The organism is Paenibacillus sp. ACRSA, assembly GCF_022346845.1.
Taxonomy (GTDB): Bacteria; Bacillota; Bacilli; order Paenibacillales; family Paenibacillaceae; genus Paenibacillus.
The window spans coordinates 57,672-115,342 of the sequence record NZ_JAKRNP010000001.1 but is presented as its reverse complement, the minus strand read 5'-3'; the positions used below and the strand labels follow the sequence as shown (position 1 = coordinate 115,342).

At 44.2% G+C, this 57,671-nt stretch carries 55 protein-coding genes and 1 pseudogene (2 of these 56 cut by a window edge); 44 read left to right on the top strand and 12 right to left on the bottom strand.

From position 1 onward, the window contains the following. The 3 genes in view from MH215_RS00535 to MH215_RS00525 are tightly spaced (at most 17 nt apart) and all read right to left on the bottom strand, a layout consistent with a single transcriptional unit that may run on beyond the window. Positions 1–420, bottom strand: partial view of a DUF2249 domain-containing protein gene (locus tag MH215_RS00535; RefSeq protein WP_239287049.1) — the 5' portion only. It extends 186 nt beyond the left edge of the window; only the first 420 of its 606 coding nucleotides appear in the window; its start codon is at positions 418–420; its stop codon lies off the left edge, out of view. Continuing rightward, positions 407–781, bottom strand: a complete 375-nt coding sequence (locus MH215_RS00530) for a hypothetical protein (RefSeq protein ID WP_239287048.1) — start codon at positions 779–781, stop codon at positions 407–409. The genes MH215_RS00535 and MH215_RS00530 overlap by 14 nt, the downstream gene beginning before the upstream one ends. A gap of 17 nt (positions 782–798) precedes the next feature. After that, positions 799–1,032: a DUF2249 domain-containing protein gene (locus tag MH215_RS00525; protein WP_056689699.1), complete on the bottom strand. Its 234-nt coding sequence runs from the start codon at positions 1,030–1,032 to the stop codon at positions 799–801. A 316-nt stretch (positions 1,033–1,348) separates the two neighbouring features. Between MH215_RS00525 and moaA the strand changes: the two genes are divergently transcribed. The 6 genes from moaA to MH215_RS00495 all read left to right on the top strand — a co-directional run bounded on the left by moaA (position 1,349) and on the right by MH215_RS00495 (position 10,525). Beyond that, positions 1,349–2,350: a GTP 3',8-cyclase MoaA gene (gene moaA, locus MH215_RS00520; RefSeq protein WP_239287047.1), complete on the top strand. Its 1,002-nt coding sequence runs from the start codon at positions 1,349–1,351 to the stop codon at positions 2,348–2,350. An 88-nt stretch (positions 2,351–2,438) separates the two neighbouring features. Beyond that, positions 2,439–6,155 carry a nitrate reductase subunit alpha gene (locus MH215_RS00515; protein ID WP_275445935.1) on the top strand — a complete coding sequence of 1,239 codons (3,717 nt, stop codon included), beginning with the start codon at positions 2,439–2,441 and terminating at the stop codon, positions 6,153–6,155. Next, positions 6,145–7,617, top strand: coding sequence for a nitrate reductase subunit beta (gene narH / locus MH215_RS00510; RefSeq protein WP_056689708.1), 1,473 nt, complete (start codon positions 6,145–6,147; stop codon positions 7,615–7,617). Before MH215_RS00515 ends, narH begins: the two co-directional genes overlap by 11 nt. Before the next feature lie 17 nt (positions 7,618–7,634). Beyond that, positions 7,635–8,291 (top strand): nitrate reductase molybdenum cofactor assembly chaperone, encoded by a 657-nt coding sequence (gene narJ, locus MH215_RS00505; RefSeq protein WP_239287046.1) that lies wholly within the window; start codon positions 7,635–7,637, stop codon positions 8,289–8,291. A gap of 14 nt (positions 8,292–8,305) precedes the next feature. Beyond that, positions 8,306–9,013, top strand: coding sequence for a respiratory nitrate reductase subunit gamma (narI, locus tag MH215_RS00500; protein WP_056692405.1), 708 nt, complete (start codon positions 8,306–8,308; stop codon positions 9,011–9,013). Next, entirely contained in the window at positions 9,014–10,525 is a 1,512-nt protein-coding gene (locus MH215_RS00495) for a nitrate/nitrite transporter (RefSeq protein WP_239287045.1), read from the top strand. A gap of 224 nt (positions 10,526–10,749) precedes the next feature. On the opposite strand, the gene MH215_RS00490 is transcribed toward MH215_RS00495, so the two are convergent. Next, the gene (locus MH215_RS00490) at positions 10,750–11,451 is read right to left on the bottom strand and encodes a Crp/Fnr family transcriptional regulator (RefSeq protein ID WP_239287044.1); all 702 of its coding nucleotides are present in this window, start codon (positions 11,449–11,451) and stop codon (positions 10,750–10,752) included. 54 nt (positions 11,452–11,505) lie between these two features. On the opposite strand from MH215_RS00490, the gene MH215_RS00485 reads away from it, so the two are divergent. Both MH215_RS00485 and MH215_RS00480 read left to right on the top strand, forming a co-directional pair. Beyond that, the gene (locus tag MH215_RS00485) at positions 11,506–12,255 is read left to right on the top strand and encodes a YwiC-like family protein (RefSeq protein ID WP_343224496.1); all 750 of its coding nucleotides are present in this window, start codon (positions 11,506–11,508) and stop codon (positions 12,253–12,255) included. A 173-nt stretch (positions 12,256–12,428) separates the two neighbouring features. Then, the gene (locus MH215_RS00480; RefSeq protein ID WP_239287043.1) at positions 12,429–13,154 is read left to right on the top strand and encodes a ZIP family metal transporter; all 726 of its coding nucleotides are present in this window, start codon (positions 12,429–12,431) and stop codon (positions 13,152–13,154) included. A gap of 131 nt (positions 13,155–13,285) precedes the next feature. On the opposite strand, the gene MH215_RS00475 is transcribed toward MH215_RS00480, so the two are convergent. From MH215_RS00475 to MH215_RS00465, 3 genes are all read right to left on the bottom strand, one after another. Beyond that, on the bottom strand, positions 13,286–13,714 hold the full coding sequence (locus MH215_RS00475; RefSeq protein ID WP_239287042.1) for a YlbF/YmcA family competence regulator: 429 nt from the start codon (positions 13,712–13,714) through the stop codon (positions 13,286–13,288). A 116-nt stretch (positions 13,715–13,830) separates the two neighbouring features. Beyond that, positions 13,831–14,517 (bottom strand): Crp/Fnr family transcriptional regulator, encoded by a 687-nt coding sequence (locus tag MH215_RS00470; RefSeq protein ID WP_239287041.1) that lies wholly within the window; start codon positions 14,515–14,517, stop codon positions 13,831–13,833. Between the two features lie 48 nt (positions 14,518–14,565). After that, positions 14,566–15,552 carry a multicopper oxidase domain-containing protein gene (locus MH215_RS00465; protein ID WP_239287040.1) on the bottom strand — a complete coding sequence of 329 codons (987 nt, stop codon included), beginning with the start codon at positions 15,550–15,552 and terminating at the stop codon, positions 14,566–14,568. A 379-nt stretch (positions 15,553–15,931) separates the two neighbouring features. On the opposite strand from MH215_RS00465, the gene MH215_RS00460 reads away from it, so the two are divergent. The 6 genes from MH215_RS00460 to MH215_RS00435 are packed head-to-tail and all read left to right on the top strand — an operon-like array spanning position 15,932 to position 20,525. Then, positions 15,932–16,540, top strand: a complete 609-nt coding sequence (locus MH215_RS00460; RefSeq protein WP_239287039.1) for a hypothetical protein — start codon at positions 15,932–15,934, stop codon at positions 16,538–16,540. A 32-nt stretch (positions 16,541–16,572) separates the two neighbouring features. Continuing rightward, positions 16,573–17,229: a hypothetical protein gene (locus MH215_RS00455; RefSeq protein WP_239287038.1), complete on the top strand. Its 657-nt coding sequence runs from the start codon at positions 16,573–16,575 to the stop codon at positions 17,227–17,229. Then, positions 17,226–17,783, top strand: coding sequence for a hypothetical protein (locus MH215_RS00450; protein WP_239287037.1), 558 nt, complete (start codon positions 17,226–17,228; stop codon positions 17,781–17,783). Before MH215_RS00455 ends, MH215_RS00450 begins: the two co-directional genes overlap by 4 nt. 50 nt (positions 17,784–17,833) lie before the next feature. Then, complete coding sequence (locus MH215_RS00445) at positions 17,834–18,586, top strand: SMI1/KNR4 family protein (protein ID WP_239287036.1); 753 nt, start codon at positions 17,834–17,836, stop codon at positions 18,584–18,586. A 4-nt stretch (positions 18,587–18,590) separates the two neighbouring features. Then, positions 18,591–19,892 (top strand): hypothetical protein, encoded by a 1,302-nt coding sequence (locus tag MH215_RS00440; RefSeq protein WP_239287035.1) that lies wholly within the window; start codon positions 18,591–18,593, stop codon positions 19,890–19,892. A gap of 21 nt (positions 19,893–19,913) precedes the next feature. Next, positions 19,914–20,525, top strand: coding sequence for an SMI1/KNR4 family protein (locus MH215_RS00435; protein WP_239287034.1), 612 nt, complete (start codon positions 19,914–19,916; stop codon positions 20,523–20,525). A 57-nt stretch (positions 20,526–20,582) separates the two neighbouring features. On the opposite strand, the gene MH215_RS00430 is transcribed toward MH215_RS00435, so the two are convergent. After that, the gene (locus MH215_RS00430) at positions 20,583–20,912 is read right to left on the bottom strand and encodes a hypothetical protein (RefSeq protein WP_239287033.1); all 330 of its coding nucleotides are present in this window, start codon (positions 20,910–20,912) and stop codon (positions 20,583–20,585) included. Positions 20,913–21,020: 108 nt separating this feature from the next. Between MH215_RS00430 and MH215_RS00425 the strand changes: the two genes are divergently transcribed. From MH215_RS00425 to MH215_RS00395, 7 genes are all read left to right on the top strand, one after another. Next, positions 21,021–22,103 (top strand): leucine-rich repeat domain-containing protein, encoded by a 1,083-nt coding sequence (locus tag MH215_RS00425; protein ID WP_239287032.1) that lies wholly within the window; start codon positions 21,021–21,023, stop codon positions 22,101–22,103. Between the two features lie 149 nt (positions 22,104–22,252). After that, entirely contained in the window at positions 22,253–23,029 is a 777-nt protein-coding gene (locus tag MH215_RS00420; protein ID WP_239288638.1) for a cupin domain-containing protein, read from the top strand. Between the two features lie 135 nt (positions 23,030–23,164). Continuing rightward, positions 23,165–23,728 (top strand): RNA polymerase sigma factor, encoded by a 564-nt coding sequence (locus tag MH215_RS00415; RefSeq protein ID WP_239287031.1) that lies wholly within the window; start codon positions 23,165–23,167, stop codon positions 23,726–23,728. Then, positions 23,709–24,581 carry a DUF4179 domain-containing protein gene (locus MH215_RS00410; protein WP_239287030.1) on the top strand — a complete coding sequence of 291 codons (873 nt, stop codon included), beginning with the start codon at positions 23,709–23,711 and terminating at the stop codon, positions 24,579–24,581. The genes MH215_RS00415 and MH215_RS00410 overlap by 20 nt, the downstream gene beginning before the upstream one ends. Before the next feature lie 48 nt (positions 24,582–24,629). Further along, positions 24,630–24,908: a DUF5643 domain-containing protein gene (locus MH215_RS00405; RefSeq protein WP_239287029.1), complete on the top strand. Its 279-nt coding sequence runs from the start codon at positions 24,630–24,632 to the stop codon at positions 24,906–24,908. A gap of 84 nt (positions 24,909–24,992) precedes the next feature. Continuing rightward, complete coding sequence (locus MH215_RS00400) at positions 24,993–25,439, top strand: carboxymuconolactone decarboxylase family protein (RefSeq protein WP_239287028.1); 447 nt, start codon at positions 24,993–24,995, stop codon at positions 25,437–25,439. Positions 25,440–25,487: 48 nt separating this feature from the next. Then, positions 25,488–26,423, top strand: a complete 936-nt coding sequence (locus MH215_RS00395; RefSeq protein WP_239287027.1) for a sigma-70 family RNA polymerase sigma factor — start codon at positions 25,488–25,490, stop codon at positions 26,421–26,423. A gap of 110 nt (positions 26,424–26,533) precedes the next feature. Here MH215_RS00395 and MH215_RS00390 read toward each other — a convergent pair whose 3' ends face one another. Continuing rightward, a complete protein-coding gene (locus MH215_RS00390; RefSeq protein WP_239287026.1) occupies positions 26,534–27,496 on the bottom strand; it encodes a hypothetical protein in 963 nt (320 codons plus the stop codon). 270 nt (positions 27,497–27,766) lie between these two features. Then, the gene (locus MH215_RS00385) at positions 27,767–28,408 is read right to left on the bottom strand and encodes a spore coat protein (protein WP_239287025.1); all 642 of its coding nucleotides are present in this window, start codon (positions 28,406–28,408) and stop codon (positions 27,767–27,769) included. A 138-nt stretch (positions 28,409–28,546) separates the two neighbouring features. Here MH215_RS00385 and MH215_RS00380 point away from each other — a divergent pair, with 138 nt between their 5' ends. Genes MH215_RS00380 through MH215_RS00370 form a run of 3 tightly spaced genes read left to right on the top strand, consistent with a single transcriptional unit; the run spans position 28,547 to position 30,308 of the window. Then, positions 28,547–28,813: a hypothetical protein gene (locus tag MH215_RS00380; protein ID WP_239287024.1), complete on the top strand. Its 267-nt coding sequence runs from the start codon at positions 28,547–28,549 to the stop codon at positions 28,811–28,813. Continuing rightward, positions 28,777–29,232 (top strand): DUF1361 domain-containing protein, encoded by a 456-nt coding sequence (locus tag MH215_RS00375; protein WP_239287023.1) that lies wholly within the window; start codon positions 28,777–28,779, stop codon positions 29,230–29,232. The genes MH215_RS00380 and MH215_RS00375 overlap by 37 nt, the downstream gene beginning before the upstream one ends. Before the next feature lie 50 nt (positions 29,233–29,282). Continuing rightward, a complete protein-coding gene (locus MH215_RS00370; protein WP_239287022.1) occupies positions 29,283–30,308 on the top strand; it encodes a serine hydrolase domain-containing protein in 1,026 nt (341 codons plus the stop codon). A 144-nt stretch (positions 30,309–30,452) separates the two neighbouring features. Here MH215_RS00370 and MH215_RS00365 read toward each other — a convergent pair whose 3' ends face one another. After that, entirely contained in the window at positions 30,453–31,472 is a 1,020-nt protein-coding gene (locus MH215_RS00365; RefSeq protein WP_239287021.1) for a serine hydrolase domain-containing protein, read from the bottom strand. Between the two features lie 342 nt (positions 31,473–31,814). Between MH215_RS00365 and MH215_RS00360 the strand changes: the two genes are divergently transcribed. The 10 genes from MH215_RS00360 to MH215_RS00315 all read left to right on the top strand — a co-directional run bounded on the left by MH215_RS00360 (position 31,815) and on the right by MH215_RS00315 (position 44,517). Continuing rightward, entirely contained in the window at positions 31,815–34,151 is a 2,337-nt protein-coding gene (locus MH215_RS00360; RefSeq protein WP_239287020.1) for an ABC transporter permease, read from the top strand. Between the two features lie 11 nt (positions 34,152–34,162). Further along, entirely contained in the window at positions 34,163–34,927 is a 765-nt protein-coding gene (locus tag MH215_RS00355; protein WP_239287019.1) for an ABC transporter ATP-binding protein, read from the top strand. 62 nt (positions 34,928–34,989) lie between these two features. Beyond that, the gene (locus tag MH215_RS00350) at positions 34,990–35,628 is read left to right on the top strand and encodes a TetR/AcrR family transcriptional regulator (protein WP_239287018.1); all 639 of its coding nucleotides are present in this window, start codon (positions 34,990–34,992) and stop codon (positions 35,626–35,628) included. A 15-nt stretch (positions 35,629–35,643) separates the two neighbouring features. Continuing rightward, positions 35,644–36,969, top strand: a complete 1,326-nt coding sequence (locus MH215_RS00345; RefSeq protein WP_239287017.1) for an MFS transporter — start codon at positions 35,644–35,646, stop codon at positions 36,967–36,969. Between the two features lie 145 nt (positions 36,970–37,114). Continuing rightward, complete coding sequence (locus MH215_RS00340; RefSeq protein ID WP_239287016.1) at positions 37,115–38,188, top strand: ankyrin repeat domain-containing protein; 1,074 nt, start codon at positions 37,115–37,117, stop codon at positions 38,186–38,188. A gap of 205 nt (positions 38,189–38,393) precedes the next feature. After that, positions 38,394–38,987: a cupin domain-containing protein gene (locus MH215_RS00335; RefSeq protein WP_239287015.1), complete on the top strand. Its 594-nt coding sequence runs from the start codon at positions 38,394–38,396 to the stop codon at positions 38,985–38,987. Positions 38,988–39,210: 223 nt separating this feature from the next. After that, positions 39,211–39,909 carry a hypothetical protein gene (locus MH215_RS00330; RefSeq protein WP_239287014.1) on the top strand — a complete coding sequence of 233 codons (699 nt, stop codon included), beginning with the start codon at positions 39,211–39,213 and terminating at the stop codon, positions 39,907–39,909. A gap of 547 nt (positions 39,910–40,456) precedes the next feature. Next, positions 40,457–42,046, top strand: coding sequence for a methyl-accepting chemotaxis protein (locus MH215_RS00325; RefSeq protein WP_239287013.1), 1,590 nt, complete (start codon positions 40,457–40,459; stop codon positions 42,044–42,046). A 23-nt stretch (positions 42,047–42,069) separates the two neighbouring features. Further along, the gene (locus MH215_RS00320) at positions 42,070–42,498 is read left to right on the top strand and encodes a chemotaxis protein CheW (RefSeq protein ID WP_239287012.1); all 429 of its coding nucleotides are present in this window, start codon (positions 42,070–42,072) and stop codon (positions 42,496–42,498) included. Positions 42,499–42,513: 15 nt separating this feature from the next. Further along, positions 42,514–44,517: a chemotaxis protein CheA gene (locus tag MH215_RS00315; protein ID WP_239287011.1), complete on the top strand. Its 2,004-nt coding sequence runs from the start codon at positions 42,514–42,516 to the stop codon at positions 44,515–44,517. A 131-nt stretch (positions 44,518–44,648) separates the two neighbouring features. Here the strand turns inward: MH215_RS00315 and MH215_RS00310 are convergent, their stop codons facing one another. Continuing rightward, positions 44,649–45,533, bottom strand: coding sequence for a LysR family transcriptional regulator (locus MH215_RS00310; protein ID WP_239287010.1), 885 nt, complete (start codon positions 45,531–45,533; stop codon positions 44,649–44,651). 111 nt (positions 45,534–45,644) lie between these two features. On the opposite strand from MH215_RS00310, the gene zwf reads away from it, so the two are divergent. From zwf to MH215_RS00260, 10 genes and pseudogenes are all read left to right on the top strand, one after another. Beyond that, positions 45,645–47,168 (top strand): glucose-6-phosphate dehydrogenase, encoded by a 1,524-nt coding sequence (gene zwf, locus MH215_RS00305; protein WP_239287009.1) that lies wholly within the window; start codon positions 45,645–45,647, stop codon positions 47,166–47,168. Positions 47,169–47,267: 99 nt separating this feature from the next. Beyond that, positions 47,268–47,933, top strand: coding sequence for a fructose-6-phosphate aldolase (gene fsa / locus MH215_RS00300; protein WP_239287008.1), 666 nt, complete (start codon positions 47,268–47,270; stop codon positions 47,931–47,933). 53 nt (positions 47,934–47,986) lie between these two features. After that, positions 47,987–49,405 carry an NADP-dependent phosphogluconate dehydrogenase gene (gene gndA / locus MH215_RS00295; protein ID WP_239287007.1) on the top strand — a complete coding sequence of 473 codons (1,419 nt, stop codon included), beginning with the start codon at positions 47,987–47,989 and terminating at the stop codon, positions 49,403–49,405. Between the two features lie 96 nt (positions 49,406–49,501). Continuing rightward, positions 49,502–49,630: pseudogene (locus tag MH215_RS00290) on the top strand (IS1595 family transposase); the annotation flags it as partial. A 181-nt stretch (positions 49,631–49,811) separates the two neighbouring features. Then, entirely contained in the window at positions 49,812–50,726 is a 915-nt protein-coding gene (locus MH215_RS00285; protein ID WP_239288637.1) for a phosphotransferase, read from the top strand. A 418-nt stretch (positions 50,727–51,144) separates the two neighbouring features. Beyond that, positions 51,145–52,248, top strand: a complete 1,104-nt coding sequence (locus tag MH215_RS00280) for a metallophosphoesterase (RefSeq protein WP_239287006.1) — start codon at positions 51,145–51,147, stop codon at positions 52,246–52,248. Positions 52,249–52,616: 368 nt separating this feature from the next. Continuing rightward, on the top strand, positions 52,617–53,459 hold the full coding sequence (gene licT / locus MH215_RS00275; protein ID WP_056689816.1) for a BglG family transcription antiterminator LicT: 843 nt from the start codon (positions 52,617–52,619) through the stop codon (positions 53,457–53,459). Positions 53,460–53,607: 148 nt separating this feature from the next. Further along, the gene (locus MH215_RS00270; protein WP_239287005.1) at positions 53,608–55,524 is read left to right on the top strand and encodes a beta-glucoside-specific PTS transporter subunit IIABC; all 1,917 of its coding nucleotides are present in this window, start codon (positions 53,608–53,610) and stop codon (positions 55,522–55,524) included. 20 nt (positions 55,525–55,544) lie between these two features. Further along, the gene (gene ascB / locus MH215_RS00265; RefSeq protein WP_239287004.1) at positions 55,545–57,008 is read left to right on the top strand and encodes a 6-phospho-beta-glucosidase; all 1,464 of its coding nucleotides are present in this window, start codon (positions 55,545–55,547) and stop codon (positions 57,006–57,008) included. Positions 57,009–57,132: 124 nt separating this feature from the next. Beyond that, positions 57,133–57,671 carry the 5' portion of a 5' nucleotidase, NT5C type gene (locus MH215_RS00260; RefSeq protein WP_239287003.1) on the top strand. The gene runs 28 nt beyond the window's last position, so 539 of the gene's 567 nt are visible here — the first part of the coding sequence; it begins with the start codon at positions 57,133–57,135; its stop codon lies off the right edge, out of view.

Genomic DNA, 57,671 nt, shown 5'->3' with positions numbered 1-57,671 from the left:
TAATCCGCGATTATCAAGCATTATGGTTGCAGCCTTTGGCTGTTCGTCACCTTCCAATGCAACGGCAACTGCTTCAGGTCGTCCTTGACATGCTTCTTCATCTGATGCTGGCGACACATCAAGAGTAGTCTCATCATGCTCAAGCTGCTGCGCAGATAATGCTTTTGCGCCCTTTTTGTTTTTCTTGTGAACGAAAGTAGTGACCCAGTGATCCGAGCCCTTTCGTTCAGAGGAGTTGGAGTATCCTTTCAATTTGAGAATGCCAAGTAGCGGCGTTGGCTTAAATGGAGCATGAAGTACAAACACATCCTCAGGTTGAAGGCCTTTTACCGTATCCATAATGAGTTGGAAGGGCTCCAGCTTTTTACTTAAATGAGGCCGGACATCCAATTCAACAATATTGACATCAGTTGGAGACATGTGCGTTCACATCCGATCCCGTACCAGCTAGATTGGCCTGTTCGAGCAAATGTTGTGATGACTCATAGAGAGCAGCCATTCCGCCGTACAGCGCATAAAAGAATGACTCCGGCGCATCCAGAGAGAAGGACAGATATGCCTTAGGATCCATACCTAACAATCGCTCAAAAAGCCTTGCACTATCATAAGCGTAAAAACAAAAGTGTGTATATTCAAAGACTGGCATTTTTTCATAAATCGTAATGATCTCTTGTGCATATTCCGCTTGATTCTGTTGCGCCATCTGAATCATGGTCGTCGCATCTTCCAGCCGAAGCGTGATGCGAAGTGTAGTGTCATTTATGATATCAACTTGCGGCATGGCTGCTCATCTCCAATCTATCGTTTGCTAATCTTGACCTGGAACGTGGTAGGTCCTTGTTCAATGTACTCCCAATCAAAGCCTTCAGGGTGTGTAGATTGGAACTGGAAGCGCAAAGGTTTCGGATCGTGATCGTTAATGAGTAGCATCGCCTCTTCCGGTTGCAATTGATCGAAAGTTTCGAAAATGATTTTATGTTTCAGATGAGGTGGGTACTCAGTAGCATTAATAGTAGCTGCATATGTGTTCATGGTTCATTCCTCCAAGTGGGTTAGTGTGGTGCTGCAATTTGATTATAGAAAATGAAAAGAAGGGGCTGTGTGAGCAGGCTCACATTTCCTATTGTCATAATCTTGCCTTATTTAAAAGAGAATCCTGTTTGGAAAGGGGTTGCGGCGATTTTATAAATGTGCAGGTGTGCGTTATGTTTCACTTCTTGTGATATTTTGCACAGTTAGGCGAGCGAGACATCCTTATATTTAGCACCAAGATGACAATTGATGAGAGGAAGCAAGTTCCCTCCTTCAGCTTAATAAAGACAGCACCCTAGAGAAGGGAGGTACGTGTATGGAATCAAAATTAATGGATCCGTTTGGCAGAGTTCATGACTACTTGCGGATTTCGGTTACAGATCGTTGTAATCTGCGCTGTGTGTATTGCATGCCAGAAGAAGGGATGCAGTTTGAACCGACGGAACGAATCCTGTCTTATGAAGAAATCACGTCGATCGTCAAGGCGCTTGCTCCACTGGGTATTCGGAAATTGCGTTTGACTGGGGGAGAACCTCTGGTTCGTAAGGGGCTGGATCAACTTATTGCGATGTTATCCGCTATTCCAGGGATTGAAGATATCGCATTGACAACCAATGGCATCTATCTGGCAGCTTATGCAGATCGACTCAAGTCAGCGGGATTAACTCGGGTCAACATTAGCTTGGATTCGCTCAAGCCGGAGCGATTCGCGCGTATTACACGAGGCGGCAAGGTAGATCGTGTGCTGGAAGGTATCAAAGCCAGCCAAAAGGCTGGCTTTCAGCCGATCAAGCTAAATGTTGTACTGATGAAAGGTGTAAATGACGATGAGGTTGAGGACTTTCTGCGCATGACACTGGAGGCTCCGATTGATATTCGATTTATTGAGTACATGCCCATCGGTGATAGTGGGAGTAGCTGGAAGTCAAGTTATATGCCGCTTGAACATGTGCTGAAGACTTGTGGAGACAAGTGGAACTACGAAAGCTGTGGTGATGTGTACGGCAATGGTCCGGCAGATAGTTACCGAATCGCTGGAGCAGCTGGAACGTTTGGTCTGATTCATCCGGTCAGCAGTCATTTCTGTGGAAGCTGCAACAGGCTCAGGTTAACAGCCGACGGCAACATTAAACCGTGTCTGTACTGGTCGGATGAGTACAATGTTCGCCCGCTCGTTGGCGACGACAAGGCGGTACAGGATCTGTTTTACAAGGCGCTCGGCTCTAAACCTGAAACTCATGACATGGTAAAAGCCTTAAAAGGGCAGCAGATTGACGGAACACCTACGCTGCGGCATATGTCGCAGATCGGAGGATAGCAAGAGAAGCTTCGAATTCAGTTTAGGTTACGGACTCAATTTCAGGTGCGAAATCGCATCAACAGGTCACATTTGTGGGAGGACAACAATGAGCAGCAAAAGCATGCCCTGGATGGGCAAACTGAAGTATTTTGCCAAACGTGAAAAAAACGCGGAAGGCTGGAGTGAGATGTCCCCGGTAAACCGGGACTGGGAAGACGTGTATCGTCGACGCTGGCAGCATGATAAAGTGGTGCGTTCCACACACGGCGTTAACTGCACGGGTTCATGTAGTTGGCAGATTTATGTGAAAGACGGCATTGTGACATGGGAAACGCAGGCGACAGATTATCCATCTACCGGGCCGGATATGCCTGATTTTGAACCGCGTGGATGTCCGCGTGGAGCAAGCTTCTCATGGTATCTATACAGCCCATTACGGGTGAAGCACCCTTACGTGCGTGGTGCGCTTCTGGAAATGTGGCGTGAGGCGCTGAAAACTCATGGTGATCCCATACAGGCGTGGTCAAGTATTTCGAATGATCCAGTCAAAGTGAAAAGATACAAGTCGGTACGCGGTAAAGGCGGACTGGTTCGTGCTTCATGGGGCGAAGTGACACAAATTATTGCTGCTTCCGTGATTCATACGATCAAAGATTACGGCCCTGACCGTATCATTGGTTTCTCGCCAATTCCAGCGATGTCCATGGTCAGTTATGCTGCCGGATCACGTTTCTTATCTTTGGTAGGTTCACCATTGCTTAGTTTCTATGACTGGTACGCGGATCTGCCGCCGGCATCCCCGCAAATCTGGGGAGATCAGACGGACGTGCCGGAGAGCAGTGATTGGTATAACTCTGGATACATTTTAGTTTGGGGTTCTAACCTGCCAATGACACGTACACCGGATGCTCACTTCCTCGCAGAAGCACGTTATAAGGGAACAAAAGTAGTATCCATCAGTCCGGATTATGCGGAATATGTGAAGTTTGCAGATACATGGATGTCCGTGAAACAAGGAACAGATGGCGCTCTTGCAATGGCTATGGGGCACATCATTCTGAAAGAATTTTATCTGGATCATCCTACAGATTACTTCATGTCCTATGCGAAGCAATATACGGACTTCCCGAATTTGTTGATTGTCGAAGAGAAGGATGGCGTAAACATTGCAGGCCGATTCTTGCTTGGTGAAGACCTGGGCATCCAAGGCAACAATATGGCATGGAAAACCCTTGTATACGATGAAAACTCCGGCACTTATGCTATTCCAAAAGGGAGTATGGGCTTCCGTTGGGGTGAAGAAGGTACGTGGAATCTCAAAATGGAACAGGTGGATACCGGCGAGCCGATCGATCCAAGACTATCCATGCTCGGAGTGCATCATGATCTCGTAACCGTGCATCTGCCTTACTTCGATGATGAAGGAAGTCATGTAATGGAGCGTCAAATCCCAGTGCGCCGCATCTGGGTTGAAGATCGTTGGATTACCGTTACGTCGGTATACGATCTCGTGCTGGCGAAGTATGGTGTTGATCGTGAAATGACACGTTCAGCAGACTCTACTGAAATCGTAACAGGAGTCGTTCTGGAAGCTGAAGAGGACAAACCATTTACACCAGCTTGGCAAGAGAAAATTACCCGAGTTGACCGGGATACCGTCGTTCAAATCGCACGTGAGTTTGCACAAAATGCAGTTGATACGCAAGGCCGCTCCATGATTATTATGGGTGCCGGGATCAACCATTGGTACAACTCCGATGTCATCTATCGTGCCATTATCAACCTGCTTCTGATGACAGGCTGTCAGGGGGTTAACGGGGGTGGCTGGGCTCACTATGTAGGTCAAGAGAAGCTGCGTCCTGCGGAAGGCTGGCAGACGATTGCCTTTGCTCGTGACTGGGCTGGACCTGCACGTCTGCAGAACGGAACATCGTTCTTCTACTTTGCAACAGATCAATGGAGATACGAGGAAACTCAAGTCGGAGAGCTAACCTCTGCACTTGAAGGTGATCCGCGATTCCAGCACGTTGCCGACTATAATGTCATGGCTGCACGCATGGGCTGGCTTCCATCTTATCCACAATTTAACCGTAACTCGATTGATTTGCATCAGGATGCACTAGATGCTGGGGCAACAACGAAGGAAGAGATCGGCGCATATGTGGCAACGGAATTACAAAATAAAAATCTTAAATTCTCGATTGAGCAGCCGGATGATCCAGCGAACTTCCCACGTGTGCTGTTTGTCTGGAGAGCAAACCTGATCTCAAGCTCAGGCAAAGGACATGAGTACTTCCTCAAGCATTTGCTTGGTGCAACAAACGGATTGCTTAATGATGATGATCATGGACTTCGTCCAGAGCATGTGGAGTGGGTAGATGAGGCTCCTGAAGGCAAGCTTGATCTTATGGTCAATATGGATTTCCGCATGGCAGGTACAGCAATGTATTCAGATATCGTACTGCCAGCAGCAACATGGTATGAAAAAAGCGATTTGAGCAGTACGGATATGCACCCGTTTGTGCATCCGTTCAACCCGGCGGTAGCTACGCAGTGGGAATCCCGCTCTGACTGGGATACGTTCAAGGAGATTGCACGTGTGTTCTCCGAAATGGCAGAACAGCAGTTCGATGGTCCGCAGAAGGAGATTCTGGCTACACCACTACTGCATGATTCACCGGATGAGCTGGCTCAGCCGTATGGTGAGATTAAAGACTGGAGCGCAGGTGAATGTGAAGCCATTCCAGGTAAAACGATGCCGCACATTCAGGTGGTTGAACGTGACTATGCTGCGGTCTATAACAAAATGATCAGTCTCGGGCCTAATGTGAAGGATAAACCGATTGGTACGAAAGGGATCTCATGGTCTGCGAGTGAAGAGTACGAGAAACTCAAAGGTATCCTGGGTGTCAACCGTAAAGATGGTGTTGGACAAGGATGTCCAGATATTAGCTCAGATCGAAATGTTGCGGAGGCGATCCTGACATTGTCCACAACCACGAACGGTAAAATGGCTGTGCGAGCGTGGGAATCACTGGAGAAAAAAACCGCGTTGCATCTAAAAGATCTGGCTGAAGAACGATCTGAGGAATGCTTTACCTTTGACGAGATTACTTCCAAACCGAAAACGGTCATTACCTCGCCTGCATTCAGCGGATCGGAAAAAGGCGGACGCCGGTATTCACCGTTCACGACCAACGTAGAACGATTGATTCCATGGCGTACATTAACGGGCAGACAGCAGTTCTACATCGACCATGCGATGCTGCGCGAGTTCGGTGAAACACTGGCTACCTTCAAACCCGTGCTGAAACATACACCGTTCCATCCAAACAGTAAGCGTCCGATTGAGGGCGGCAAGGAAATCGTGCTGAACTACATGACTCCGCATAACAAGTGGTCCATCCACAGTATGTACTATGATGCACAGCCGATGTTGACCTTGTTCCGAGGTGGCCCAACGATCTGGATGAACCATGAGGATGCTGAGGAAGCGGGTCTAGTGGATAACGACTGGATCGAATGTTTCAACCGTAACGGGGTCGTTGTGGCAAGAGCAGTAGTTACACATCGTATTCCTCGCGGAGTAGCCTTTATGTATCACGCCCAGGATCGCCACATTAACGTTCCGGGGACGAAAATTTCACAGACACGCGGCGGTACACATAACAGTCCGACTCGTATTCACGTGAAGCCAACACATATGATCGGTGGATATGCTCAGTTAAGTTATGGCTTCAACTATTATGGCCCGACAGGCAACCAGCGTGACCTGAATGTCATCATTAGAAAACTGCAGGAGGTGGATTGGCTTGAAGATTAAAGCACAAGTCAGTATGGTCATGAATCTGGACAAATGTATCGGCTGCCATACATGTAGCGTAACATGCAAAAACACCTGGACGAATCGTCCAGGTGCAGAGTACATGTATTTTAACAATGTCGAAACAAAACCAGGTGTCGGTTATCCAAAACAATGGGAGGATCAGGAGCGTTACCGCGGCGGCTGGGAGATGAAAAATGGCAAGCTGGAACTGAAATCTGGTACACGTGCAAGACGTTTGCTTAACATTTTTCATAACCCGGATCAGCCAACGATTGACGACTACTATGAGCCTTGGACCTATGATTACGAAAAATTGACCAATAGTCCGGAGAAGAAACACCAACCCGTTGCAAGACCAAAATCCCAAATTACCGGAGAGTATATGAATCTCGAATGGGGTCCGAACTGGGAAGATGATCTCGCCGGTGCCCATATAACAGGGATGGAAGACCCGAACATGAAGGGTGTCGAGGAATCTATCAAAATGGATTTTGAACAGGTATTTATGATGTACCTGCCGCGGATCTGTGAACACTGTCTGAACCCGTCCTGTGTCTCTTCCTGTCCATCAGGAGCCATGTACAAACGGGAGGAGGACGGCATTGTGCTTGTAGACCAGAATGCTTGCCGAGCATGGAGATTCTGTGTGTCGAGCTGCCCGTACAAAAAAGTATATTTCAACTGGCAGACGAACAAAGCTGAGAAATGTACACTGTGCTTCCCACGTATTGAAGCGGGTCTACCAACGATCTGCTCTGAAACTTGCGTTGGACGTATCCGTTATATCGGCCTGATGCTCTATGATGCAGACCGTATTGAAGCAGCGGCTTCAGTAGAGAATGAAAAGGATCTGTATGAATCACAAATGGATGTTTTCCTAGATCCGAATGATCCTGAAGTTATTCGTGAAGCACGTGCAGCAGGCATACCGGAGGACTGGATTATTGCAGCGCAGCAGTCTCCAATCTATAAAATGGTTATTGACTGGAAAATCGCACTTCCACTTCACCCTGAATACCGCACGATGCCGATGGTATGGTACATTCCGCCGCTGAGTCCGATCACTAACCGGGTAGAAGGCCAAGGAAGTTCGCTTGATGCTAATGATATCTTCCCAGCTATTGATAACATGCGTATTCCAGTTGAATACTTGGCGAACCTGCTTACTGCTGGAGATACAGGACGTATTCGTGAAGTACTACGCAAAATGGCTGTGATGCGGATTCACATGCGTAACCAGCAAACTGGTAAAGCGAGTGAGTCCGAATTGCTGGATCTGGTTGGCATGAGTGCGCAGGAAGTTGAAGATATGTATCGTTTACTGGCTATTGCGAAATACGATGACCGCTTTGTGATTCCACCAGCTCACCGTGAGGAAGTGGCAGATCTATTCAGTGAACAAGGAAGCTGTGGCCTTGACTTTGCAGGCGGCCCAGGTTCTTGCGGCGTATTCTCATAGGAGAGGAGACAACAACGATGACAAGTGATACAAATACAGAAACTATCGTGAAACAGGTTTATGAACCGGAAATGAGAAGAATGGTCTGTAAACTGATCTCCTATCTGCTGCAATACCCTGATACCGAGTGGAGAGAGGGACTACCTGGGGTGCAAGAAGCCGTTCTTTCGATCTCTGAGGAAGAAGTGAAGCGGATCGTGTTAACCTTCACGAGAGATGCACAGGCTGTAGATGCCATTGGGTGGCAGGATTCTTATGTACGTGCGTTTGATTTTGATAAAAAATCAAATCTTTATCTCACCTATGCTTTGCACGGTGATGAGCGAGATCGCGGACCGGCACTTATTGATTTGAAGCGTAGATATGAAGCGGCTGGTTTCTATATGGAAGCCAGCGAGCTGCCGGATTATTTACCAATGGTGCTTGAATTCATTGCCGAGGCTCCGGAGAAAGATGCAATCGGAGTTCTGGATACCTGCCATAAAGCGCTGGTCACGATGACCGAAAGTATCGCAGGACAAAACAGTCCATACGGACCGCTCCTTACGCTCATGTTACAGGTGATGCCCGAGCCGTCTGTTTCGGACGTACCTGAACCAAGCAAAGAAGAACAGAAACAACCGCTGGGCGGTCTGAACGAGATCGTTGAGCTGATGAGGAGGGGCAATCGGTGAGTACACTGGAATTAATGTTATGGGGTGCTCTCCCGTACATGGTCATTGTGTTTTGTATCACGGCGACCATCTGGAGATATGTAACCAATCCATTTAGCTGGACATCCAAATCTAGTGAAATGCTGGAGAAACGTATGCTACGATGGGGAAGTTTACTCTTTCACATCGGCATTTTCGCCGTCATCTGTGGACATATTGCGGGACTGCTTGTACCGATTGAATTTTATCATTGGATCGGTTTAAGTGACGAAGCGTACCATATGGGCGCTGTGTTCGGCGGATTACCGGCTGGTATTATCGCATTTACCGGATTGGTTATTCTGCTGGTACGCCGGTACACAGCTCGCAGAGTACGGGCAACAAGCAGCGTCGGGGATTGGGTGGCACTGGCTATGTTAATCATTGTCATTGTAACCGGCATTCTGGCAACATCGGCTAATGCGGTTAATCATAGTGGATTTGATTATCGTACAACTATTAATCCATGGATTCGTGGTCTGCTCGTATTCCAGCCTGATCCGACTCTGATGCAGACGGTGCCAATGAACTTTAAGGTTCATATCTTGCTCACATTTGTACTGTACAGTGTATTTCCATTCACACGTCTGGTGCACATGCTGAGCATGCCACTCGGATATCTGAGACGTAGCTATGTGCTGTATCGCAGAAGAGACGGAGCCGTGTATCCGAATCAGGAACAACAAAAGGAAAGGGCGATGTAAATGCAGCAAAAAGGAAAAATCCAACTGCCCTTGCAAACGACAAGTCTTGTTCTTGGCTTTATGGTATGGGTAATCTTGTCATCCCTCATGCCGTTTATCAAAGAGGATATCGCGCTTACTTCTTCCCAGCTTGCTTGGGCGACAGCTATTCCTGTCTTGATCGGATCGATTGCTCGTATTCCAATTGGTTATTGGACGAACCGGTACGGGGCACGTAACATTTTCATGATCAGCTTTGTGTTATTACTTGCTCCGGTATGGTGGGTCAGTCGTGCAACATCATTCAGTGATCTGGTTATTGGTGGCTTCTTCCTCGGGATTGGTGGAGCCGTGTTCTCTGTCGGAGTAACCTCGCTACCAAAGTATTATCCGAAAGAACGTCATGGTTTTGTTAACGGGATCTATGGAATTGGTAACCTCGGAACGGCGTTGTCTGCATTCGGGGCACCGTTAATCGCAGATCGTGTGGGATGGTCTACGACGGTATTGCTATACAGTATTTTGCTACTCGGGATGGCGGCACTGAATTTTGTTCTTGGGGACAAAAAGGAAACACGTGTTAATGTTCCCCTGATGCAGCAGTTAAAGGCGGTATCGCGAAACAATAAACTGTGGCTGCTATGTTTGTTCTATTTTCTAACGTTTGGTTCATTTGTTGCATTTACAGTATATCTGCCTAACTTCCTCGTTACCAACTTCCAGATGGATAAGGTTGATGCGGGACTTCGCACAGCTGGGTTCATCTTGGTGGCAACGATTATGCGTCCGGTTGGCGGATGGCTAGGTGACAAGTTTAACCCATTCAAAATATTGATGTTTGTTTTCGGCGGATTGACCGTTGCCGCGATTGTATTATCGTTCGCGCCATCCTTCTATATCTATACGGTTGGCTGTCTAACTGTCGCGCTCTGCGCGGGAACAGGTAACGGTACAATTTTCAAATTAGTGCCGATGTATTTCGTCAAACAAGCAGGTATCGCTAACGGGATGATCTCAGCAATGGGTGGTTTGGGCGGCTTCTTCCCTCCATTGATGCTGACGTTGCTGTACAGTATGACGGGTCATTACGCAATTGGATTTATGGCGCTGTCCCAGATTGCACTGGTAAGTCTCGTGCTGGTTATCTGGATGTTCTATCAAGAGAAGCTCCAACTGTCTGCTAGCATTTTGGAGAATACCATTGAAGCGATTCTGGTGACGGATACGAACAGTGTTATTCGTTCTGTGAACCCAGCCTTTACGGCGGTTACAGGCTACACGGCTGAAGAAGCAGTAGGACAGAAGCCAAGCATGCTGAAGTCTGGCAAGCAGGATAAGAAGTTTTATGACCAGTTATGGCAGGAACTTCGTGAAAAAGGATACTGGCAGGGCGAGATCTGGAATCGCAAGAAAAATGGTGAGCTTTATCAGGAATGGCTTAGTATTACAGCAATCCGTAATGAAGCAGGGGAAGTCAAATATTACGCGGGTATGTTCAGTGATATGAGTAAACCTGATCTAACGATTGCCTAAGCAATTCATGGTTAAGAGACAGAGTTATTGAAAAAAGTGATCCAACATACAGCAAGAGACCTTAACTTGATTTACAGTAGTTAAGGTCTCTTTTTGCACAAGCGACAGTTTCAATACACAGAGGAACCGATTATCTTCCCTGATGAATTTGGCTTAACGCTGAGCTGTGATTGTGCATAACAGCAAGAAGAAGCAAGATGCAGAGAGCCATCTTGCCGTTATGCTCAAGCGTCTCGCTGTTCTTTTAAAGCTTGCAGGTTGTGAATGATGATGCGGCTACGATCAACCTCAAGTAACTCATCTTTTGCGAGCTGGTTCAGCAGTCGATTGGCTGTCTCCCTTGTCGTTCCGATCGAATTAGCAAACTCCTGGTGTGTCATGGGCAGATTGATGACGATCTTATCCGCTTGCTGCTGACCATGCTGCTCCGCAAGCATGAGAAGAAAGGAGAGCACACGATTACGCACATCCTGACCGGAAAGCACTTGTAATTTATCTTGTAATTCGCGTATTTTATCGCCGAGTACACGCATGATTTTGATGGCAATTGCAGGTGTGCTTAGCATGAGCCGTTCAAAGTGTCTGACGGGTATCGCCAGCAGGCTTGACGGTGTGATCGCAACAGCGGTAGCGGGATAGGGATGCGCGTTGAAAAATCCGGTATGAGGAAACATATCCCCTGTTTTTAGAAAGGATACGATCTGTTCATGTCCGTTCTCATCCGTTTTGTAAGCTTTGACAATACCGGTACGAATGAAGAACACGGCTTCTTTTTCACTGCCTTCACTAAAGATCACTGTCTTTTTGTTGATGCTTCGGGATATAGCAATTTCTTCAACCTGTTTTAACTCTTCGGGGCTCAGATCCTGAAAAATAGGGAATTGCTGCAGAAATTCTGCTGCGTTCTCTTTATTTACCCTGGTCATACAAGTTCATCCTCTCTGTGAAGCTTTTTGTATTGATAAACCTGATAGGAGGTCGTGATTGAATTGAAAAGCAATGGAAGTACAAACGCTAAACCAATCGTAATTCCCCATGAACATGGTGGGTGGGCGATGGTCAGCGTACCTTTTCTCGTTGGTGTGGCAGCAAGCAGCCCCCAGTGGCTTCATCTGCCGCTGTTCTTTGCCTGGCTTGGCTTGTATCTGACCGCTTATCCTTTGCTGCAATCGCTCAAAAGAAACGCGAATCGGCAGCTCTTATATAAATGGGCAGCCATATACGGCACAATAGCCTTAGTCTGTCTCATTCCGGCCGTCATTGGTCAATCATCGCTGTTATGGTTTGGCCCCATGTTGGTGGGACTGCTCTTGGTTAACATCTGGCATGTGAGACATAAGGCCGAAAGGTCATTGACCAATGATCTATGTGCAATGCTGGTCTTCTCTCTGGGCGGAGCGGCAGCTTATCTGATTGGCAGCGGTGAATGGGACTACGGCATGGCCATCGTTGTGTTGTTTTCCTTTTTACATTTTACAGGAAGTACGTTCTTTGTGAAATCCGTCTTTCGGGAACGCAGCAATCCGCGCTGGATCAGGTTGTCACGTCTTGTCCATGTTGTACTGCTGTTCATTCCGGCTGCAGTTGGGTATCCATGGATGGGGCTGGCCTATGTCTATTCCGCTGTGCGAGCATTTCGATATGCAGGTAAAACCATGCGTCCCATGAAGGTGGGGATCATCGAAATTATTGGAGCGGTACAGTTCCTGCTCTGGTTCATCCTGCTGTGAATCACATCATTTTATCATAACGTGATTTAAGTGCACATCAGGTGATATAGGTCACACCGTCATTGGATTGTTATTTAAAAATGAAGTCCACACGTTCCGTAGTTTGTTTTTGATCTGGCAGCAAGGGTTAATGGGAGATAAAACAATCTGGAACAAGAGAGGGGCGAGCCCGGATGTGGACTGCATTGATGTGGGGCGGCATCTCCGCCTCAGCGGTTGTGATCGGTGCACTTGCAGCATTATTTATGAAGATTCCGAAAAGGGTCATCGGCTGGATTATGGCCTTTGGGACGGGCACGCTGATTGGTGCTGCTACGTTTGAGCTTCTTGGAGACGCATTAAACGATGGAGGTATACTGCCAACGGCTATCGGTTTTACCACAGGAGCCTTGGTATATACCCTGTTTGATGTGCTTATCTCGGCCAAGGGTGGGTCAGATCGTAAACGTTCCAGCAAGAAAGATTCAAGTCAGCAAAGCGGACTGGGGATTTTTGCCGGTACGGTGATGGATGCGATTCCCGAATCGATCATGCTGGGTGCCAGTTTGCTGGCAGGTAATGGTGTCAGTGTGGTGCTGGTGGTATCTATTTTTGTCAGCAATATTCCTGAAGGATTATCCAGTACGGCGGGGCTGAAGAACAGCAAGTATAGCAAAGGCAAAATTCTATTGATGTGGCTCGGTGTACTGCTAATCTCTGCACTTGCCGCTTTGGGCGGGTATCTGTTTATGGAACAGCTTCCGAAGGAGATGGGGGCAGCAATCGGTGCTTTTGCTGGAGGAGGTATTATAGCCATGCTCTGCTCAACGATGATGCCTGAGGCTTTTGAAGAAGGAGGCCCTATTGTAGGGTTGATCGCATCGATGGGATTGCTTGTGTCCTTGTTGTTGGGTATATAACTCTGTAAATGCTCAGTTTCCGTCAAACTCTAATACGTTAAATCAACTAAAAAAAAGAGTATCCTCTCAGAATCATTCTGAGTTTTGGATACTCTTTTTGCAGGTTAATTCAGATCGAAGCTAACGGGAAATTAGTGACCAGAGCAGCTTCCGCCGCAGCCACAAGCTTCTTTGCCGAGTTCTTTCGATTCAGGCAAGCGGTTCAATTCAACAGACTTTGTAAAATAGTTGCTGATCTGCTGATGCAATTGACTGAATTCACGTTGTGCATAGATAAATCGACGAATGAGAGGGTTATCGTACAGCGCACGCTCTTCCTCTTCATACACCTTAATCTCGGAATCCAACAATTCGATATTTTGCCGTTCTTTTTCTTCCAATGCTTGATGTTTCTCCATAAAACGTTCATATTGGGTTGTCGCTTGTTCATCCGCGGCAAACTCATCAATCATGTCACGCATTTCTTTGTAGCCCTCGTCCTGCAGTAGAAGTGAGCATAGCTCTTGCATTTTGTGCATAATAAGCTGTTTATCTAATTTTACAACAGTATTTATACTCATGTGGTCAACCTCCTGATCTTTTCTTAACTGTATAATGGAATGTAACAGCATACTGTGACGTTACTCACATTCCATGTGAAATAGATTACTTGTTTGAATCGCAAATCTTCTATTATTCAGTGTAGTAACTTCTCCTTGAGCTGTTCTAATTGAAGGATGAGAATGCAGTTTCCTGTAACCTGCAAGAGCCCTTGTGTCTGCATAACGGTAAGCTTACGACTAAGCGTCTCGGGAGTAATCCCGAGCAGCAGAGCCATATCTTTTTTGAAGACAGGCAAACGAATCTCATGCTGTGCATGATTCCGACTATGAAAATACAACAGCAGCTTGGCGATCTTCTGTTCAGTTGTCAGCGCGCTAAGAGAAATGTTCCATTCATCTGTATCACGCAGCAGCTCAGAGACAGCAAGTAGAAAATGATAAGCAAGCTTTGGATCATGTTCGAGCAATTGATCAAAGTCATGTTTGTTCATCGAGCAGATGGAAGAGGGCTCTAGAACCTCCGCATTTGCAGGATGTGGTTTCTGGTGAAGCAGGGCATCTTGTCCGAAGAAATCTCCGGGGAAAAGGAAACGAACAATATGCTCTTTGCCATTCTCCGTGTATTTAGATAGTTTCACACACCCCTGATGAACCACATATAGCGTATCTGAACGCTCACCTTCCTGGACGATATAATCCCCTTTGTTATATTGCCGAGAGTGAAGTAGAGAAAGCAGCAATTCGGAATCCGCCGGGTCAAGATGTTGGAACAGGGATACTTTGGAGAAACAGGCATCCTGATCTTCGTGTGCACATATCATTTTGTGAAACACCTCGATTGGTTTAGAATGGGTTCGAAATGTCTTGCTTCAATGTGTCATCGCTGGTCCACCATGGTCTGTACCGTCCTTCGTCACACGGAGAACCCCAGATGCCCCTTTGGCAACATGGTTGAATTGGTGCGTTACAATAGGATAATCGCCTTCTTCGGTTACCGTAAATTCGACGACAGCACCTCCGCTGGCGGGTAGCATAACGGTCTGTATGCCGTATTGAATATTGCGTGGATTGCCGTCTGTGTAGACACGATCCATAATGGTACCGACAATATGGAAGGATGAGACTTCGTTTGGCCCAACATTACTTACATAGATTCGAACTGTATCACCAACTTGGGCTAGTAAAGGCTGTTCTTTTAGCCCATAGTCATTGCCATTAAATACAACATAATTAGGTTCTGCATTCATAAAAGCATCATAGTCGTGTTCTTTGTACCACTCGCTCTGAACCAAGGTATATTCCCGATCTACCAGATGATCAGAAGGATATCCCGCCTTCGGTTCAACAATAATCATGCCATACATGCCGTTCGCAATATGAGCGAGAACGGGTTGCGTTCCGCAGTGATACATGAATACACCAGGGGAGGATGTAGGATATGTGAATGTTCCTGCCTCACCGGGCATTACATCAATAAATTTGCTGCTCGGTGCAGCATGCACAGCATGAAAATCCATGGAATGAGGCATGCTGGCATCTTTATTTTTCAAAGTGAAAATTAGTGTATCTCCTTCAGTTACTCGTAGGACTGGGCCAGGTACGGTTCCGTTGAATGTCCAAGCATTGTACATAACGCCTTTGGAAATTTCGATATCGGTGACTTGAGCAGTCATCTCAATGTATACGTTCGTCCCTTCGCGTCTAATTATTGGATCGACAGGTTCTTGACTGATTCGAGTTGTCGTTTCTACAGTGTGATGATCAGGCTTGACGGAGTCTGAACTACAGTGGGCGAGAGTAGCTGTGAAAATGACAAATACCAACGACAATTTCATTACATGGAGTATAGAGAACATGGGAACACGACCTTATCTTAGGATGTGTCTCAAAACGCTCTGAAGTGCATCTTTCACCACCTTTTCGCCCCGTGCCGCGTCAGTTCTCCTTGACGTGCCTCGGCACGCCTGCAGAAACCTTCCTTGCTTGGAACAAAAATCCGGCGAAATCTGCGTCCTTCGGAGTTCTCAGACGCATTCTAGTGATTTAATTCACAAAATTTGAAGTATTATCTTTCTTTTATATATAGATTACATAAATGCAATCAGGACGGGTGTGATACGAAACACACTTGAGTCATAGAAAGAGAAAAAGTTGAAATAGAAGAGGGCGTTTCTTGTACTACGTAGCTGAGTTACATATAATTTAGAATGAGAATTGGTGAAAGGTGGAAGTGAAATGAAACGTTTCGAAGATGAAGGTGCATATAAGTACAATTTTTATTATCTACTTCATCGGGGGAAGCAGATCGACGTTAAATGTAAGGAATGTGGTGGGCATGCGGTTATTTCTAAGTCAGATGATCGGTTGGTGTGGGCGTGTTCCAATTGTTATGCTCAAGGTGCGGAAGAACCAAACTATCGTTATGATGCCAAGGGAAGTTGTGTCTTATGTGAACGATGGTTCAATGTGCAAGTCACGGATGAGAAAAGAACACCTCATCAATCAGCGCATGTGGAATGCCCACATTGTGGTAAAGTCAATCAAGCTCTGTTGTATCGTCGAGAGACACATCGAGGGTATTATCCAGAAATTCGGGAAGGGCGAGAATCGATCTTTGGTATGGAGCTGTACTTTCTCGATCAGGTAAGAGGCAAGCACGTCTGGGCAGTCAATCGCGAGCATTTGAATTATCTCATTGCTTATGTCTCTGCAGATTTGCGAGTGAAACCTGCCAATTCGCCTATGAAAACGGCCTCGCATGCGATCCCTGCTTATATGAAAAATGCTAAGAATCGAGAGCAGGTTGTTCGAACACTAACGAAGCTGCAGTATAAAACAGGATAACTTGCAAGAGATATTGTGGTGGAGGTTTACTAATGAAAAAAAGAGTATCACTGTCTATTTTTGTTTTTATTTTTGCTATGTTATGTATTCCAGCATTTTTTATCATGCAAAGTTATGGTGTTTTTCAGAAAGAGAAAGTGCTGTCAGATTATGCCTTAGCTATTGAAGTGAACGGCAAATCTTATGCAACTTGGCCACTAATTAATGGTTATGCTGCGATGGACAAAGCTGAGGAGAACCGTCAATTTTACTATCGTATTGATGCAAGTGGTCTTCAAAATTTGTTTCAATTAGCCTACCAAGAATATGAGATTGAGCCGAATGATACAAACCCTTATTTGGCGGGACAAATAAACTATTCATCTGACGCAATGAATTATGTCAATGAAGAGCAGCAATATCTCAATGCCAATGACTTCATACCTATAGTGAAGGTGTTCAATCACGATGGTCAACTGATCTATACATATGAAAAAACAGGCAAAGGCGATGGCAAACTGGTTCAGTCCATTATTCATCAAGGCATGACCCGATCGAACGGCAATGGAAGCAGTAAGGCAGCCCGTGACCCGTATCTTAATATAACGGCGTTGTTCCGGGATCAACTTCATATTGATGTTCAATTAACAGTGGATGAGGAACGTAAGATTGTTTCCATTCGTATGCATAAACCGGAGGCGAGATCATGAATGAATTAGGAGTACAACAAGGGCCAGCCTATCTCGAGGGGTTGGTACTGACTTTGAAGAAGGAACAAGCTCATGAAGTTGAGTGGAATGGAAAAGTCCAAACGCCAGATGGTCATGACAAGTTTCATATTTTTTATTATGGTGACTTGATCGATGATGATCTGATAAGTTGGCATGATTCGACACCATTACTTGTATATGCAGAGCATACTGTAACTGGAGAACGTTATCTGTTATTTGATGCTGCCAAACATGGATATGATGCCATGCTATGTGAGACGTATGCTGAGGATAAACTTATAAATAGGCCTTTGCGTCCTTATCTGGACGTAGAAGGAGAGGATATTTTTGAAGTGTACTTAACCGCCTACTATAATGTTCCATATGATGATGAGTTTGGGGAAGATGTTCATGAAGATGGAACCTATGAACTGATTACGGGAGAACACATGAATTTTGAGTTAGTCAAGCGTAATGGATATGATGCGTTTGCCATTCAAATTACAAACCGCAAAGGGGTCTCAACGGAGATTGTTCAGGAAGAATTGGCATGAGGAACGTTATTACGTGAATAGCATGATCTGATGATAGGGAGATGTATCATATGTACATTGTATCTCAAGCAATGAAGCCTTTATCTGCTGAAGAACTGAATCATTTCGAAGAACAACATAACATCTCATTACCTTCATCCTATCGCAGATGGCTTGAGCAATATGGAGAGGGTACTTACACTGGCTGGATGAATATACAGCGACCCGATCAAGACGTGCTAGCTCCTTTTGTTGAGTATGACTTCTGGATTCATACGGAAGAGACACCAATAAGTCAGCACCAACTGCAGGAATGCGTTAGTATCGGAAGTTCAGTGGATGGAGACTTCTTGGCAGTTCACCCTCAGGTCGAGGGATTGCTTTGGCTTCCGCGTCATGATGAACATATCACGTTGTGGGCTTGTGAGGGTGCAGAATTAAGTGAGCTGTTGGATCGTATATACTGTGGTTATTATGAACAAGACAAGCCATTAACTCCGCATTATTATGAACCATGGAATGAATTACGGCACCACACATTTTATCATCTTGAGGATGGTGAGCAAGGTAATTCCTTATTGGAATTGGCGCAATGCTGTAAAAAGGAGTTCAAATGGAATGCTGTAGTGGAGAATGAGCATAGATGTATGTTATTTATGGCATCTATTGGTGGTTATCTGCGCTTTAATTATGCCTATGGTAGAGAAGTTGCTATGTTCTATGAAGAAACAGGTGCGGTAGGTGAGGGTAGAGACCACGAGCTGCATTTGTTCTTAATTGCACATCATTGTCGCCCTATTCCTATAGGCGGAGTGGAGGAATGATCATTTGAATTGGTTAGATGAGAAGATTGCACAGCAGTGGCGTCAAGAAGGTAGACGATATGCACAACTTGTAAATGAATTTGTACGCAAAAGTACGGCTGGTGAGAATCCAGATGAATCTGAGCTTGAGAATGATGATCGATCCAGTCTTAGTACTGAAGTCTGGGAGATGGTAAAACAGGCTAATGCGCAAGGGGATGTGCTACGTCTACGATCTGAATTGCCTCCTGCTTCATGGCCTATGAGTGAACAATTTCAGTCTGTGATGCAGGCCGTGCAAGTTGTTGGATTTATTGCGCAAGATGGCATTGTATTTAATATTGGGGCTCATACGCAGAACGGCGTTGTATACACCGCAGATTCACAAGGACTAGTTGCATCTCCTCATTATCATTTTGCGGGATGCTCCCCGAATGGCATTGATTATGCATTAGCGGATGAAGCAGTTATTCGAATCATTCGAAGCCCTGATCGTCAGCTACAAGGCCAAGAGCTTGCTATGTATCGTTGGGAAGATATTCAGTCTAGCCTTCATAACGCGCTGCCTCAGATCGAGTCACTGGCGGATTGCGAATATCCTGAACGTTCACTTATAGAGCTAATTCCATTCAACGAGGGACAATCTCTTCTTATTTTGTCCACATATGGTGTTCATCTCATTGAACAATCTCAAGTATCCCTGCTGCATCCTGATCCGTCGGAGATTCAAGAATATGAATTGGAAGATACTCAAATCGACATGGGTCATGCGGCAGTTTCAGAGGATGGTCGCTGGATTGCCTTTGGCAGTCAGGTAAGTAACCACATGCTCCTGGATCGGCAACAGAATCATACGTATTCGTTATATCCGGAATTGAGTTACCCGCATCATGCTATCTTCACCAAAGATAATCGTAGCGTTTGGTTTAATTCATGTCACTTTTATAATGGTGTTACGATCCAGATTAAACTGGACGAGGTAGAGGTCAATGAGAAGAAAGAAGATTGGCCTATTATGGATGAAAATGCACGTGTGTATGCCTCTGCGGAGACTCACCAAGGCATTGTGATTGGAGATGCATATGGTTATCTGCGTTGTGTGGATAATCAGGGACAGGAAGTATGGCGTCATTTTGTAGGTGGTACGATCTCGTCCATCGTGGTATCGCCTGATCAATCCAAGCTTGCAGTAGGTACATACAGTGGCATGCTGCATATCCTTGATTTAACTTCAAAAGCAATGGACGAATACGGCATTGGCACAGGCACGATTCGTGAACGCGAGCGGTATGTGTTATGGCGAGGAGAAGAACCGCTGCGCTGGTAGGACGAAGAAGGAGGACTTCTGTTGAAATTAGATGTACATTCTAGGATCGACGGGTTAATGGATGCTTTGCATCAATTGTTAGATGTTAAAGTGGTGGATGAAGAGATTAATGAATTGTACCAACAGTATAAACAGATCGATGGTGCCTCCAAGCAGAGTTTGGAGGCATTTGAAGCGGATTTTAGTATTAAGTTTCCTGCGGATTTTCGTGCATTTTATAAACGTAAAAATGGCAGTGGTTACGGATTTCATATGTTGTATCCTGGGGATGCAGAGGAACAGCGGAGTATTCCATTTTATCTAATGTCCTTGGATGAAATTCGTGAGACCAAACAATACTTTTGTGAAGTGGATGAAAAGTTGGAGGAATTTTACTCTGAGGAAGAGATTCGCAAGCTTGACCCTGAGATCAAACCGTTTTTATTCCATAAACAATGGATACCCTTTGCAACGATGGCAGATGGTTCACTGTACATCATGCTGGATTTTGATCCCACCGAGAAGGGTAAGTATGGTCAGATTATTATGTATGTGCATGATCCGGATTTTGTCTATTATCTTCACGAATCATTCGAAGAACTGTTTGAAGCTTCCAATCGCAATCTCAATGTGAAGGAAGAAATTGATTATTAACGAACAAGACAGGAGCTACATCGTGTAGCAGCCCCTGTCTGTGAGCGATCGGTTATTTTACCACTGGAAGAAGCGGTGACCGTGAAATCCTCCGCCCGATCCTCCACCATGAGGACCCCCTGGGTAGCCACCGCCTGGTCCCCCACCATGAGGACCCCCTGGGTAGCCGCCGCCTGGTCCTCCACCGTGAGGACCACCCGGATAGCCGCCACCTGGATAACCACCGTGCCACCATGGGCCGCCTCCGATTGGATAAGGGAGCGGAATGGGGAAGAAGGGTGGGTACGGATAAGGATATGGATAAGGTGGCGGCGGAGTTGGTGGATAATAAGGATAAGGATACCCTGTAGGTGCAGGGTACTGAACAGAGCGTGGATCGTATGCCATGTTTTGTGCCTCCCAATACTCAAATGATGATATCAGCCTATGCCTGAGTGCATGCTCATGACACTAAATAAATTTCAGTACGAGCAAAAAAAATGGAGGAGGAATTGAATGACAACTGTATCCCTATATACCGATCCAAGAGAAACTACCTATGATCAAATCATTGATGAATTAATAGAGAAGACCGATCGCTTCTTGATCGTAGATCGAGGGTATGCAATAGATGATCCTCCTAAACGGGTTGCTCAAGTTTTAGAACAATTGGAGCCCTATCTAATTGAAGTTTTCACATTGAATGAGGCCATGGTAAGAGAGCGTTCCATGCACAATAGTAAGATAGATAGTCATGCGATGTACTCCAGCGGCAGTTATTACATATATTCATGCTCCCCAGAATCTGGGCAGGTACTTAAGCAAGAGGCTACTCGATTTGGAGATTGGTTGTATCCGTCATTACCTGATGATCTCTGTTTTCTTAAAGAAGATGGTAGCGATTACTTCTATACCGTAGCACATGAGGGAATGTATGGCATGGGAATTACGGAGGAAGAAGCGAGCGAGTTAATGGAGCGCATACCTGGATTATTTTGCAAATTACAAAGGCATGAGCAGTTTGATTGCTTCCTAGATGACGCCATTCAACACCAGACGGATCGTCTAAATATTACCGGTTATCTATTATCCGAAATTCCAGATCGCATTCGTGAGCTCAGACAATTGAAGGAACTCGAAGTTTTTGAACAACATGTGAGTGAGCTGCCCCCGGCATTCTTCGAACTGACCGCACTAGAGAAGTTGACCATTATGACGGCAGATCTGAAGGGCATCCCGCAAGATATTGGGAAGCTTACTCAGCTCAAGGAGCTTACCATTTATGGTGGCAGTGCATTTCATGTCGAACCTGGATGGAAGCCCAAGCCTAAGGATGAACTGGAGCTAAGACATTTACCTGCTGAGATTGGTAATCTGACAGAGTTAGTGAGTTTGAGCATAGGTTATTCAGGTATTCGGGAGCTGCCTCCAGAGCTTGAGAATCTCAAGAAGCTGAAGTGGCTAAATATCACCAATAGTCTGATTGAAGGAACCCCTGACGTTGTGTCTCGGATGCACTGGTTAGAACATGTGAGCTTGAGTGGACATTCTCTCGGTCTGAGTGAGGAAGCTCTGCTGACAGAAGAAGAAATAGAGTAACATAACTACCCTCTGATAGACGTGTTCTATTCAGAGGGTTTTGTCGTTTCTATTCAACGGAGAGAATTGGGCTCACGAATATAGGCTGATGACATAAGCTGGCGTATAGGTTTTCACCTAACCGTAGAATGAAGGGCAGGCGTTAAATGTTGGCAACCTCTAATATGGATTACACGTCACCGAACACTGAATTCACTTATGATGTAAACCGAAATTTACTATTTAAGAAAGACGAACAAAATTATATTAATTCCCTCTCCATTCAACAGTTAAATACCCTCGGGAATACCTCATTGTTAGATATTTTTCTCAGTACGGGCAATGTGGTGGAGCCTCATATTCATCAGAACGCAACTGAACTGGTCTATTGTATTCGCGGGGCAGCCGTTGTCTCCCTCATCAATCCATTTACGAACGAATTGTTGAATTTTCCGATTACTCCCGGTCAAGTGGCGAATGTACCGCAAGGCTGGTGGCACTACGAAGTTGCGACTGTAGATGATACACACTTACTGGCGATCTTTGATGCACCTGTGCCTGAAGCTATTTTTGGCTCAGATATTCTACGCCTTACACCTCCGAGTGTACTTGCTCATACGTATTGTCTAGATGAGGCACAAGTCCAGGCAACCTTGGCTCCAATCCAGAAGACCGTATTTATTGGCCCACCCGCAGATTGCGTAGGTGATGTCTCTACCTCTTCCAACCCTGTATGCCAACCGAACAACCAACCAAACAACCCACCCCACGTAAATGTCCAGCCTTATGTCCAATTACAGACTTCCCTTCAGGGAGAGCATTCGTACGGAGATGCTGTGAACCCAGCATATGAACATCTGCCCCATGCGTCTTATATGTTGCCGACTTCGAACTATACGCCATATACGATGCAACGGCAGTTGATAGGTAATGGTTGGAGGTACTGACGTAAGAGCTGAAGTGAGAACCAAAGTAACATTCGCTTAGTTTCGATAAGTGAATGTTACTTATGTTGGACAAGTTGTGTCACAAAAGTGCGTGCATTGATTGTTATATAAGTGTAGTTCAAGGAGGTGAGCTTTTTGGCAAGAGTAGTGAATGACCAGCAAACCAAGGTAGAATTGGCGATTGAATCAGTAAAGGTTGGAGATCGGCAAGCCTATGAAATAATCATTCATCAATTCGAGCGACCGATGTACACGTATTGTTACTATATTTTGAAAAATCACGCGGAAACCGAAGATGCGGTGCAGGAAATTTTTATCCGTGCTTATGAGCATCTGCACCAATATCGAAAACAAACTACTTTTTCTGCATGGTTGTACAAGCTGGCTTATCACCATCTCATGAATATTAAAAAAAAGCAGAGCCGTTGGTTGAATTTAATCCATCGTCACAAGGAGCAAGAATTGGTTGTTGAAGTTTCGCATTATGCGAGCATGATTGATGAGCTGCTTACTTATCTGACACCCGAAGAACGGCACATTTTATTACTTCGCGCTGTGGAGCAATATAGCTTCGAAGAAATCAGCGACATTATGGATATCAAATCAGCAACACTTCGCAAAAAATATGAACGGCTCAGACACAAGCTGTTGGATCATGAGCCTAAGGGAGAGGTAGCCAGTGGCGCATTCATCAGATAAAACGGAACGCAATGAATTGAATGAACTTGAACAGTGGATTCGGCAATCTGGTGTATCTGGACCTAGCATGAGTGATCGAATTATGAACAGGATCGGTGAAAGAGAATTGAAAAGACAACTATGGAGGGTGAAATGTATGAGAAAAACGATTGTTGCTGCAACAACCGTGGTTGTACTGGGAGCAGGAATTGCGGGAACAGGATTCATATCTCCGGTGATGGCTTCCACGTTACAGCATATTCCACTCGTTGGCAGTATATTTTCTGGCATGACTGAGGAAGGATTGAAGACAGCACTGGAACAGGGAGTTGTAACCAGCCCTAATGTAAGCTTGACTCACGATGGAGTGACTCTTCAAGTAACTGACCTATTATTTGATGGCACTCGGTTATCATTTGCGATTGAGAGAAAGGGAGATCAGATGCCTGCTCAAGTGTTCTCACCTTATATCCCGATGGATGCACAAACTATAAACGATGACAATGAGTGGGTTAAATCTCATCAAGTTCCTAACGAACAACAAACGAGAGGTTATGTAGCGACCCCAGTTGTTCTTATCAATGGCGAGCCAATCCAATTTGACGAGTCTTCGATCGGAGATGATCCATTTCGTACGAATGTGTTAATGGCTGAGTATACCAAAGGATTATCGCTACCTGACTCATTTGAATTGACAATTAGAACATCGGTGACTCAGATAAGCGAACCATTTGAATTTAAAATTCCAGTTGAAATTGACAAAAATCTGCTAGTAATCAAGCCAGAAGCAACTCAATCAAACGGGCAGTTTAGTTATACAGTCTCAAGCCTGGAGTTTACATCGGCTACCACGCGTTTAGTACTCGACAGTTAGGGCGAAGTACCTGCAACTGCGGAGCAATCGGGCGAGTATGCACCAACGATGATGTATTATGACCTTGTGGATGATGAAGGTAACATCATTAATCAGAAAAGGTTGAGTTTCTTCCACAGTATACCTAAGTCCCAATATCATGTGAATGAGCTGTACGATGCCCTTGAACGTCTGCCGAAGTTTATCACGATCAAACCCTATACCTTCACGGTTAAACCTGCTGATTGGAGTATCGTTGGTGAGTCCAAAGGGGCTGATGGTAAAGTGGTATATGAGAATAAAACGTATATCCAAGATCTAGAGATGACCATACCGGTTCAGCCTTAATATAAAAATAATATGAGAATCTTGTCACAGATTTAGCTCTTCATTTGTCTTCAGGTTGTACACCAATTTACGGAGGCGAATGACATGGAATTAAGATTGAACTATAGAAAAGTGAACCCAAGTGCGTATAAAGCGATGATGGCACTTGAACAGTATGTATCTGGTCAAATAGAGGACAAAGTTTTATACGAGTTGCTAAAAATCCGAGTGTCTCAAATGAATGGTTGTTCCTTTTGCCTAGATATGCACGCTAAAGACCTGTTAAAATTGGGGGATTATGCAGATCATATTCTGCTCTTAAGTGTATGGCGCGAAGTGCCTTTGTTTACAGAAAAAGAACGTGTTATGCTGGAGCTTGCTGAAACGGTGACTGAGATTTCTCATCTAGGTGTGCCAACAGAGCTGATTAATAAAGTCCGAGAACACTTCAGTGAAGCAGAACTAGTGGATCTCATCATGGCAATAAATACAATTAATAGCTGGAACCGAATTGCAATTACAACCGGAATGTACCCAGGATGTTTTAATTAAAACGAGATACTTGAATATTGAAACCATCCGCCAGAGGAGGCCGTTCATATGAATTCCAATCCACTCCCCAATGAACCAGAAGTGTCCTCTCTGGAAGTTGGTGAACTGTATTCACGTTACAAATCATATGCATTCGCAGTCGCGTATCGTATGCTTGGCAGTGTTGTTGAGGCCGAAGACATTGTGCAGGATTGTTTCACTGGCCTTCAAAGTCAACCTTCCGCGGTAATTCATAATCCCAAGTCGTATATAGCCAAACTCGTGGTGAATCGGAGCTTAAATGTGTTGAATTCTGCTCGCAATCAACGCGAAAGTTATATTGGAGAATGGTTACCCGAACCACTTTCGGATCTGGGAACCGGCTTAGAAATGGCAGTGGAGCAGAAAGAGATGATCTCATACGCATACCTCGTTATGTTAGAGTGTCTTTCGCCAATAGAGCGTGCGGTTTTTGTACTTCGTGAGGCATTCCAGTACGACTATCAGACCATTGCAGATTGGCTTGGTAAAAGTGAAAGCAACTGCCGTCAGATTTTCAGCCGTGCGAAGCGAAATTTACCACAGGATCTATCCTCTGTGATGAGAGTACAGACAACGAACAAGGCTCAAGAGCAGATGGTTGCACGTTTTACTACTGCTTTTCTCAATTATGATGTTCATGCAATGATGGAAATGCTCGCTGAAGAGCCTGTGTTTACTGCGGATGGCGGTGGACGTGTGCATACAGTCATGAGATCGATGAAGGTTTACAAAGGTGTACTGGCACTGCTCACTTCGCGCAGAGTGCTGACTCGTTTACGTTCACGACAATGGGTTCCCGCACGAATAAATGGAGAGCTACAGTTAGCTTTACTGGACGATGGACAAATAACAGAAGTGCTGTGTCTGGAGCTTGACTCGAATGGAGAACGGATTAGGGGAGTGTACCTGATGGTGAATCCGGACAAGCTGAGGTCGATTGTTGTGAAGGTGCATGAAATATAGCATGGTAGCATATTGCCTTGGAAGTTCGTATGTGAACTCGAAGAAAGCGGCAACTTACTCATTGGAGTGGAGTTTATGCCGCTTTTTTTTGTACATCAAACCATGCCTAGTTAATCTGGAGAATATCGATTCAGAATGGATTCTATCGTAGCTTGGATGTCAGGCGTAAGCCTGTCATTATGTTGTTCCAGAAGAGACAGCACCTGCTCTAAACTATCGAGTATCGCGCTAGTAGCGTTAGGTTCCCGTTTCGCCAAAGCTTTGTCATATGCCTGTTTCACTTCGGGGATTAATGTGCGGATCTCATCCTCCGTGAACCAGTCGTAAGCTGGTGTATTATCACTTCCATAGAATAAATAGTGTACGTCGAAATATAACAATTGCTCTACCGTTGTCGTGCGGCTGGATTGTGGGTATGAATTCAAAAAGGCCTCCATTGCTAATGTGCGCTGGATGAGTTCGCCCCAAGGGATGATGAGGGCAGCATCTGAGGTGGTAGCCTGATTCGATTCGGCAGCCATGATATTAATATATGCAGCGATGTCGGAAGTTACGTAAGGTTGAAGTTTTTTGTAAGCTTCATAATTAATAATCGGATAATAAATGCCTTCACTAGTCTCGAGTTTGTAACCGAGATCAGAAGCTTCCTGTAATAACTTACGGGTCGCTGGGTCTTTGATCTCTTTGAGCAAGCTGCTGTAAGTCAGTTTCTTATCATATCCTATATTTTCATGCGCTTCTGAGATAGCCGTTTGCACAGGCACAGTGTATATTTTCTCATCGATTTCCGCCAATTTAATATTCTGAACCGATTCCAGTTGCATCGTCATCAAGGTAGCCTGCCTTGTATTAACCTCATGTACATGATTTAGCAGATATTTACGTGCCTGAATTAGACTGGCTGATGACTTCACGGCATTTTTCCAATACTTCTGGAACTGATGGTATACTGCTTTGGAATCTGGGACGGGTGCTGCCCATGCGGCTTGTGGAGTAGACAGTACTGCACCCACCGTGGTACATCCTAAAGTTAGCGCAAGAATACCCAGTTTAATTGAAGCGTTTAATTTCATTCTAATACCTCCGATGATGAAAATTGTGTAAACGAATAACAAGATTTTTGTGTATGGAAACCTTAGGGGGAGCAAATCTTCAAGCAGTGCTTAAGGTTTTCTCTGATTAAACCAGTTTTTGGTAAACCAATCAAGTGCGTACTCTTTATACCTGCGATCTCGTTTCTGAAAAGAGACAAAAGAGCAGCCCTCGGACAACCTTAGAGGTTGTGTGGACTGCTCTTTCGTTATTTGTACTATTATTTTTTGATTATTTAATTATTTATCTATTTATTGGAGTGGTGCGTTGTTACTACGAGGCATCTGTGGAGCCCCACTTGCAGGTACATAAGTTTGAAGCATCTGCTGCGTATCGTTTGCATTAAGTTGTGGCACTTGATAGTAACCACGTTGGTTCTGATACATAAAAATCTCATAAGCCATTTCAACAAATTGCTGTACCTGAGATGCAACTACGCGTCGTACCGTTGGGTTAGTAATTTCAGAGGAAGACATCGCCAGCAATGAAGCATGAGATTTAATTAGACCTAACATGTGACTACTAATTCCAGCATCTTTCACATCTGCGAGGGACTGACTGGGTTTCTTCGGTGCAGACGGCTTAAGTCCATACACAGGCGGAGTCATATTAGGAATCATATAGGTCGCTGTCTCTTGGGAAGGTTTGTGTCCTGTAGCAAAGCATTCTGCGGTCAAGTTGTACTGTGACAACATAAAGTTGTACTGGCGATCCAAAATATCGAGCAATTCGGTATCCAATACAAATGTTCTGAAGATCATGTACTGATCTAAAACATTAATAGCACAGGTTAACACTTCATGCACATCAAACAATTCATGTCCGCCATGGTTCAATGGAGGGATAAACCCTGGGTTAGCATGATTTGTAGGATTAATTTGATTTTGATTCATGTGAATTTAATTCTCCTTTGGGAAATGGTATGATTCTATTATGTTTATTTCCATCCAAATTATGTATTGTAGGAGGAATCATAATCATTGTTGGAAGAGTTATGAAATTTTAGTTGAATGTCAAGTGGAGGAAGATCATTGAGAGAACTGAACTACATCAAAATATTTATTTATCTAAGTATAGTTACTGTTGTGACGGTAGGTTTGCATTACGCTACTGCAGCTTGGCTTGATCAGAGATATTTTCGGTTTTTGATCTGGAATCTATTTTTGGGCTGGATTCCGTTTATCTTCTCCTATGTAGCATATGTGTTCAGCTATGTGAAATGGAAAGGTACGACCTGGCTTGCCATTGCAAGTGGTCTATTATGGCTGTTATTTTCCCGAATTCATCCTATATCGTAACAGACCTCGTTCACCTGACGGCACGAAGCTCGCGATATTATGGTGGTAATGGTCTGAACTTCACGTATTGGTACGACTTGATTGTGGTGCTCATGTTTGTCTGGGTTGGACTATTGCTTGGATTCCTCTCCATGTATCAGCTACAGGAAGTGATCTATAAGAGAGTTGGGCGGATGGCTTCTTGGATCTTTGTATTGGCAGGGTGTGCGTTGGGAAGCTATGGTGTACTCCTTGGACGAGTATACAGATTAAACAGTTGGGATGCGTTAACGAACCGTTCCGCACTCATCGCATTGATGCAAGAAAGTGTAAGCCGTCCATCCCTAGCCTTCTGTATGTTCTTTGGCGTGTTTATTCTGACCATCTATGCAACACTGTATTATCTGATTAACACAAGAACTACACGACAGAGTAGTTGAATGAATGAGATGCAGTTGGAGTGTGAAAAGAATGATTGGAGGATGATGAAATGACTAGTATAACGGATGTAGCACGCAAGGTAGAGGAAGTCATGGAGGAAAAAGATTTTTCCGGTGTAGTGTTATTACAGCAAAACGGGAAAACACTCTTCTCGAAGGCTCGCGGATATGCCAATCGTAGCGAACAGATCTCGAATACAAGTGATACTCGATTCGGAATCGCCTCTGGATGTAAAGTTTTTACCGCGGTAAGTATATGTCAGTTAATCGAGCAGGGGAAATTCTCCTACGAGAGTCGACTAGTAGATATACTTAACATTGAATTTCCTTTGTGGGATAAAGAGATTACAGTTCATCAGTTATTGACCCATACTGCGGGCATTCCTGATTACTTCGATGAAGAAGTCATGGAGGATTTCGCGGAGCTATGGCAGGAACGGCCGGTCTATATGATGCAACAATTACGTGACTTTTTGCCAATGTTCCAGAACTTAGCGATGAAATCTGCACCGGGCGAACGCTTCCACTATAATAATGCCGGTTATATTGTGCTAGGACTCATTGTTGAACAACAATCCGGACAATCCTTCACTAAATATGTGGAGTCACATATTTTCAAACCAAGCGGCATGAAGGATTCTGGTTATTTTCGGACGGATCAGTTACCTCCTAACACGGCGATTGGTTATGTTGATCAGGAAGAAGGTACGTGGAATACGAACATTTTCTCGATCCCGATCCAAGGTGGGTCTGATGGCGGGGCGTATGTTACAGCGCAGGATATGATTCATTTCTGGAATACGTTGTTAGGATACAAGTTATTAACGGAGGAGAGTACTCGGAAACTTCTCATTCCGTATTCGCATCAAGAGGATGAAGAATATTACGGACGGGGAATCTGGATTGATCAGAAAGGGGAAGACATCTTCAAGTATCATGTCATGGGATTCGATCCCGGGGTGTCATTCATGTCTTCTGTGTACCCGGCACAAGGCATTCAACTCGTTGTATTATCAAATCAAGAGTGGGGACCCTACCCAGTCACGCTCGCTATTGAAGAATCACTTTTAGTTTGATGGAGAGCATAATAGGAGCTGAAATCATTTAATTGTAAAACGTATATATATCATACTTAGCAGAAGAGCCCTCAACCCGTAGGTCATTTCTAACGAGATTGAGGGTTCTTTGTATGGTATGGTAAGTAACATTTGAAACAGTCTCTATAGATAACGCAACAATTGAGGAGCAATCAACCTTGGAAAAACATCCAAAGGAGGTTTCTCCTTTTTGCGTTTATCGTTGGTCAGCACCACAACCAATTCAAGCTCAGGCACGATATATACGAATTGACCGCCAAATCCTCGAGCGTAATAGTAGTTCAACGATGGTGATGTAAGGTCTGAAGAAGCCATTGCTGTCGTTGATTGTATGTCTGTAGGAAGCACATCCTCGATGAACCGAGCAGACTCTGCCGAACAGGTATCTACCCACCAATGCCAGGCATAATATCCGTGATTAGGAGGGGAGACCGCGATCGCAGGTGTAGTAGAGCGGTTTACTAGATCATGCGTGATCAAGGTTGTCCCATTCCACTGACCTTTCTGCAGGAACAATTGACCGAACTTAAGTAAATCCACGGGAAGCATTTTAAGACCGAAGCCACCGGTGTGCACGCCTTGAGGATCACTTTCCCATTCATAGTCAGTAATCTCCAGTGGGTCAAATAAATAACTCTCTGCAAATGTATTAACGCTCATACCGGTTTGCTGCATTAGAATCGCTGATAAGATCTGGGATACGCCAGAATTATATTCCATGTGTGTACCTGGTGTATGGCTTAAGGTCTGTTCCAATGCAAAATGAACCCAATGATTCGTTCGTGTCATACGTGGAAACGAATTTTGTCCTCCGAACTCATCCCAGTTGAACCCAGCAGTCATCGTTAGTAATTGCTCAAGCGTGATCTGTGGTTTTCTGGCATCTGCGTCAGTCTGAACTTCTGGGAAAAAAAACGAGAGCGGGGTTGATGCGTCCGGAATCTTACCTTGATCCATTGCCATGCAGACGAGTGCGGAGAGCACACTCTTTGTGCAGGAATTAATTTTGGCCTTACGCGTCTTCGCTTCTTCGTTACGATAATGCTGATAGATCAATTCTCCCTGTACACTGACGAGACAGCTTCTCAGGTCTAGTGCAGGAATGATTGAATGTAACATGTCATGTATAGATGAAAGATTCATAGTGTCCTCTCTATCGCTTGGTTTTAGTCATAATCAATGATATCGAATAGGAATGTCCATTATCTTAGCATAGGATTGAAGCGAAGCTCAATAAGGAGGACCTTTTCAACGCATAGCATCATCAGATTAAACTTCAGCTGATCCTCCACGAATCAATGCTCCGCCATCCTCAGGCATGATCATCAACCTGGACTGGAGACTGATTTCAATTCTCCTTCTTATTGATACACTGGAAAATAACTACAAATGGAACGAGGTGGTTCAGCGAATAAACGTAGAAGTTACATATCCTGCCCCAAACGAGTATCTACGTGAAATCAGGCAAAGGAGAAATGAACAATCATGCTAGCACGGATGCTGCAAAATGAATTTAGACGAAAAAAAGGAATTACGCTGACTTTATTTATTTTTGTTCTATTGGCGGCCATATTAGTCGCTTCCGGCACCCGAATGATCATCGAGTTAACCCATTCAATTGAACATCTATTTACGCAATCCAAAACTCCGCATGTGGTGCAGATGCATTCAGGGGAATTGGACAGGTACAAGGTTAACGAGTGGACGCAAGCAAATGAACTCGTGGATCAATATCAGATTGTAGACATGATTAATATCGATGGTTCCCATGTTTACTTTGGAGCAGAGTCCGAGAAGGGCAGCATTATGGATATGGATTTTGTTGTTCAAAATAAGGACTTTGATTATTTACTTAATATGAACAATGAAAAGGTTCAGGTGAATGACGGGGAGATTGCGGTCCCGGTGTATTACCTACAGGAGAAACAGCTACAACTTGGAGACCATGTCGTTATTCAAGACGGTACGTTCAACCGATCCTTCCGAATCGTAGATTTTGTTCGAGATGCACAGATGAATCCTTCAATAATTCATTCCAAACGGTTTGTGATTAGCACTCATGACTTTCAAATGCTTCAACAAAATACTGGAGAGACGGAGTTTCTCATTGAATTTCGACTTCTAGATCCGAGTAAAACGAACGAATTCATTCAGACTTATCAACATGCAGGTCTACCCAATTCAGGGCCACTAGTCACCTATAGTTTGTTTCAATTGCTGAATGCACTGACAGACGGGGTTGTTGCAGCAGTAATTATCATGGTCAGTTTAATTCTAATTGTGATCGCAATCTGTTGTATACGGTTCACGATGCTGGCTACGATCGAAGAAGATTATCGGGAGATCAGCGTTATGAAAGCGATCGGCATATCTGGACGTGATATTCGAACGTTATATTTAAGCAAATATGTCGTTATAGCGGGTCTGGCATGTATTGTGGGTTACCTATCCTCGATATTTGTGAATAGGCTGTTCACGTCCAATATCATGCTGTACATGGGAACAGCTCCCACAACATGGTTGAATGAAGCAATTTCCTTATTCGCCGTCGCTGCTATTTTTGCTATTGTCCTAGGATGCTGCATCTTAGTGCTCCGTCGTTTCAATCAGATCTCTGCGATTGAGGGGCTGCGGTCAGGAAGCCTTGGTGATATGAATATTTCCACAATGAAGCTAAGTTTATCTACTAGCCGGTGGTCACGTTCTGTTCCCATTTTCCTGGCGTTACAAGATGTGATTCAGCGTAAACGGATGTTCCAACTGATATTGCTGGTATTTACAGTTAGCACAATAATCATTATTGTCCCTGTTAATTTCCTGAATACCTTGCGGGCACCTAGCTTTATTTCATATATGGGTGTCGGCCAGAGTGACATTCGTATTGATCTGCGTTATTCCGAAGATGTAGAGCAGCGATACACGGAATTACTCGAACATGTGCGGACGGACAACGATGTGTTGCAATATTCACCCCTTGTAACAAGTCAATTCAACGTACGTAACAATGAAGGAGGCTATGACCATTTAAGCGTCGAGACAGGAGACTTCAATATTTTTCCCTTGTCTTACCTAAGTGGCTCGGCTCCCAAAACTGATAATGAGATTGCGTTATCTGATACCAACAGTCGTGAGATGGACAAAAAGGTAGGCGATCCTCTTGTGCTTATAGTAGAAGGTCGGGAGAAAACAGTGATTGTCAGCGGAGTATATCAGGATGTCACGAACGGTGGGAAGACCGCAAAAGCACTACTGCCGTATGACAAGGATCGTGTGCTCTGGTATGTGGTTAATTTGGATCTAAAGGATGAAAGTCAGATCACGGATAAGATTGCTGCGTATGAGCAGGCATTTGCACCGGCAAAGGTCACCGATTTACAGGGGTATTTACATCAAACACTTGGTGGCACCATTGATCAGTTAAAACGACTGACGATAGCTGGACTTATTGTGTCTGTGTTGGTCTCTATTCTCATTACATCGTTATTCCTCAGAATGCTTGTTGCCAAGGATCACGGAGATATTGCCATCTTACGAAGCTTGGGCTTCGCTCTCTCTAACATAAAACTAAAATATGTCACGATTACACTCATCGTATTAAGCATCGGCGTAATTGCGGGAACAGTTCTAGCAAATACGGCTGGGCCATGGATCATCAGTGCCATTATGTCCTCATTCGGAGCCTCCCATATTGAGTTTGTCATCAATCCATGGCAAGCGTACATCCTATGTCCGTTATTGTTGGCGAGTGCCATCACCATAGCTGCTCTGCTCAGTATTCAATCCATCCGAGAAGCCAGCATTGTCCAAATGATTGTTGAATAAGGAGAATGAATATGACAGTGATATTGGAAGCCAGACATGTGAATAAGTCGCATATGGTTCATCAGCACGAGGAACACCAGATTCTTAAAGATATTAATCTGCAAGTAAGACAAGGTGAGTTTGTCACCATTATGGGTCCTTCGGGTTCTGGCAAATCTACACTTCTATACAATATCAGCGGTATGGATCAGGTTAGTGAAGGAAGTGTTTATTTTGCAGGAGAGAAAATCTCTGCGTTACCTGAGAAAAAATTAGCGAAGCTGCGGTTAAATAAGATGGGATTCATTTTCCAGCATAGTCATCTGTTGAAAAACTTGAACTTGCTCGACAATGTTGTCTTATCGGCTTATTTAGCTAAGAACAGGAGTAAAGAGGTTATTCGTGCTAGAGCGCTCAGATTAATGAAACAAATGGGAGTAGATGAGCTGGCTAGTCATAATATTACACAGGCTTCGGGAGGACAATTGCAGCGTATCTCGATCTGTCGAGCGTTAATTAACAATCCAGATATTTTGTTTGGCGATGAGCCAACAGGAGCGCTGAACTCAAGGACAACTGCTGAGATCATGGATATCCTGGACGATATTAATGCTGCGGGAACAACGATTTTAATTGTGACTCATGATGTTAAGGTAGCAGTCAGATCCCAGAGAGTATTATTTATGCTGGATGGTACACTCGTAGCTGAGTGTAACATTGGAAAATATAACAAGCAGCAGGACATCAAAGCAAGAGAGTCGGTACTGTCTGAATGGCTCACGGAACAAGGGTTCTAAATGAACATAAACATGACTACAATAGACCGACAGTCGGTCTACTGTAATTGGAGGTTGTGCACGTGAGGATCATTAAGAATCCTGAAGAACGTCGGAATGAAATATTGGACGCAGCCGAGGCTTTATTTATTTCAAAAGGCTATACCAAAACAACAATCATTGATATTTTACAGGCGGTGAACATCGCCAAAGGTACGTTTTATCATTATTTTCAATCCAAAGAAGAGGTTATGAATGCCGTTGTGATGCGCTTTATCGCCGTTGGTGTAAATGCAGCGAAGCGAATATCCGAAGACGATTCTTTAGATGCACATACGAAGATTTTTAACATTATTACAGCTCAAGGACAGGATGTAGCCAACAAGGAACAATTCATCGAAGAATTACACCAAGTCCACAACGTAGAGATGCATCAGAAAAGTCTAGTGGAAACGATTCTGCAGCTCAGTCCGATCTTGACAGAAGTGATTGAACAAGGCATTCGGGAAGGGGTGTTTCATACACAGGCGCCAAGAGAAGTGGTTGAATTTTTGCTGGTCTCTTCACAGTTTTTATTGGATCAAGGCATATTTCAGTGGACAGAGGAGGAACTGCAACGCAAAGTCGAAGCGTTTATGTATATTCTGGAATGCACACTTGGTGCAGAAAAAGGAAGTTTCTCGTATATCATCGAGAGATATCGCCCGAATGAATCAAAATAGTGGAGGAGTAATCCTATGGAACTCACCGAACATCAATCATTTGGTAAATTTCTAATTGTATGGTATGGGCAGCTGATCTCGACAATTGGCATTGGTCTAACGGCATTTTCGCTTGGTGTGTACGCTTTTGAACAAACGAGTACAGCGACTGCGGTAGCTCTAATTACATTGTTCACCTTTTTACCCAATATCGTATTGCGTCCAATCGGAGGTGTGCTTGCGGATCGTTATGATCGTCGCACGATGATGATTATTGGAGACTTAGGGTCTGCGATAGGGATACTCTTTATTCTATCTATGATCATAATAGGAAGTATCGAGCTGTGGCACATTTATGTTGGCGTTGCATTCAGTTCTGTATTCTCCGCTATTCAAAGTCCTGCTTATAAGGCTTCGGCTACCGATCTGTTGACGAAAGAGCAATTTTCCAGAGGCAGTGGCTTGTTACAGCTTGCTGAATCCTCCAAATTTTTGTTATCACCGATTATTGCAGGCATTTTACTTACCATCACTTCGATTGAAGTTATTTTAATCATTAATATGTTAACCTTCCTTATAGCCATTCTAGCGGTACTTGTCATTCGCAGAAGTGCCAGAGTGGATCGAACGGGTAGGGAGAAGAAGCCTTGGTTCACAGATCTTATCGAAGGCTGGGTCGAAGTGACCACGAACAAGGGTGTGCTGGTGCTCGTCATTATTATTTCGATTGTTACGTTCTATCTTGGATTCTTGGAAACACTCATCGGACCAATGATATTATCGTTCTCGGATGTAAGGACGCTAGGAATGTTCCAATCCATTAGTGCAATCGGAATGCTGATTAGTAGCCTGTGTATTGGTATTTTTACAATGACGAAGAAATATGCCAGCGTATTAGTTGTTGGCTTAGCTATGTCTGGTATTTCTTTTTCACTCATGGGTGTATCCACCAATCTTTCTTTTATTATCTTTGCCGGATTCTTATTCCTAGCTTCCCTTCCTTTTGTCAATATGAGTGCTGATGTGCTGGTGCGTAATAACATTGCTAATGAAAAGCAGGGCAGAGTATGGGGCATTATCGGAATTCTATCGCAACTCGGATTTATCGTTTCTTATAGTCTTGCGGGTTTCCTGGCAGATCATGTGTTCAACCCGTTGCTTATTGAAGGGGGAGCTCTCTCTTCGACCGTAGGTTCTATTATTGGTGTTGGTCCTGGCAGAGGCATTGCTTTGTTATTTATTATTGGGGGAGTGTTTGTGGTCATTATGGCCGCTATCACTTCTCGGTTAAAGCCGATTAAGCTCCTAGAGAAAGGTATGGAGATGGTACCGGCGGAGCCTGTAGGTTTAATGCAGGATTGAAGACATCGTAGATGGATTATTGGTTTGCTCAAAAGGCAAGCTACTGAATTGGTTTTGTTGTAACCATTCAATCACTAGAGATAACGTGATAAACTTGTGAGAGAGATTATGGAAATTTTCACTTCGCTTGTAGGAGGTTACACCCGTGTTCAAAATCGGAAATCAAGGAACGTTCAAAACATTGCCGGATCAAGCTTTGGCCATTTACCAAGGAGATACCGCTGCAGTAGAAGATTTCATTAAGCAGGGCATGGATCTGGAAACTGAGATTGTACTTAGTCAATATACCGCTATGACACCCATCGATTTCGCTCTAATCTGCAATCAGCCGGCAGTGGTCAGGTTGTTGGTCTCGCATGGTGTTAACCTGAATGCCAAAAATAATCCGGCGATACTGAAGGCCGTGAGATGTTGTGGGGAAGAGATGGTTCGGTATTTGTACGAGAATGGTGCGAAATTAAACGGACTTAACCGTGTAAAATCAAGCGCGTATGATGAAGCTTATTACGGTAACAAAAAGAACATCCCCCTCCTTCATGAACTTGGATTAGATATTCACAAATTTGGTGGGAAGACCTTACGCAAAGCGGTAGCTGATCACGATATGAAGACCCTCGAGTATTTGCTGCGTGAAGGGGTAGACATCAACTATAATGAGCCAGATATGGTCTATCCGTACAAAGCGACGCCTCTCACGGTAGCGGCACGATCTAATAACATGAAGATGGTTCGATATTTGGTAGAACAGGGCGCGGATGTTACGATCCAGGAGAAGGACGGTGAACGAGCATACACCATTGCGCTTAGTCAAAAAAATGAAGAAATGGCCGAGTATCTGAAATCTCTCGAACCAAAGGAGTTCCATGACATCAGCAATAAATTGTTGGCGTTGAAGCCATACAAGTTGCCGAAGGAATTAATCACTTTTCTATCCGAAGCACCACGGCGGATTGAAATTGCTGAGAACGAGTCCAACGTTCAATATGTTGAAATATTTAATCTGGTCGATACGGTTGAGATGAAAATGGGTAGACAGAAGCTGCTACGGATCTCATCTGAATTGGATCAATACTCGCACTTAATGATGGTATGGCATCCTAGCCAGAAGTGTCTTGGATTCTATGATATTGAACACCAAGAGTACGAGAATGTTGCTGCGCTTGATGCATTTTTAGCTGATCCTGGAATTTCAATTGCGAACTACATGAATCAGCTCTGATCGATTCTAATATGTTTCGTGCTCCAACTACGCTGACGAAGAGATTAAGAAAAGTCTGGTTCCATGAACCAGACTTTTTTCGATTTACAAATGGTTGAATATTTAGAACTTGGAAATCGGATGAGTTCCATTTTTATAGGTTTTAAAATCGCTATACGCAACATAAAGTACACAATGAGATGAATGTGCAGAAGGAGGAAACGGCATGATTGATCCTATATTACAGGCCCCGAACGTACAGTTAGCAGGGGATTCTACAGCCGTATTGAACTACAAGCGGGATCCACGAAATTATGTAACTCAGTTGTTTGGAGAACAGCTACCTACCATCAAAAATGGTTTCTTCAACGTACACATGAGCAAAGGTATTATTGTACAGCCCCACTGGCACACGAATACAACAGAGATGATTGTGCTAATTAGCGGAGAGGTAACAACCTCCGTATTTGACCCATTTACCCGTAAACGAATCAGTTACCATCTAACACCCGGGCAAGTGGCGATTTTTCCCAAAGGGTGGTTTCACTGGTTTGTGGCAGATACAGATGATGTGCATTTGCTCACTATTTTTGATGTGCCAACGCCTGACATTGTGCTTGGTGCGGATTTCCTTGCAGCAACACCGCCTGAGGTGGCGCATCGCGCGTATTGTATCGACGAGGAAGCCTATGCCAAAGCTGTCGCCTCCATTCAAAATGATGCAATCCTTGGTCCACCGATCGGTTGTGTAGATCCGGCTTACGATCAGACTGGTCAACCATCCAAAACATTAAAATCAGACAAATCATCGAAAGCATAATTCTCACAGAATTGCATCGTAGTACATAGACTCGTGAGCTGGAGCACCTTCCAGAACCGGGTCTTTTTCTTGAGTTTTATCATGTAGAGCTGGTTCAGAAACGCTATACATGGTCTTAAGTAAATCCATTAACACGTACATAATTCTCTGTTAAAATAGTTTGCATATATCATTTGTTGTCCAATTATATACTTAATCAACATAGAAAGTGGAGGGCTAAACTATGGCAATGAAAGAGGCAGAAATGCTTGAAATCGCTGCGAAATATGCACCAGTTCTAATGTTTGATCTGAATGAACCGTTTTATCCTGACTTTGTAGGGGTTTCAGTGTTGGAACGTCCGGGGGCATCTCCATCATTTAGAAGAGAGATTGATTTTCCTGTGGAGGCTGTGCAATGCGTTATTGAATATGCCATCTGGTGGGATTATGAGATTGGACATTTGTATGAAATGGAGCATGTATGGATCTATGTTGGTCATGATGGCGAAGTCGTGGATTGTGAAGCCAGTTTTCATGGTAAAGTACTCCGAGGCATGTTGAAGGATCGAATTAATATGGTGGATAATCAGGTGATTCTGTACTCACAGCCGGGCAAGCATGCATTTTCACCTTTACCGGTCGTATTTGAGCTGTTGCCAGACTTATATAGTGCAGCAGGAGCGAAGGCTGGGTGTGATGGTTTGTTAGTCAATGAGTTATTCCAGGACTATTTTGAAACGAATGCAGAGATCGATGCCCGTGTGCGGAATTATCTATTAAGTAAATCGTTTATACCCACCATGGTGTTTGAAGAATATCCATTGAAGCTGGAAACATTCATGTCATGGGACAGGCTGTTTACACTAATCCCACAGCGAATCGAGAGCCGATTAAAAGAACTGGAATATTTGTTTGAACAATCCTCGTCCTCTTCATCTTAGTTGAGTAATTAAGTTCATTTCATATATACCCATAACATATAAGAACAGAGAATCAAACTCTTTAGAAGAGTTTGATTTTTTTGTCATCTATGAAGATATAATCTCAATTGGAAGTAATTTGAAATTTTAACCTGAATCCAAAGTCACAGAAATGCAAAACCGCTGATTTGCACATAGGTTTTGCTTTTTGAGTGTATGTAGGTCTTTGTACTTGGTATAAGTTATTCTAAATACCTTACATTAGAGTGGATTACAGATATATTAAAAATGTTAATGAATTTAATAGTTGTTTAGATTTTCGTAATCGCGAACGATTAGCATCAAATAATATGAATATTTAGATTTTATTTTACAAAAAGAAAGGTGCTATAGAATCATTTATTTTTTTCGTATTAGTGAAATATTTAATAAATGCAAATCTTCTATTCACATTTTTGATAGTAATGTCGAAATAAATCGTAAGTTGTCTAGAGCGTTGCCCGGGGGAAGGGGTTACAGACGCAAATAAATACATAACTGGACACGAAGATGCCTAGGAGGAGATTAGATGAAGTGGTTCGGTAATTTGAAAACAGCAACAAAGATTATTTCAGCATTCTTAATTGTGTCCATGATTTTGGCAGCACTCGGGATTTATTCAGTGATTACATTGAGAAGTACGAACGAACGGATGCAAGAAATGTATAATAACAATCTTATGTCTGTAAAAGAACTATCAGCAGCACAAGTAGATTATCAGCGTATGCGTGTGGGTGTGCGTGACCTCAACACTGAATCAATTGATGCTGAACAAACAAGAATTATGGATAACATCGCCTCAATTCGTCAAACGCTGGATGATCACATCAACAATTACCGCGCTTTAGTTACTACCTCACAAGAAAGCGATCTACTTCGAAACTTTGATACACAGTATCCTAATTATTTAACCTTGTTCGACCAAGGAACACAGATAGCTTTAAGTGACAACAACGCTGAATTCACAAGATTTCTAAGAGAAACCTTAAAACCTCCTGGTGATGGTGTGGTACAAGTACTCCAAGATTTGATGAATATTAATATAAGTCTAGCTGAAGAAGCGAATTCAAAATCAGAAGCGGCTTATTCCGCCTCCTTTATGGTAACAATCATTTTAGTTGTTCTGGCAGTGACGTTTAGTATTTTAATCGGATACATTATTTCACGTTCCATTTCCAAACCGTTATTGTCCATGGTGGAATTGGCAAGGGAAGTGTCTAACGGTAATCTGACCCTTAAGTCAGATGTTTCAAGCCGAGATGAAGTAGGTCAACTAGCCCAAGCCCTGAATCGTATGGTCGATAATTTGAAAACATTGATTGACAGCATTGTTATGAACTCTCAAAGTGTTGCGGCATCATCCGAGCAAATCTCAGCAAGTACACAAGAAATTGCAAGCACAAGCACAAGTCAATCGAGCGAAGCAGCGAATATTTCTGAACTGTTCAAGGAACTTTCGCTTGCTATTAACTCTGTTGCAGCAAGTGCTGAAGAAGCAGCAGAGCTGTCTAATGATACCGTGAAAACAGCCCGTGAAGGTGGACATGTCGTGCAAACTTCACTGGAAGGCATGCAGGCTGTAAATGTTAAAATGTCACAGTTAGAAGAAGATTCTCGCAAAATTGGTGACATCATTGAAGTAATCGACGATATTGCAGAGCAGACGAATCTACTTGCGCTGAACGCAGCTATTGAAGCGGCACGGGCAGGGGAGCAAGGCCGTGGGTTTGCTGTTGTAGCCGATGAAGTACGTAAACTTGCAGAACGAAGCGGCGAAGCAACAAAAGAGATCACGAACATTATTAAAGTGATGCAAGAAAACACAAGACAGAGTGTACGCGCTGTAGCGGATAGCGTAGAGCAGTCCTCTATGACAGGGCAGGCATTTGATCAAATTATTGAAATGGTCAATAATTCTTCACACAAAGTGAACGAAATTGCAGCTGCATGCGAAGAGGAAGCGGCACAGGCGGCAGAAGTGATGAGTTCTGTTGAATCGATCTCGGCATCGAGTGAAGAGTCCGCTGCGGCTTCAGAAGAAACGGCTGCAACATGTCAATCACTAGCACACCTGGCTGAAGAGCTGGCTCATTCCGCATCTGCATTTAAGACTCAATAATCAAACCAAACAGAGGTGACCAGATGTCTTCACTTCAGCAAGAGCAATACATCGAACTATCCGTTGGGGCTGAAACCTGCGCGATCCGAATCGAAGAGATTCATGAAATTATTAAAATGCTCAGTATCACCGACATTCCTTATAGCCGTCCGGAGGTAAAAGGAGTAGTCAATCTTAGAGGCAAGGTTGTATGCGTAGTGAGTTTACGCAATCTGTTAGGAATGCCTGACGAGCCGGATACAAGATCAACACGAATTATTGTTGTCCGTTATCAGGATGAATATGTGGGACTTATCGTAGACAAAGTCAACAAAGTAACTACGTATAATGAGATTCATCCTCCGACAAGTGGACATGCTGCCCGAAGCCGAGAAGCCGTCTTTCTTGGTGTTGGGCAACGTGAAGACCAACTCGTGGGCATTTTGAAATTAGAAGAAATATTGGGCGGATAGGGAGGGGAATATGAAATGATGGATTTATCTGCCTACCGCGACATCTTCATAGAGGAATTAAATGATCAGTTGGAGCGCATGGATCAATCGTTGTTGGAACTGGAACGTTCTCCATCGGTTGGGCTTGTTCAGACGCTTTTCCGAGCAGCGCACACGATTAAAGGATCGGCCTCAACCATGGACTTCAGGGAGCTTAGTGATCTAACCCATGAGGTGGAGTTTGCACTAGAGTGGATTCGCGACAAGAAGCCTGAGATCAATTCGGTGCTTATCGATACGTTGTTCCGTTCTCTAGATGCAATGAAAGTGCTACGGGATCAGTATGTTAGTGGCCAGCCATTTCAGAATTTTAAGAGCGTGGTTGCGGAGATCCAATCCCTTATTCAGAAGCCTGTCATTATGGAGTCAGTAAAGGCTCCTGCGCTTAAGAAGTCGGAATGGTTGGTTGCACAGGAGGCTGTGGATGCGGGGCATCAGCTTTTCTCCATCCGAATTACGTTGGAAACGGCATGTGTGATGAAGGCTGCAAGGTACTTTATTGTGAGACAGCGGATAGAAGAACAAGGTGGCAGGATCATTGCAGCATCTCTGGCAGATCAAGTAGCAAGTGGGGAAGACGATGATCGGTATGCCAATTTTGTTATCGTAGCAGCCATTGCTGGCAACCCACAGGTGATCCAACTGGAGCTGTCTAACGAGTCCGATGTGCACATTGTGGTTGTAGAGGAGTATGTTAAAGATGTGGCCGTCGTTCATAACGAACCGGTTGCTGTTCAGGAGAAGGCTGAAGCAGGCGCTGTTGAACCATCTACGGAAAAATCGCTCTCGGACGACCGTAACAAGGGTACGCAACCAACCGTAAGGGTAAATGTTGAACGTCTGGATCATTTGATGAATCTGGTCGGAGAACTTCTGATTGACCAGACCTCACTAGCTGACCTCAGTGGTGAAGGGGCGCGTAGTGCCCCCTCCCCGTTAATGCAGAGCATTGGCGGTGTCTCGGATCATATGGGAAGAGTGATCAAGGAGCTGCAAGAAGGTGTAATGAAGACTCGTATGCTGCCTATTGATCAGCTATTCAGTCGTTTTCCACGTCTCGTTCGAGATCTATCTCAGAAGCTGGGTAAAGAATTGGAACTGATTATTCAAGGCGGAGAGACAGAGCTTGATCGGATGATTATCGAGGAATTGAGTGACCCATTGATTCACTTGATTCGAAACAGTGCAGATCATGGCATTGAGAGTCGAGAGATTCGGGAGCAACAAGGTAAACCCACCAAAGGACGTATCACACTCACTTCGTTTCACGAAGAAAACCATGTCGTTATCCGATATTCGGATGATGGTAAAGGCATTGACGGTGAACGAATTAAAGCTTCTGCCCTGAGTAAAGGGCTAATTACAGAAGAACAAGCCTCACATCTGACGGAGCAGGAGGCAGTGCATCTGATCTTCGAGCCAGGATTCTCTACCGCTTCCTCTGTGAGCGAGGTCTCGGGTCGTGGAGTGGGAATGGACATTGTGAGAAGCCAGATCGGTCGATTGAACGGTATTATTGACATTGACACGGAGCCTGGTAGGGGGACAACATTCACCATTCGTTTACCTCTCACACTAGCCATTATCAAAGGCTTGCTTGTTAAAGTTTCGGGTCGTGTACTGATCATTCCAATGTATAATATTGCAGAGATTGTTCGCATCGATCCGGAAGATATTCAAACGATACAAGGCCAGCTAGCTATCTTGAATCATGGGCGTATCGTGCCGTTCCATTGGTTACGGGATAAACTGAATTATCCGCCTACCAACCGGGAGTCCAAGACGATTCCTCTTATTATCGTTCGCTCGGTGGATAAAACGGCGGCGTTTGCTGTAGACGAAATCATGGGCAACCAAGAGGTTGTTATCAAGAGTCTAGGATCGTACTTAGGAGCAATGAATCATCTGTCTGGTGCAACAATTCTGGGCAATGGACGAGTTGCTGTCATCCTTGATGCATCGTATTTGGTTAGCCATTAGTCAAGAAAATTGTCTAAACTAGATCGAAATATTAATGAGATATCTATGAGAACAACAAAAGAGTGCTTTATTATCCTGCTGCTTAGGATGATAGAGCACTCTTTTGCTATATGTGTTTGTCTATGACTAAGTTACGATTTGAAGATTAGATCCATGAAGCGGTTCGTTACCAGAGAAGTAGGCATATTACGCTTTGTCATAATTCCGACGTGGGAAGGTGGCAAGGACACATCCAGCTGAATTTCAAACAAAGAACCTTCTTCTAACTCCTTCGATATGAACTCCCTAGTTACATAAGAGATCCCTAATCCCCGCCTTGCTAGTTCAATGAGTAGATCAACACTACCTACTTCGATTTCAGGTTTAAGTGTATAGCCATAGGAATTAAACAATTCCGTAATGGCCATCCTTACCCGGCTATTCCGAGAGAAGAGGATTAACTGATGTTCAAGTAGTGTCTCCAGAGACAACACTTTGTCTTTGAGTTCAGCATAACGTTCCCCCGCGACGAAACAATCCTTGAGTTGAATACTTTCTCTGACTTCAAGCTGAGGATCCACGATTGGCATACGGACAACGCCTAAGTCGATCTTACCCTCTTTCAGGAACGTGATAACCTCTGGTGTGGTTCCGTGGCTTAAGTGTAGCTTGATATTTGGATACAGCACGTGAAATTCTTCGAGATAAGACAACATGTAATGTTTAAACAGGGAATCACTACCGCCAATTCTAAGCTCACCGCTATCCAGACTTTTTAACGCAGCCATCTTTTCTTCTGCCAAAGAAATCAAAATCTGTGACTGCTCGATGTAAGAGTAAAGGCTTATGCCTTCTTGTGTCAGCGCAACCCCTTTTGAATTACGATAAAACAATGTTAAACCAAAGCTTTCTTCCAGCTGCTTAATCGCATGACTGACGCTTGGTTGCGTAATGTATAACACTTTTGCAGCTTGCGTTAAACTTCCTGTCTTGGCAGCCCAATAAAACACTTTATATAATTCATAATTTGTTGTCATAGATATGGTCTATAGCTCCTGTGAAATATATTAATTACTTGTATGGCTATGAAACGTATTATAGTGTAACTACAGCAAAGAAACCAGAGTTACTTGGAAGGAGATAGTGAGATGGAACCAACATCTTTAATTTTGTTTGGTGCTACTGGCGATTTAGCCAAAAGAAAAATATATCCTGCACTATATAATTTATACATTGAGCAGAAGCTTCCAGAATCTTTCTCCTTGATTGGTTTAGGTCGTAGAGAATGGTCTGATGAATTCTTTCAGGCGCAAGTGGAAAAGTCGCTTCATGAGTTTTCCAGACGCCAAGCTGATCCTGCACGAGTGAAGTCATTCGTAAAAGCTTTTCGCTACAGTGTATTGAATATAAGCCATAAGGAAGATTATATAAAGTTGTTAGATCTCGTTCAGGAGAGAGAAGCTGAGCTTAGCATTCCTTCTAACCGTTTGTTTTACCTTTCCGTTGGACCGGAATTTTTTGAGCCTATTGCGCAGAATATTCAAGAAAGCGGGTTAGGCTCAACAGAAGGCTGGAAACGGCTTGTTATTGAGAAGCCATTCGGACATGATCTCCAGTCTGCTCGTGATCTTAACCACAACCTGAGTGAATCTTTCACTGAAGAAGAAATTTATCGGATTGACCATTATCTGGGTAAACCGATGGTACAACGCCTAGAGACGCTGCATCAAAGTAATCCAATCATGAAGGCGTTGTGGAACAATCGCTATATCTCGAATGTGCAGATTACGGCAAACGAGACAGTAGGTGTAGAGGAACGGGCATCCTACTATGATCATGTAGGTGCAGTACGTGACATGTTCCAGAATCACATGCTGCAATTGCTGATGATGATGGCGATCCAACTTCCTCACAACAGCACACCGGAAAAAGTAGGCTTGAAGAAAAAGCATATTATGGAATCCATCTTGCCTTTGCAAAAACAAACGGTTGGAGCAAGCGTGATCCGTGGACAATATGCAGAGGGAAGCATCCAAGGTAAAACTGTTAATGCTTATACTGCTGAACCAGGTGTCGCTGAGAACACAATGAACGACACGTTCATTGCTGCAAAGTTACAAATTGATGATTTCTTCTGGCGTGGTGTTCCATTCTACATCCGTACGGGTAAAAGAATGAAGGAGAAATCCACACGCATCGTCATTGAATTCAAAGAACCATCTGGTCAAGCTCATGGAGTCAAGAGCAACGGCTCCAAACCTAATCTGCTTGTCATTGAGATGAGTCCTGATCAAAGTATGACACTGCAACTGAATGCAAGTGATCCGCAGAATAAGGGAGACTTTAAACCGGTGCACATTGATCTTTCGCCTGATCGCGAAGATCTAGCTGAAGCGTATGAGAACTTGATTCACGATGCACTGCATGGTGACCCAACATTCTTCGCACACTGGGATGAAGTTGAACTGTCCTGGGCTTGGGTGCAACCAATCTTGGATGCTTTTGCTGAAAATTTATTGCCTCTTCACTTATATCCTGCAGGAAGCTACGGTCCAGCAGAATCGGATGCCATGCTTGCGGCTGAAGGTCACCATTGGTGGTTTGACGAGCCGGCTGATCAGGGTGCATCATCAGTAACAGAGGTTCCTTTGGCAGTGAATGGCAACCTGTAATACCTAACACCATGTATTCAACCAACGGGCCACTTCAATAGAATAGATTGGATTGGCTCTGTTGGACACTAAAAAAACATCTTATGGAGGGAATTAACCATGAAATTTTTCATCGATACAGCAAATTTAGAGGATATCAAAAAAGCGTATAAAATTGGTGTACTTTCAGGCGTAACAACTAACCCATCTTTGGTTGCCAAAGAAGGCATTAAGTTTGAGGATCGCATTGAAGAGATCTTGCGTGAAGTCCCACAGGTAGAGTCCGTATCTGCTGAGGTTACACCAGATGCACTCACTGCAGAAGAGATGATTGCACAAGCCAATGAATTGATCAAAATCAACAATAACGACAAAAACATAACGATTAAATTGCCGATGACACTCGCAGGTCTGGAAGCTTGCCGTTATCTGACTGAAAAAGGTGTAAAAACTAACGTTACCCTGATTTTCACTGTTAACCAAGCACTTCTTGCGGCACGTGCCGGTGCAACTTACGTATCCCCGTTCTTGGGACGTCTGGATGATATCTCAGAAGATGGAGTTCAGTTGGTTGCCAAAGTTGCTGAGCTGTTCCGTACACATAACTTGGATGCACAGATCATTGCGGCATCCGTAAGACATCCGGATCACGTTACGCGTGTAGCTATGGCTGGTGCTCATATTGCTACAGTTCCTTTCTCTGTCATTGAGCAGATTTCCAAACACCCATTGACAGATCAAGGTATGGAGAAATTCGCAGCAGACTGGAAAAAAACAGTTCAATAAGGTCTGACGAGAATTGAGATAAAAATATAAAACATGGACTTTGGGAGGACATAATGAGTAAACAACAGATTGGTGTTATTGGATTGGCAGTAATGGGTAAAAACTTGGCTTTTAATATCGAGAGTAAAGGGTTTTCCGTATCGGTATTTAACCGTTCACCTGAGAAAACGCATGACCTCTTGAAAGAAGCTGAGGGGAAAAACCTAATCGGTACGTTTTCAATTGAAGAGTTTGTAGCTTCTTTGGAATCCCCGCGCAAAATCTTGATTATGGTTCAAGCAGGTAAAGCAACAGATGCAACGATTGAACAATTGCTTCCTTACCTAGACCAAGGAGACATTATCATTGATGGTGGTAATGCATACTTCCCTGATACGCAACGCCGCAGCAAAGAGCTGGAGGAAAAAGGATTCCGCTTTATTGGCGCAGGTGTATCCGGTGGTGAAGAAGGCGCATTGAAAGGTCCAGCAATTATGCCTGGTGGACAAGAGAGTGCTTATGCCTTAGTTGAACCTATCTTGACAGCAATCTCGGCTAAAGTTGGCGACGATGCTTGCAGCACATATATCGGACCAGACGGTGCAGGACACTATGTCAAAATGGTGCACAATGGTATCGAATACGGGGATATGCAGTTGATTGGTGAAGCATACCACTTGCTCAAATCCGTATTGAATGTCTCTGTAGAAGAGTTGCACGAGATCTTCACAGAATGGAACCAAGGTGAGCTGGATAGCTACTTGATTGAGATTACAGCAGACATCTTCTCCAAATACGATTCAGAAACCGGCAAACCAATGGTAGACGTGATCTTGGATGCAGCTGGACAAAAAGGAACAGGTAAATGGACAAGCCAAAGTGCGCTTGATCTCGGCGTACCATTGTCCATGATTACCGAATCCGTATTCTCCCGTTTCTTGTCTGCGATGAAAGACGAGCGCGTAGCAGCAAGCAAAATTCTGAATGGCCCTGCGACAGAAGCGTTCTCTGGCGACAAAAAAGCATTCATTGAAAATGTGCGTAAAGCACTGTTCGCAAGTAAAATCGTATCCTATGCTCAAGGCTTCGCTCAGATGCGTGCTGCATCCGATGAGTACGGCTGGGATCTGAAATACGGTAGCATCGCTATGATCTTCCGTGGTGGCTGCATCATCCGTTCACAGTTCCTGCAAAACATCAAAGAAGCATACGATAAAGATGCAGCGCTCAAAAACCTGCTCTTAGATCCATACTTCCAAAACATCGTTGAATCTTACCAAGGCGCATGGCGTGAAGTCGTAGCTGCTGCTGTACAACAAGGAATTCCGGTTCCTGGCTTCTCCAGCGCACTGTCCTACTACGATAGCTACCGTACAGAACGTTTGCCTGCAAACCTGTTGCAAGCACAACGTGACTACTTCGGTGCACACACGTTCCAACGCGTGGACAAAGAAGGTTCATTCCACTTCCAATGGATGGACACTAACGAGTAATTATATGATATAGATGGAACTTAAAATGAATAAACTCCATTTATGGACAAATGACATCCTTGTTCCTCATGAGTGTAGACTCATGAAGGAACAAGGGTGTTTTTTTACCAAAACGTAAACAGCTATCACAGCCGATTGAAGAAATGGATGGATCGCTTCAATGGTGTTGTAACAACGTATTTGCAGAATTACTTGGCGTGGATTCGTTACTTAGACAGCAAGGAATATGAGAATACCGCATCGAATAAGAAAATATGTTGGTCAAATCGTGCCTGTTTACTGTGATCGACACGAACACCAAACTTCGACTTTCTGCTTATTCTTGTTTAGCTAACGGGCAGTTATGCGTAACTTTCAGGGAATGTAAACATCTAAATAACGTAAGGAACGAGGAGGTAGACAATTGGTGGGAGGAACGAATGTATGGGATGCGGAGTGGGAGGTTAACGAAGAGCAGGCGCGGACGCTGATCGGCAGACAATTTCCCCAGCTATCATCGAAGCAAGTGAAGCGATTGGGCTGGGGCTGGGACAATACGGTTTTTCTCATCGGTGACGAGTACGTGTTCCGGTTTCCAAGAAGAACGATTGCAGTTGGCTCGATTCGTATGGAAGGGAAGCTGCTGCCGAAGCTGGAAGCATATATGACCATCCCCTATCCGAAACCTTTGTTTTATGGCGAAGCAAGTGACGAATACCCGGCACCATTTCTTGGCTATGCCTACGTGCCAGGAGATTTCCCAATCGCTTTGACGGAAGAACGACGGGCTTTATCGGCAGAGACTCTGGCGAAATTTTTGCGGAGATTGCATGAGTTTCCGGTGCAGGCGGCGCTGAAGTGCGGAGTTCAGCAAGATCATCGAAACTTGACGGACATAGCATCGCGCAAAGTGAAATTGGTGGGCTTTCTATCGAAGGTGGTTGAACACTTGTCGCCGGAGGAGTCCGGTGTAATCGAAGCGTATATTAGCAGGCTGCAAAAGGACCGTGTCGAGGCGGTGAATGCACTGCTACATGGCGATCTTCATTTCAAAAATATGCTTGTGAATGAGAACGGGATCGTTTCCGGCATCATCGATTGGGGCGATCTGAGCGTAGGTCATCCGGCTTGCGATTTGAGCGTTGCTTATAGCTTTTTACCACCTTACGCTCGCGGCGTGTTTTTCGAAACGTACGGAGGAGCGGACGAGGAAACAAAGCTGCTGGCGCGGCTGATCGCGGTATACATCCCCATACTGATCTTAATGCAAGCGGTCGATGACGGGAATGAAGCGATTGCAGCAGAGGCGAAATCCAACATCATGCGGGCACTGTCGGATTAGGCTCATTATTTCGTTGCGGCTATACGGCTATGGCTATCGGCACCATTTTGTCGTTTAAAGTCCGTGATAAGGTACAATCCGCCTTCTCTGATGCCGCTTGATGTTGAGGAACACGAAATTCAACAGAGTAAGTCGTTGCGTTAACGGGACACGATAGCAATAAACCGCCTTTTCAAAAAGGAGGTTTTCTTATGGCCTAATATCAACATTAGAATTAACATAGCCTATGATTAAAAACGTGATTGGAGAATGTTTGAATTTAAGTATCATCAAATTGTAATAAAATGTACGCAACTACTTGAGGTAAATAGATGCGTCGACCCCTTTAACTACGTTATACTCATGTATAGAGGTGAAATTTGTCTCTTTGATTCAAATAACAACTTATACTTAATTTGACGTGGGGGTTAAGCTTGGCATGTTTGTACTTGTAGGTATATTGTTTTTGCTTGTATATGGTTTATTAGTGTTCTACATAGGATGGAGCGGTTGGAGCTGGATGAAGCCTGTTGTGGCAGCCAGATTCCGTTTGCTGTACATCATTGTACTGGTGTTCCTGTCACTGTCGTTTATTTTGGCGAGAATGTTTGGTAACATTTCATTTTTGAGCATTATTGGTTCATACTGGCTCGCGATCTTCTCTTTGTTATTAATCATTTTGCCTGTTGCTCATTTAGTACTTTGGTTACTCCGTTTAACTCGTATTCCAAGACATCACGCACACAAATGGGGTGGTGTGGTTACGCTGATCTTGCTGCTGTCTACACTAGGATACGGGATATTTAATGCGTATAGTCCAGTCGTTAGACAGTATAATATCCAGGTGGATAAAAAGGTTGAGGGTATGGACAAGCTCAAGATCGTGATGGCAGCAGATATGCACTTTGGACTGTTATCAGGCCCAGCTCATGCGAAGCGTATGGTAGAGGAAATTAATGCGCTCCAGCCGGATCTGGTGTTATACCCTGGTGACATTATTGATGACAATCTGGACATGTATCTCAATAGTGGGATTGCAGATATTATTCGTGACATCAAAGCGCCTTATGGGGTCTACGCTTCCTTGGGGAACCATGATAAGTTTGATGGCCCGATTGAAGATCTCATTGCGGCGTTGGAGAAGAGTGATATGCAAGTATTATACGATGATAAGATTATGTTAGATGATAAGATCACGCTTATTGGACGTAAAGACCGAACAGAGAAGGATCGTGCTGAAGTAGCAACATTGATGCAGGATACGGATCTTAGTAAGCCGGTCATCATGTTAGATCACCAGCCTTATGATCTGGATATTGCCGAGCAGAACAAGGTTGACTTGGTCGTATCCGGTCACACGCATCGAGGACAGATTGCGCCGGCACAGTTCATCACAGCAGCAATCTACGAGAATGATTGGGGTTATCTGCAAAAGGGTGACATGCATTCCATTGTGACCTCTGGATATGGTTTCTGGGGACCGCCAATTCGGACAAGCAGTCGCTCTGAGATTGTTGAGATTAATGTAACGTTTAAGCCATAATACCAAGCCCTTCATTAGAAGGGCTTTTTTGTTGATGTTTACATGTTCCTAATTCTTGGCAGGCCTTTAACACTGTGGCTCGCTTAAAGATTGATGAATTCTACCCGTTTGTTCTTGCGCCAAAGTGTAAATATTAATAAAAGGACATGCCTCTTCAAAGTGATACGAGAAGTAAATGTTATATGTAAGAAAGTCAAGGAAGACAGACAGTGGCAGGAATTTCTGTTGACACCGTTTTCAGCTTGTGATAAATTATATCCGAGGCTTGTTACCGGTAAAGCGGGCAAAACCACTATGGAAATGATTTGATTATTTCTGTTTTGGTTTTGCCCTTTTTTATGTCTCAAAATAAAGCAGGTGGGTCCATTATGATTATCAAACAGATATTTAATAACAATATCGTCAGCACAGTGGATGATAAAAATCAGGAATTGCTGATCCTCGGCCGGGGTATCGGATTTAAGTTTAAAGCTGGCGATGAGATTGACGAAGAGCGAATTGAAAAGGTGTTTCGTCTTCAGGATACATCGATTTATGAGAGATTCAAATCCATTGTGGCTGAAGTGCCTATTGAAATTCTGCAGGCAACGGATGATATCGTGACGCTTGCGCGGACGCAGCTTAATAAAACGATCAGTGACGGAATTTACGTCTCCCTGTCAGATCATATTCATTTTGCCGTTCAGCGGATGGAAAACGGCATGATTACGCGTAATCCACTCTCGTGGGAAGTACAGCATTTCTATAAGGCAGAGTACGATGTGGCTAGAGAAGCGTTAACTCTGCTTAAGGAACGACTGGATATCGAGTTTCCTAAGGATGAAATCTGCAATATCGCTTTGCATTTCATTAATGCAGAAGTGAATGATTCAATGAATGATGTGACCCACCTGATGCAGCTGCTTCAGGAGATCATGAATATTATCAAATATCACTTTAATGTAGAATTGGATGAAGATAGTGTTAACTATTTCCGGTTCATCACACATTTGAAATATTTCTGTCAGCGGGTCATTACACATTCGTCACATGATGACGCGGAAGAGTATTTGTACGAGGTCGTTCGGAAAAACTATCCGGAAACCTTCAAATGTATTGGTAAGATCGAAGCTTTTATCCATAAGAACTATCAGTATGACATGACGCATTCAGAGCAGTTATATCTGACGCTCCACTTGGAGCGGTTGATGAAGACCAAGCGAGATAGATAAATAACACACATCTATTGCACCATACAACAATTGAATATGACTGGGCTTGTTACTGTTCAATCAGGCAATACCCGAATGAAATGACGTCAGAAGTCTGCGTTGTATTCGTTCGGGTATTTTTTATTGCAAAAATGAGGAGGAGCTCCATATGAAACATCAGGAAACGGCACAGGGAATCATTAAAGCCGTCGGGGGTACAGACAATATTAACTCGGTATATCATTGCGTCACACGGTTACGTTTTGATCTGAAAGATAACGACAAAGTGGATAATGGTTCACTAAAGCAATTAGATAAAGTCATGGGCACAAATATCTCTGGTGATCAGTTCCAAGTAATCATTGGTAACGACGTATCTAAAGTATTCGATGCAATGGTCAAGGATCATCCAGCCATTGGGCAAAGTTCAGAGACGAAACAGCCTAAGCCAGACAAGAATAAAAATATCATTCTTAATATTTTTGAGACCATTGCGGGTGTATTTGCGCCGATGCTGCCAGCTATTACAGCAGCGGGTATGCTCAAAGGATTGCTTGCCCTATTTGTATCTGTGGGCTGGATGACAGCGGGAACAGATGTATATCGGATTCTCTCAGCTATTGGTGATGGGGTATTCCACTACTTACCGCTACTCATCGCAGTAAGTGCTGCTCGTAAATTCGGTAGTAACCCGTTTGTAGCGATCGCGTTAGGTACGGCACTAATGTATCCAGATATGAGCAAATTGCTTGATGGAAGTCAATCCGTTGCATTTCTCGGTATTCCAGTAACTGCTGTAAGTTATGCTTCATCGGTTATTCCGATCTTACTTGCGGTATGGCTGATGTCCTATGTAGAGAAGTGGGTTGACCGCATCATTCCAGCGGCATTGAAATTGTTGCTTGTACCTCTGATTACCTTGCTTGTGATGGTTCCAGTAACGTTAATTGCGATTGGCCCTCTGGGTACATTTGTAGGTAACGGCTTGTCCGGCGGCATTAACTGGCTACTGAATGAAGGTGGTCTGATCGCGGGTATTGTGCTGGGCGGCGCGATGGCGTTGATCATCATGACAGGAATGCACTACGCGTTAGTGCCAATCATCTTGAGTAACATTGCAACATTGGGCTTCGATAAGTTCTTGCCACTGACGTTCATCTCTAACATGGGTCAGGCAGGCGCAACATTGGGTGTATTTTTCCGTGCGAAGGACAAAAAACTTAAAACCGTTGCGTTGTCCACAAGCTTCACTGCTCTCATGGGTGTAACAGAGCCTGCAATGTACGGCGTAAACATGAAATACAAAAAACCTTTTGCTGCAGCGATGATTGGTAGCGCAGTGGGGGGTGGATTTGCACTCGCGTTTGGTGCTAAAGCATATGTCCTTGCAGGTAACGGTGGTCTTCCAGGACTTCCTTCGTTGATCGGACAAACCTTCTGGTATTCACTAGGTGGTATGGCGCTAGCGTTTATTGTAGGAACGATCATGTCTGTCGTATTCGGAATTAAGGAGGAAGAAGGCGATGCTGAAGCGTTGGCCCAATTCTCTCCAAGCGCCACAGCGTCACCCAAAGCTACACCTGCCAATAACGCATCTGTAGACGTGGACGACATGGGTGCTCCAGCACCTACAGGTAATGCAACAGCAGTTGCACCGATGACAGGAAAAGCAATCCCACTGCAAGAGGTAAATGATCCGACCTTCGGAGACGAATTGATGGGCAAAGGTGTTGCTTTCGTGCCTTCGATCGGTGAACTCGTATCTCCAGTCACTGGAACAGTAATGAATGTGTTCAAAACAAAACATGCCATTGTTGTACGCAGTGATGATGGTATGGAACTACTGATTCATGTCGGAATCAACACCGTGAAACTGCGTGGACAGTATTTTGAATCCCATGTTACATCAGGCACACGTGTGCAAGCGGGAGATCTTATGCTTACGTTTGAACTTGATGAAATTGCGAAGGAATATGACATTACTACAGCAATGGTAGTTACCAATACAGCCGATTATCGTACAGTTCAACCTGTGCAATTAGGCGACATTCAGATGGGTCAGGATGTATTAAAAGCAGAACTGTAAAAGAGAAGAGGGGGATAACGATGAGCAATCGACAAGGTTTTCCAGAAGGTTTTTTGTGGGGTGGCGCTATAGCAGCTAACCAAGCAGAAGGAGGATTCGACGCAGGAGGCAAAGGCTTCTCTACGGCAGATATGGTTCCTTATTTTGAAAAAAAGGATTATACGAACCTAAGAGAGCTTATGCATGTAACCAGTGCAACGGTTGAAAAGGCCATGGCTCACCACAGCGCGGAAGGGTATCCGAAGCGTTACGGAATCGATTTTTACCACCGCTTTAGAGAGGATATCGCGTTATTCGCTGAACTTGGCTTCAAGACATTCCGGTTGTCCATCAACTGGCCGCGTATCTTCCCTAATGGTGATGAAACTGAGCCGAATGAAGCGGGATTACGTTTCTATGATGAAGTCTTTGATGAGCTGCGCAAATATGATATCGAACCACTCGTGACGCTCTCACACTATGAGATGCCGATGGGGCTTGTATTGAAGTACAACGGTTGGGCAGGCCGCGAGGTGATCGAACATTTTGTGAGATATGCAGAGACAGTCATGACACGGTATCAAGACAAGGTGAAATACTGGTTAACGTTTAATGAGATTAATACAACCATTATTGAGCCGTTCACTGGCGGTGGTATTATCGAGGATCGTGTGGAGAACACCATGCAGGCTTCATACCAAGCGCTCCATCATCAGTTTGTTGCCAGCAGTCTGGTTACGGAGAAAGCACGTCAGATTAATTCGAATTTCCAAATTGGCTGTATGTTAGCTCGTATGATTCACTATCCAGCTACTTCGAAGCCGGAAGATGTTCTACAAGCACAGGTGGACAATCAATTGAATTTACTGCATACAGATGTTCAGGTTCGTGGTAGTTATCCCGCGTATATGGATCGTTATTGGGCAGAGAACGGAATTTCTGTTGTAATGGAACCAGGAGACAAGGAGATTCTACGTGCGCATACCGTTGACTTTATCTCGTTTAGCTACTATACATCGCTAGTGTCGGCAGTGAATCCCGAAGATTATGGGGTGACTGGAGGCAATCTGTATAGCACGATCAAGAATCCGAATCTGGAACGTACAGAGTGGGGCTGGCAGCTTGATCCCATCGGACTACGTATTGCACTGAAGGAGCTGTATGATCGCTACCAATTGCCGTTATTCGTTGTAGAAAATGGTCTCGGAGCGAAGGATACGCTTGAAGCTGATGGTTCCATTAACGATGATTATCGGATCGATTACCTGAGAAGACACATTACTCAGATGAAAGAGGCCGTAATGGATGGGGTAAACCTTATGGGGTACACCAACTGGGGCGCCATTGACATCATCAGTGCTTCCACATCAGAAATGTCCAAACGATATGGCGTAATCTATGTGGATCAGGACGATCATGGAAAGGGTACACTGAATCGTTTGAAGAAAAAAAGCTTTGCATGGTATCAGAAAGTGATTGCTTCAAATGGTGAAGATTTAGCGTAATATGCTGGGCGGTTCTTGCATGTCGATGTTGCGGCGCAAGAGCCGCCTTTTAGTTATAGCTGAAAAACAATAGCCTCCTTAAATGTATGGTGATATACTGTGTTCGTATCGGGGGGAGATCTAGATGAATAAACCAATTATTGCAGTCGACATGGACGACACCATATGTCAGCTCGTGAAACGCGCCATATATCATAACAACATTAACTTCCCAACACATCCGCTGCGATATGAGGATATGCTTCATTGGGACACCACTCACTTGCGCCACCCAGAGAGTACCCATGATGTTTTCTATGGTCGCCCGGGTCTGTTCGAAGAGTTGGAGCTGTATGACGAATATGTGGTCGAAGAGATGGAGAGGTTGAACCAAGCTTATGATCTGATTATCGTGACTGCGGCAGAACCGAGAACAGTGGTAGAGAAGTGGAACTGGCTTCAAAAGCATATGCCTTTTATTACGACAGACCAATTTATTACATGCAAAAGAAAATACCTACTTGGCTTCGATCTGCTAATCGATGATGGTGCTCATAATTTGATTGCTGCACATGACCTAGGGAGAAAAGTTCTCTGTATTCCTCATCCATGGAATGTGAAAGAACGGGAGCAGTATGGGTTTCCGTTGATGTCCACATGGCATGGGGCGAAGGGATACATCGA

Bases quoted from the DNA above. Each gene is read 5' to 3' on its own strand.
- MH215_RS00280 (WP_239287006.1), top strand. From the start codon at position 51,145: ATGTTTGTACTTGTAGGTATATTGTTTTTGCTTGTATATGGTTTATTA.
- MH215_RS00355 (WP_239287019.1), top strand. From the start codon at position 34,163: ATGACAGTGATATTGGAAGCCAGACATGTGAATAAGTCGCATATGGTT.
- licT (WP_056689816.1), top strand. From the start codon at position 52,617: ATGATTATCAAACAGATATTTAATAACAATATCGTCAGCACAGTGGAT.
- MH215_RS00490 (WP_239287044.1), bottom strand. From the start codon at position 11,451: ATGACCAGGGTAAATAAAGAGAACGCAGCAGAATTTCTGCAGCAATTC.
- MH215_RS00360 (WP_239287020.1), top strand. From the start codon at position 31,815: ATGCTAGCACGGATGCTGCAAAATGAATTTAGACGAAAAAAAGGAATT.
- narI (WP_056692405.1), top strand. From the start codon at position 8,306: ATGTTATGGGGTGCTCTCCCGTACATGGTCATTGTGTTTTGTATCACG.
- fsa (WP_239287008.1), top strand. From the start codon at position 47,268: ATGAAATTTTTCATCGATACAGCAAATTTAGAGGATATCAAAAAAGCG.
- MH215_RS00450 (WP_239287037.1), top strand. From the start codon at position 17,226: ATGAATGAATTAGGAGTACAACAAGGGCCAGCCTATCTCGAGGGGTTG.
- MH215_RS00390 (WP_239287026.1), bottom strand. From the start codon at position 27,496: ATGAAATTAAACGCTTCAATTAAACTGGGTATTCTTGCGCTAACTTTA.
- MH215_RS00405 (WP_239287029.1), top strand. From the start codon at position 24,630: ATGATGTATTATGACCTTGTGGATGATGAAGGTAACATCATTAATCAG.
- MH215_RS00445 (WP_239287036.1), top strand. From the start codon at position 17,834: ATGTACATTGTATCTCAAGCAATGAAGCCTTTATCTGCTGAAGAACTG.
- MH215_RS00335 (WP_239287015.1), top strand. From the start codon at position 38,394: ATGATTGATCCTATATTACAGGCCCCGAACGTACAGTTAGCAGGGGAT.
- MH215_RS00425 (WP_239287032.1), top strand. From the start codon at position 21,021: ATGACAACTGTATCCCTATATACCGATCCAAGAGAAACTACCTATGAT.
- MH215_RS00345 (WP_239287017.1), top strand. From the start codon at position 35,644: ATGGAACTCACCGAACATCAATCATTTGGTAAATTTCTAATTGTATGG.
- gndA (WP_239287007.1), top strand. From the start codon at position 47,987: ATGAGTAAACAACAGATTGGTGTTATTGGATTGGCAGTAATGGGTAAA.
- MH215_RS00325 (WP_239287013.1), top strand. From the start codon at position 40,457: ATGAAGTGGTTCGGTAATTTGAAAACAGCAACAAAGATTATTTCAGCA.
- MH215_RS00460 (WP_239287039.1), top strand. From the start codon at position 15,932: ATGAAACGTTTCGAAGATGAAGGTGCATATAAGTACAATTTTTATTAT.
- MH215_RS00475 (WP_239287042.1), bottom strand. From the start codon at position 13,714: ATGAGTATAAATACTGTTGTAAAATTAGATAAACAGCTTATTATGCAC.
- MH215_RS00330 (WP_239287014.1), top strand. From the start codon at position 39,211: ATGGCAATGAAAGAGGCAGAAATGCTTGAAATCGCTGCGAAATATGCA.
- MH215_RS00365 (WP_239287021.1), bottom strand. From the start codon at position 31,472: ATGAATCTTTCATCTATACATGACATGTTACATTCAATCATTCCTGCA.
- MH215_RS00530 (WP_239287048.1), bottom strand. From the start codon at position 781: ATGCCGCAAGTTGATATCATAAATGACACTACACTTCGCATCACGCTT.
- MH215_RS00375 (WP_239287023.1), top strand. From the start codon at position 28,777: ATGGCTGTTATTTTCCCGAATTCATCCTATATCGTAACAGACCTCGTT.
- MH215_RS00310 (WP_239287010.1), bottom strand. From the start codon at position 45,533: ATGACAACAAATTATGAATTATATAAAGTGTTTTATTGGGCTGCCAAG.
- MH215_RS00430 (WP_239287033.1), bottom strand. From the start codon at position 20,912: ATGGCATACGATCCACGCTCTGTTCAGTACCCTGCACCTACAGGGTAT.
- MH215_RS00385 (WP_239287025.1), bottom strand. From the start codon at position 28,408: ATGAATCAAAATCAAATTAATCCTACAAATCATGCTAACCCAGGGTTT.
- MH215_RS00465 (WP_239287040.1), bottom strand. From the start codon at position 15,552: ATGTTCTCTATACTCCATGTAATGAAATTGTCGTTGGTATTTGTCATT.
- MH215_RS00515 (WP_275445935.1), top strand. From the start codon at position 2,439: ATGAGCAGCAAAAGCATGCCCTGGATGGGCAAACTGAAGTATTTTGCC.
- MH215_RS00495 (WP_239287045.1), top strand. From the start codon at position 9,014: ATGCAGCAAAAAGGAAAAATCCAACTGCCCTTGCAAACGACAAGTCTT.
- MH215_RS00315 (WP_239287011.1), top strand. From the start codon at position 42,514: ATGATGGATTTATCTGCCTACCGCGACATCTTCATAGAGGAATTAAAT.
- MH215_RS00270 (WP_239287005.1), top strand. From the start codon at position 53,608: ATGAAACATCAGGAAACGGCACAGGGAATCATTAAAGCCGTCGGGGGT.
- MH215_RS00525 (WP_056689699.1), bottom strand. From the start codon at position 1,032: ATGAACACATATGCAGCTACTATTAATGCTACTGAGTACCCACCTCAT.
- MH215_RS00470 (WP_239287041.1), bottom strand. From the start codon at position 14,517: ATGATATGTGCACACGAAGATCAGGATGCCTGTTTCTCCAAAGTATCC.
- zwf (WP_239287009.1), top strand. From the start codon at position 45,645: ATGGAACCAACATCTTTAATTTTGTTTGGTGCTACTGGCGATTTAGCC.
- MH215_RS00480 (WP_239287043.1), top strand. From the start codon at position 12,429: ATGTGGACTGCATTGATGTGGGGCGGCATCTCCGCCTCAGCGGTTGTG.
- MH215_RS00395 (WP_239287027.1), top strand. From the start codon at position 25,488: ATGAATTCCAATCCACTCCCCAATGAACCAGAAGTGTCCTCTCTGGAA.
- MH215_RS00455 (WP_239287038.1), top strand. From the start codon at position 16,573: ATGAAAAAAAGAGTATCACTGTCTATTTTTGTTTTTATTTTTGCTATG.
- MH215_RS00400 (WP_239287028.1), top strand. From the start codon at position 24,993: ATGGAATTAAGATTGAACTATAGAAAAGTGAACCCAAGTGCGTATAAA.
- ascB (WP_239287004.1), top strand. From the start codon at position 55,545: ATGAGCAATCGACAAGGTTTTCCAGAAGGTTTTTTGTGGGGTGGCGCT.
- narJ (WP_239287046.1), top strand. From the start codon at position 7,635: ATGACAAGTGATACAAATACAGAAACTATCGTGAAACAGGTTTATGAA.
- moaA (WP_239287047.1), top strand. From the start codon at position 1,349: ATGGAATCAAAATTAATGGATCCGTTTGGCAGAGTTCATGACTACTTG.
- MH215_RS00320 (WP_239287012.1), top strand. From the start codon at position 42,070: ATGTCTTCACTTCAGCAAGAGCAATACATCGAACTATCCGTTGGGGCT.
- MH215_RS00370 (WP_239287022.1), top strand. From the start codon at position 29,283: ATGACTAGTATAACGGATGTAGCACGCAAGGTAGAGGAAGTCATGGAG.